Origin of the sequence: Nocardiopsis mangrovi, assembly GCF_042653925.1 — a bacterium.
Taxonomy (GTDB): domain Bacteria; phylum Actinomycetota; class Actinomycetes; order Streptosporangiales; family Streptosporangiaceae; genus Nocardiopsis_B; species Nocardiopsis_B mangrovi.
Map to the genome: position 1 here is coordinate 115,344 of NZ_JBHSFQ010000016.1, position 41,353 is coordinate 156,696.

At 73.6% G+C, this 41,353-nt stretch carries 41 protein-coding genes, 2 tRNA genes, 1 pseudogene and 1 riboswitch (1 of these 45 running past the window's edge); of the genes and pseudogenes, 16 read left to right on the forward strand and 28 right to left on the reverse strand.

Features of this window, described 5'->3' with window-relative positions:
• On the reverse strand, window positions 1-255 hold the start of the coding sequence (locus ACFO4E_RS17120) for an FAD-dependent oxidoreductase (protein ID WP_378576028.1). It extends 903 nt beyond the left edge of the window; the window shows 255 of its 1,158 coding nt (coding positions 1-255); its start codon is at window positions 253-255; the stop codon falls past the left edge of the window.
• A gap of 234 nt (window positions 256-489) precedes the next feature.
• Here ACFO4E_RS17120 and ddaH point away from each other — a divergent pair, with 234 nt between their 5' ends.
• Entirely contained in the window at window positions 490-1,356 is an 867-nt protein-coding gene (ddaH, locus tag ACFO4E_RS17125) for a dimethylargininase (protein ID WP_378576029.1), read from the forward strand.
• A 98-nt stretch (window positions 1,357-1,454) separates the two neighbouring features.
• Window positions 1,455-2,402 carry an oxygenase MpaB family protein gene (locus ACFO4E_RS17130; protein WP_378576031.1) on the forward strand — a complete coding sequence of 316 codons (948 nt, stop codon included), beginning with the start codon at window positions 1,455-1,457 and terminating at the stop codon, window positions 2,400-2,402.
• A gap of 133 nt (window positions 2,403-2,535) precedes the next feature.
• On the opposite strand, the gene ACFO4E_RS17135 is transcribed toward ACFO4E_RS17130, so the two are convergent.
• Window positions 2,536-3,477, reverse strand: a complete 942-nt coding sequence (locus ACFO4E_RS17135) for an anti-sigma factor RsbA family regulatory protein (protein WP_378576032.1) — start codon at window positions 3,475-3,477, stop codon at window positions 2,536-2,538.
• 676 nt (window positions 3,478-4,153) lie between these two features.
• Here ACFO4E_RS17135 and ACFO4E_RS17140 point away from each other — a divergent pair.
• Complete coding sequence (locus tag ACFO4E_RS17140) at window positions 4,154-4,927, forward strand: bestrophin-like domain (protein ID WP_378576034.1); 774 nt, start codon at window positions 4,154-4,156, stop codon at window positions 4,925-4,927.
• Window positions 4,928-5,002: 75 nt separating this feature from the next.
• On the opposite strand, the gene ACFO4E_RS17145 is transcribed toward ACFO4E_RS17140, so the two are convergent.
• From ACFO4E_RS17145 to ACFO4E_RS17180, 8 genes are all read right to left on the reverse strand, one after another.
• On the reverse strand, window positions 5,003-5,377 hold the full coding sequence (locus tag ACFO4E_RS17145; protein ID WP_378576035.1) for a hypothetical protein: 375 nt from the start codon (window positions 5,375-5,377) through the stop codon (window positions 5,003-5,005).
• Window positions 5,378-6,177: 800 nt separating this feature from the next.
• Complete coding sequence (locus tag ACFO4E_RS17150; protein WP_378576037.1) at window positions 6,178-6,486, reverse strand: MoaD/ThiS family protein; 309 nt, start codon at window positions 6,484-6,486, stop codon at window positions 6,178-6,180.
• Window positions 6,487-6,490: 4 nt separating this feature from the next.
• On the reverse strand, window positions 6,491-7,591 hold the full coding sequence (locus ACFO4E_RS17155) for a WD40/YVTN/BNR-like repeat-containing protein (protein WP_378576038.1): 1,101 nt from the start codon (window positions 7,589-7,591) through the stop codon (window positions 6,491-6,493).
• Between the two features lie 223 nt (window positions 7,592-7,814).
• Entirely contained in the window at window positions 7,815-9,791 is a 1,977-nt protein-coding gene (locus ACFO4E_RS17160; protein WP_378576039.1) for an FAD/NAD(P)-binding protein, read from the reverse strand.
• Window positions 9,788-10,591 carry an ABC transporter ATP-binding protein gene (locus tag ACFO4E_RS17165; protein ID WP_378576041.1) on the reverse strand — a complete coding sequence of 268 codons (804 nt, stop codon included), beginning with the start codon at window positions 10,589-10,591 and terminating at the stop codon, window positions 9,788-9,790. Before ACFO4E_RS17165 ends, ACFO4E_RS17160 begins: the two co-directional genes overlap by 4 nt.
• Complete coding sequence (locus ACFO4E_RS17170) at window positions 10,588-11,697, reverse strand: FecCD family ABC transporter permease (RefSeq protein WP_378576042.1); 1,110 nt, start codon at window positions 11,695-11,697, stop codon at window positions 10,588-10,590. The genes ACFO4E_RS17165 and ACFO4E_RS17170 overlap by 4 nt, the downstream gene beginning before the upstream one ends.
• Window positions 11,698-11,702: 5 nt before the next feature.
• Window positions 11,703-12,779: an ABC transporter substrate-binding protein gene (locus ACFO4E_RS17175; protein ID WP_378576044.1), complete on the reverse strand. Its 1,077-nt coding sequence runs from the start codon at window positions 12,777-12,779 to the stop codon at window positions 11,703-11,705.
• 101 nt (window positions 12,780-12,880) lie between these two features.
• Window positions 12,881-14,086, reverse strand: a complete 1,206-nt coding sequence (locus ACFO4E_RS17180; protein ID WP_378576045.1) for a peroxidase-related enzyme — start codon at window positions 14,084-14,086, stop codon at window positions 12,881-12,883.
• A gap of 90 nt (window positions 14,087-14,176) precedes the next feature.
• Window positions 14,177-14,284: riboswitch (SAM riboswitch) on the reverse strand.
• Window positions 14,285-14,436: 152 nt separating this feature from the next.
• On the opposite strand from ACFO4E_RS17180, the gene ACFO4E_RS17185 reads away from it, so the two are divergent.
• Window positions 14,437-14,919, forward strand: coding sequence for a macro domain-containing protein (locus ACFO4E_RS17185; RefSeq protein ID WP_378576047.1), 483 nt, complete (start codon window positions 14,437-14,439; stop codon window positions 14,917-14,919).
• 39 nt (window positions 14,920-14,958) lie between these two features.
• Here ACFO4E_RS17185 and ACFO4E_RS17190 read toward each other — a convergent pair whose 3' ends face one another.
• Window positions 14,959-15,513 carry a MarR family winged helix-turn-helix transcriptional regulator gene (locus tag ACFO4E_RS17190; protein WP_378576048.1) on the reverse strand — a complete coding sequence of 185 codons (555 nt, stop codon included), beginning with the start codon at window positions 15,511-15,513 and terminating at the stop codon, window positions 14,959-14,961.
• 69 nt (window positions 15,514-15,582) lie between these two features.
• Between ACFO4E_RS17190 and ACFO4E_RS17195 the strand changes: the two genes are divergently transcribed.
• Window positions 15,583-16,308, forward strand: coding sequence for an SDR family NAD(P)-dependent oxidoreductase (locus ACFO4E_RS17195; protein WP_378576050.1), 726 nt, complete (start codon window positions 15,583-15,585; stop codon window positions 16,306-16,308).
• A 60-nt stretch (window positions 16,309-16,368) separates the two neighbouring features.
• On the opposite strand, the gene ACFO4E_RS17200 is transcribed toward ACFO4E_RS17195, so the two are convergent.
• Together ACFO4E_RS17200 and ACFO4E_RS17205 are read right to left on the reverse strand one after the other, a co-directional pair.
• The gene (locus ACFO4E_RS17200; RefSeq protein WP_378576051.1) at window positions 16,369-17,178 is read right to left on the reverse strand and encodes an SAM hydrolase/SAM-dependent halogenase family protein; all 810 of its coding nucleotides are present in this window, start codon (window positions 17,176-17,178) and stop codon (window positions 16,369-16,371) included.
• A 49-nt stretch (window positions 17,179-17,227) separates the two neighbouring features.
• A complete protein-coding gene (locus ACFO4E_RS17205; RefSeq protein ID WP_378576053.1) occupies window positions 17,228-17,668 on the reverse strand; it encodes a DUF2000 domain-containing protein in 441 nt (146 codons plus the stop codon).
• 640 nt (window positions 17,669-18,308) lie between these two features.
• On the opposite strand from ACFO4E_RS17205, the gene ACFO4E_RS17210 reads away from it, so the two are divergent.
• Window positions 18,309-20,192: a KedN5 family methylcobalamin-dependent radical SAM C-methyltransferase gene (locus ACFO4E_RS17210; RefSeq protein ID WP_378576054.1), complete on the forward strand. Its 1,884-nt coding sequence runs from the start codon at window positions 18,309-18,311 to the stop codon at window positions 20,190-20,192.
• A gap of 7 nt (window positions 20,193-20,199) precedes the next feature.
• On the opposite strand, the gene ACFO4E_RS17215 is transcribed toward ACFO4E_RS17210, so the two are convergent.
• Complete coding sequence (locus ACFO4E_RS17215) at window positions 20,200-20,844, reverse strand: LysE family translocator (protein WP_378576056.1); 645 nt, start codon at window positions 20,842-20,844, stop codon at window positions 20,200-20,202.
• An 87-nt stretch (window positions 20,845-20,931) separates the two neighbouring features.
• On the opposite strand from ACFO4E_RS17215, the gene ACFO4E_RS17220 reads away from it, so the two are divergent.
• Window positions 20,932-21,414 (forward strand): Lrp/AsnC family transcriptional regulator, encoded by a 483-nt coding sequence (locus tag ACFO4E_RS17220; protein ID WP_378576057.1) that lies wholly within the window; start codon window positions 20,932-20,934, stop codon window positions 21,412-21,414.
• A 136-nt stretch (window positions 21,415-21,550) separates the two neighbouring features.
• Here ACFO4E_RS17220 and ACFO4E_RS17225 read toward each other — a convergent pair.
• Window positions 21,551-21,623 (reverse strand) — tRNA-Arg (locus ACFO4E_RS17225).
• Window positions 21,624-22,012: 389 nt separating this feature from the next.
• On the opposite strand from ACFO4E_RS17225, the gene ACFO4E_RS17230 reads away from it, so the two are divergent.
• Complete coding sequence (locus tag ACFO4E_RS17230) at window positions 22,013-23,146, forward strand: D-alanyl-D-alanine carboxypeptidase family protein (protein WP_378576059.1); 1,134 nt, start codon at window positions 22,013-22,015, stop codon at window positions 23,144-23,146.
• 60 nt (window positions 23,147-23,206) lie between these two features.
• Here ACFO4E_RS17230 and mscL read toward each other — a convergent pair whose 3' ends face one another.
• The 4 genes from mscL to ACFO4E_RS17250 form a co-directional block, all read right to left on the reverse strand.
• The gene (mscL, locus tag ACFO4E_RS17235; RefSeq protein ID WP_378576060.1) at window positions 23,207-23,659 is read right to left on the reverse strand and encodes a large conductance mechanosensitive channel protein MscL; all 453 of its coding nucleotides are present in this window, start codon (window positions 23,657-23,659) and stop codon (window positions 23,207-23,209) included.
• A gap of 93 nt (window positions 23,660-23,752) precedes the next feature.
• On the reverse strand, window positions 23,753-24,424 hold the full coding sequence (cpaB, locus tag ACFO4E_RS17240; protein WP_378576062.1) for a Flp pilus assembly protein CpaB: 672 nt from the start codon (window positions 24,422-24,424) through the stop codon (window positions 23,753-23,755).
• A 146-nt stretch (window positions 24,425-24,570) separates the two neighbouring features.
• Window positions 24,571-24,951, reverse strand: a complete 381-nt coding sequence (locus ACFO4E_RS17245) for an FmdB family zinc ribbon protein (RefSeq protein WP_378576063.1) — start codon at window positions 24,949-24,951, stop codon at window positions 24,571-24,573.
• A 177-nt stretch (window positions 24,952-25,128) separates the two neighbouring features.
• Window positions 25,129-25,704, reverse strand: a complete 576-nt coding sequence (locus ACFO4E_RS17250) for a 5-formyltetrahydrofolate cyclo-ligase (protein ID WP_378576065.1) — start codon at window positions 25,702-25,704, stop codon at window positions 25,129-25,131.
• A gap of 163 nt (window positions 25,705-25,867) precedes the next feature.
• On the opposite strand from ACFO4E_RS17250, the gene galU reads away from it, so the two are divergent.
• The 7 genes from galU (at window position 25,868) to ACFO4E_RS17285 (ending at window position 31,621) form a co-directional block, all read left to right on the forward strand.
• On the forward strand, window positions 25,868-26,788 hold the full coding sequence (gene galU / locus ACFO4E_RS17255) for a UTP--glucose-1-phosphate uridylyltransferase GalU (RefSeq protein WP_378576067.1): 921 nt from the start codon (window positions 25,868-25,870) through the stop codon (window positions 26,786-26,788).
• A gap of 150 nt (window positions 26,789-26,938) precedes the next feature.
• Window positions 26,939-28,171, forward strand: coding sequence for a molybdotransferase-like divisome protein Glp (gene glp, locus ACFO4E_RS17260; RefSeq protein WP_378576068.1), 1,233 nt, complete (start codon window positions 26,939-26,941; stop codon window positions 28,169-28,171).
• Between the two features lie 114 nt (window positions 28,172-28,285).
• Window positions 28,286-28,774: a cyclic pyranopterin monophosphate synthase MoaC gene (gene moaC, locus ACFO4E_RS17265; RefSeq protein ID WP_378576070.1), complete on the forward strand. Its 489-nt coding sequence runs from the start codon at window positions 28,286-28,288 to the stop codon at window positions 28,772-28,774.
• A gap of 92 nt (window positions 28,775-28,866) precedes the next feature.
• A complete protein-coding gene (locus ACFO4E_RS17270) occupies window positions 28,867-29,361 on the forward strand; it encodes a MogA/MoaB family molybdenum cofactor biosynthesis protein (RefSeq protein ID WP_378576095.1) in 495 nt (164 codons plus the stop codon).
• Window positions 29,362-29,491: 130 nt separating this feature from the next.
• Window positions 29,492-30,154, forward strand: coding sequence for a GNAT family N-acetyltransferase (locus ACFO4E_RS17275; RefSeq protein WP_378576071.1), 663 nt, complete (start codon window positions 29,492-29,494; stop codon window positions 30,152-30,154).
• A gap of 487 nt (window positions 30,155-30,641) precedes the next feature.
• On the forward strand, window positions 30,642-31,487 hold the full coding sequence (locus ACFO4E_RS17280) for a hypothetical protein (protein ID WP_378576073.1): 846 nt from the start codon (window positions 30,642-30,644) through the stop codon (window positions 31,485-31,487).
• Between the two features lie 60 nt (window positions 31,488-31,547).
• Window positions 31,548-31,621: transfer RNA gene (locus tag ACFO4E_RS17285), tRNA-Ala, on the forward strand.
• 216 nt (window positions 31,622-31,837) lie between these two features.
• Here the strand turns inward: ACFO4E_RS17285 and ACFO4E_RS17290 are convergent.
• The gene (locus tag ACFO4E_RS17290; protein ID WP_378576074.1) at window positions 31,838-32,284 is read right to left on the reverse strand and encodes an SDR family oxidoreductase; all 447 of its coding nucleotides are present in this window, start codon (window positions 32,282-32,284) and stop codon (window positions 31,838-31,840) included.
• Window positions 32,285-32,307: 23 nt separating this feature from the next.
• On the opposite strand from ACFO4E_RS17290, the gene ACFO4E_RS17295 reads away from it, so the two are divergent.
• Entirely contained in the window at window positions 32,308-32,649 is a 342-nt protein-coding gene (locus ACFO4E_RS17295) for a TetR family transcriptional regulator C-terminal domain-containing protein (RefSeq protein ID WP_378576076.1), read from the forward strand.
• Window positions 32,650-32,756: 107 nt separating this feature from the next.
• On the opposite strand, the gene ACFO4E_RS17300 is transcribed toward ACFO4E_RS17295, so the two are convergent.
• The 8 genes and pseudogenes from ACFO4E_RS17300 to ACFO4E_RS17335 form a co-directional block, all read right to left on the reverse strand.
• A complete protein-coding gene (locus tag ACFO4E_RS17300; protein ID WP_378576078.1) occupies window positions 32,757-33,920 on the reverse strand; it encodes an MFS transporter in 1,164 nt (387 codons plus the stop codon).
• Window positions 33,921-33,957: 37 nt separating this feature from the next.
• The gene (locus ACFO4E_RS17305; RefSeq protein ID WP_378576079.1) at window positions 33,958-34,860 is read right to left on the reverse strand and encodes an ABC transporter substrate-binding protein; all 903 of its coding nucleotides are present in this window, start codon (window positions 34,858-34,860) and stop codon (window positions 33,958-33,960) included.
• 110 nt (window positions 34,861-34,970) lie between these two features.
• Complete coding sequence (locus tag ACFO4E_RS17310) at window positions 34,971-35,765, reverse strand: ABC transporter ATP-binding protein (RefSeq protein ID WP_378576081.1); 795 nt, start codon at window positions 35,763-35,765, stop codon at window positions 34,971-34,973.
• Window positions 35,762-36,607, reverse strand: a complete 846-nt coding sequence (locus ACFO4E_RS17315) for an ABC transporter permease (protein WP_378576082.1) — start codon at window positions 36,605-36,607, stop codon at window positions 35,762-35,764. Before ACFO4E_RS17315 ends, ACFO4E_RS17310 begins: the two co-directional genes overlap by 4 nt.
• Window positions 36,604-37,596: an ABC transporter substrate-binding protein gene (locus ACFO4E_RS17320; protein ID WP_378576084.1), complete on the reverse strand. Its 993-nt coding sequence runs from the start codon at window positions 37,594-37,596 to the stop codon at window positions 36,604-36,606. Before ACFO4E_RS17320 ends, ACFO4E_RS17315 begins: the two co-directional genes overlap by 4 nt.
• Window positions 37,597-37,683: 87 nt before the next feature.
• The gene (locus ACFO4E_RS17325; protein ID WP_378576085.1) at window positions 37,684-38,553 is read right to left on the reverse strand and encodes a substrate-binding domain-containing protein; all 870 of its coding nucleotides are present in this window, start codon (window positions 38,551-38,553) and stop codon (window positions 37,684-37,686) included.
• A 239-nt stretch (window positions 38,554-38,792) separates the two neighbouring features.
• Window positions 38,793-39,593, reverse strand: coding sequence for an IclR family transcriptional regulator (locus ACFO4E_RS17330; RefSeq protein ID WP_378576087.1), 801 nt, complete (start codon window positions 39,591-39,593; stop codon window positions 38,793-38,795).
• Between the two features lie 454 nt (window positions 39,594-40,047).
• Window positions 40,048-41,353, reverse strand: a pseudogene (locus tag ACFO4E_RS17335) (hypothetical protein); the annotation flags it as partial.

The following is a 41,353-nucleotide window of genomic DNA, read 5'->3' on the forward strand; positions in this document are numbered from 1 at the left end:
CGCCGCCGCGCGCAGGGGCGGCCGGCACAGCGGGCCGGTGAGCCCGCGCTCGGTGAGCCAGGTCCAGTGGGGGCCGTCGGCGTAGAAGACGTGCGGGCCCTCGTAGGCGACATAGGGTCCCTCCGTGCCACGGGCCCGTCCGCCCAGTGCGCCGTGCGCTTCGTGGAGGGTCACCGCGGCGCCCGCCTCCGCGGCGGTGATCGCCGCGGCGAGTCCGGCATGGCCGCCGCCGATGACCGTGATCTCCCGTTTCATGGTGTTCCGCCTTTCCGTTGTCTCGTCATTGGTGACCCGGCGCGCGGAGCGGATGTGACAGGGGCGGCGGTGTGACGTGGGCCATCCCGTCGCCCGCGCGTGCGGCGCGGGACGAGGCGGATCGGACACCGCGCGCGGAAACGCCGATCGGGGCGGAAACCACGCAACGATCCTCCGCTGACGGGCAATGAATGCCTCTTGGGCGGGGACGACCGCCGATCGTACTGTCAAAAGGTGACGACACCTTCCGTTTCCCTGATCGGCCCCGCGGCCCAGGAGCGAACCGCCACCCCCCGGCACTACCTGATGTGCCCGCCCACGCACTTCGACGTCCGCTACGCGATCAACCCGTGGATGGACCCCGGCCGCCCGGTCGACAGGGGCCGCGCCCTCGCCCAATGGGAGCACCTGCGCGCCGTCTACACCGGGCTCGGCCACCGGGTCAGCCTGCTCGACCCCAGCCCCGGCCTGCCCGACATGGTGTTCACCGCCAACGGCGCGGTGGTGGTCGGCGGCACCGCCTTCGGCGCCCGCTTCCGCAACCCGGAGCGCACCGCCGAGGAGGCCGCCCACCTCGCCTGGCTGCGCGGCCGCGGGCTGGACGTGCACGCCTCCGGCACGGTCCACGAGGGCGAGGGGGATTTCGCCGTCACGTCGTCGCTGATCCTGGCCGGTACGGGGTTCCGCACCGACCAGGCCGCGCACATGGAGGCCCAGGAGCTCTTCGGGCTCCCGGTCGTCGGGCTGCGGCTCGTCGACCCCCGCTTCTACCACCTCGACACCGCCCTCGCCGTGCTCGACGACGGCCGTGCTTCGGGGCGGGCCGACATCGCCTACTTCCCGGGGGCGTTCTCCGGCGCCGCGCAGCAGGTCCTCGCGCGGCTCTTCCCGGACGCCGTGCGCGTGGCGGAGGCCGATGCGCTCGTCTTCGGGCTGAACGCGGTCGGTGACGGCCGCAACGTCGTCCTCCCCGTGCAGGCCGCGGGGTTCGCCGCGCTGCTGCGGGACCGCGGGTACCACCCGATCGGGGTCGACACCAGCGAACTCGCCCGTGCGGGCGGCGGCCCCAAGTGCTGCACCCAGGAGATCCGCACGGCGTGACCGCTCCACCGGCGGGCGTGCCGCGTGACACCATCGGGCACAGCAACGGCCGGCGGTGCGCCGCCGGCCGGCCGTCCACCCGCCGGAGAGGAACGACCGTGCCCCGTCACCCCGCCCCCGTGCCGCAGGCTCCCCACCGCGCCGACCGGAGGTACTGGCTGCGCCGGATCGCGGCCCTGGACCCGGAGGCCGACCACCAGGAGATCTACCGCATCTCGGCCGGACACGAGTTCCCCTGGGACTACACCAGGTCGCTGGAGCTCGCCCTGTTCAAGACCTACTGCGTGCCCTCGATATCGGCGCTGCTGGACGCCACGGGGGAGTTCGCCGTGCGGGCGCAGAAGCGCTACGACGACACCGTGCTGCTGATGGCCGAGATCGCCGCCCACGGCTACGACTCGCCCCGGGGCCGGGAGTCCCTGCGCTCCATCAACCGGATACACGGCCGGTTCGCGATCTCCGACGACGACATGCGCTACGTACTGTCCACGTTCGTCTACGAGCCGGTGGACTGGATCGACCGGTACGGCTGGCGGCGGCTCACCCGCCACGAGCGGCTGGCGGCGTTCCACTACTACAGCGAGGTCGGGCGGCGCATGGGGATCAGGGACATCCCGCCGACCTTCGACGCGTTCGCGGCGTTCAAGGCCGCCTACGAACGCGAGCACGTCCGGTTCGCGGAGTCCAACGCCCGCGTGGGCGGGGCCACGGTGGACCTGTTCGCCTCCTGGTTCCCCGCGCCGGTGCGCCCCCTGGCCGGCCTCGGCGTGCGGGCGCTCCTCGACGACCGCTCCCGCGAGGCGTTCGGCTTCGCCCCGGCCCCGGCCTGGGCCGTGCGCGCGGTCCAGCGGGCGCTCGTGGCGAGAGGCCGCCTGGAGACCCAGCTCCCCCCGCGCAGGACCTCCCGCCTGGCGGCCGACCCCGGGAACCGCACCTACCCCGGCTACCCGCAGGGCTACGCCGTCGCCGGACTGGGCGCCGAGCCCCCGGCCGCGGACATCGACCCCGTGTGGCTCCGCCGGAAGGCGGCAGCGGGCACCCACTGACCCGGCGTACGCGGACCGGGCACCGGGGTCCGGCCCGGACCCCGGTGCCGCGCCCGTACTCAGGGGCGGCGGCGCCGGGCCGTCCGGTGGAGCCGCACCGGGGGGACCGGCTTCCGGGGCGACCCGGCGGACGTCAGCTCCGCAGGAGCATGTGCATGCGCACCACGGTCCGCCCGTTCGACGACGCCATGTGCACCCGGTCGCACAGCTGCCGGACCAGCCACAGCCCGCGCCCCCGCTGGTCCAGGGGCGGCGGGGACCCCTCGAACGGCGCCAGCGGCGCGTGCAGGGTGTCGTCGGCGACCTCGCAGATCAGCTCGTCCTCCTCGGTCCAGAACCACACGTTGCCGTACCCCGCGCCGTGCAGGATGACGTTGGTGGTGACCTCGTTGACGGCGAACACGAGGTCGCGCGCCCGCGCTCCCGGCACGTACAGCCGCCGCGCATAGGACATCGCCTCGTCGCGCACGCCGGCCAGGTCGATCGCGTCGAACCGGCCGCCCATGGGGTTGGCCGGCACGAGCAGCGACTCCGGTTCCGGGTCCTTGGCGGTGAACACCGTGGGGTGGACGAACTCGCCGCTGGCCATGGTGCGCGCGCCCACCAGGATCTCGGGGTGCGTGCGCTGCGCGTCCTCGATGATGGGCTCCGGCACCACCCGGGAGTCGTAGGGGCAGACCACCTGCATGTCCCGGCCGCCGAAGAGGACGTTGAGGGTGGACTCCAGGCAGGTCCACGCCGTGACCTCACGCCGCGACCGCCCCCGCCAGATGGGCTCGGCGATGATCCGGACCCGGCCCCCGGTGCGCGGCGCGTGCCGGCGCCAGTAGCGGTCGACCGCGGTCAGGCGCTCCGGCGGGCGGCGGCCGAACGCCATGGAGTCGATGTAGTCGATGCGCCCCGCGCGGGCGCCCAGTGCGCCGCGCAGCAGCTCGATGTTGGCCGCGGTCGTCGCCGCGAGGACGGGGTCGTCCGCCGCCAGGCCGTTGCCGATGAACGGCAGCGCCATCGACAGGAATTCGTCGTCCGAACCGTAGACGCAGGTCTGGTGCACGAGCCGGCGGTGGTCAGACATGGTGGTGCCGGCCGCCGGAGGACAGGGCGCGGGCACCGCGCGGCGGCGCCGGCCGCTGTCCCGGCGTGCGGGCGCGCAGCGCAAGGCGCGTCGTCGGCCTCCCACCACCGGAGTAGGCCGTCCCGGGCGTCTGTGCCGCCATGCTGGACGCCTCCTCAATGGCGTCTGGAGTGTTCGCGGACGAGATGTGTCCCGGCCCGGGCACCACGGGCCGGGAAGGCCGCCCGGAGCGGGAACAGAGCCGTCAAGATACCGATTCCACCCCGCTCCCAGGTCGGAAATTCGAAAATTCATCGTCCGCCGCGTTCCGGGCACCTGCCAGCGGGCGCCGGCGCCCGCCGAATACGGGCCGTACCTGGCCCCCAGGTTGCCGGGAACACGGGATGCGCCGCTCCGCGGGAGGTGGGGCGGGGGGTGCGCGTGTGATCGGCGCCGCCGGTGATCCGAAATCGGGAATGACGACCGTTCTTCGACGTCAATGTGAATCGGCTGGTGCGATTACCGGGAAAGAAAAGGGTCCGAATTCGCGGGGGAATGGCGCCCTGCTCGCCGGCACCCGGCCGGATGCCTGAAGTGCCGGAAGAGGGCCGGATCAGCGTGGTAGGGGGAAACGTGCGCTTCCGCAGACCGGCCGCCGGCCGGGCAGCGGCCTGTTCCTCTACCTCATGGGAGAGCGATGACCCTCAGCCTCATCCTCGTCGTCTTCGTCCTGGTACTCCTGCTCATCGCGGGGGTGGTGGTCGCTCGCAAGGTGGGGATCTCGACCGATGACTCCGACGGCGCCATCGGCATCCTGATCGTCCCGTGCGTGCTGTCCATCTTCCTCGTCGCCATGGCCATGGGCCTGGTCATCGGCTGGGAGGGCAACCAGAGCGCCGCCGGCATCGACACCGACGAAGCGGCGGCGGCCACGGCCCTCTACTGGAGTACGTCGGCCCTGCCCGCCGAGAACGGCGACCGGATCCGCGCCGACCTGCGCGACTACGTCGAGACCACGATCGAGAGCGACTGGCCGCGGATGCGCCAGCGCTCCCTCAGCCCCGACGGCGACGCCGCGCTGGACCGGCTCCGGGCGAGCGTGAACGCGGTGCCGACCGACGACCCCGTGGTGGCCCTCGACCGCTTCACCGCGCGCGACGAGGCCGGCCGGCTCGCGGAGATGCGGGTCCAGCGCGGCGACGCCGCCGCCAGTGAGATCCCCCGGGTGATCACCATCGCGGCGACCATCAGCGGCCTCGCGGTGGTGGTCCTGCCGTTCGGCATGGGCGTGCGCGGCTCGCGCGCCCGGGTCTTCTGGGCCGTGCTCAACCTCGTGTTCGTCGCGGCCACCGTGGTCATGCTGCTCTACCTCGACAACCCGTACGCCGGCGTGCTCGCCATCGGGCCCGAGTCCATGGAGGACGCCCTGGCCGGATTCGACCGGATCGACGCGTCGATGCCCGGGGACTGACCCCGGACGGGCGGCACGGGGCCGGCGCGGGAGTGCCCGCGCCGGCCATGGCCACCGGCGGTCCCGGCGAACGGGTCAGCGGCGTGCGCGCGACGCGCCGACGGCGGCGGCCACGGCGATCAGCACGACGAACACCATGATCTGCAACGGGCTGAACCCCTCAAGGGAGCCGCGCTCACTGGGGTCGCGCAGGGGGACGGCCGGCACGACCAGGACGGGTTCGGGGTGGGGCCCGGCCGCCTCGGGCGGCGGTTCGGGGGCGGGGGCGGCGGGCGGAGCGGGGGCGTCGGCGGCCTCCTCCGAAACCCGGGGGGCCTCCCTGGTGTCGGGCCGCGCGGCCGATGCGGGCTCGGCGGGGCGCTCCGGGGCGGGGGGCGGTTCGGGCTCGGCAGGGGCCTCCGGGGCGGAGGGCAGGGGCGGCAGCGGCGGCACGGGAGGTTCCGGCGGCACAGGGGGTTCCGGCGGTTCGGGCGGCTCCGGAGGCTGCGGCGGGACCGGCGGTTCGGGAGGATGCGGCGGCCCCGGGTGCTCAGGGGGCTTCGGCGGGTGCGGGTGGTGGGGCGGGTGCGGCGGCCGCTCGCGTTCGGGCGGCTCTTCCGGTCCGGGGGGCGCGGGCCGGCCGGGCGGAGCCGGCGGGCACGGCGCGCCCCCTTGGCCGGGCGGGTGCGCCGCGGGCTCCACCGCCGCGGTGGCGCTCCCGGAATCCGCGGTGGCACCGGTACCCGGGCCTGCCCGGACCCCCGCGTGCGCGGGTCCGGCGGCGACGGCCGCCGGGAGCAGGCAGCAGACGGCGACGAGGACGGCGCCGGTCATCGGGCGGTGACGGGGGGCGGGGCGATCGTGCGGCATGGAGGGCGCGGCTCCTCAGTGCGGCCGGTTTCACTCGGTCCCCACCTTGTAACACGCCGCGGTCGTGCGGCGGGCCGGGATGCCGGGATCGGTGCCGGGCCGCACCGCCGATTTCCCGCCTTTTCCTCCCGTGACGCGCGATGCACCCGATGTGCGCGGCCCCCGCGGCCGCCGGCCCACCCGGACACCAGGTTCGCGCCTCCCCGGCCACGGGGGCCGGAGAGGCGGGCGCGCACAGACGCCGAAGCGGGGCCGGTGGTGCCCGTGAGACGACCCGGGCCGCGCCCGTCACGCCGGCCCTGCCCGGTGCGGCCGCCGGCGGTCCGGCCCGCGCGCCGTGCGGCCGGTGCCGGCCCCGGAGGAGGTCGCGGCGCACTGACGCCCGGGCGGCTCCGGGGCGGTCAGCCGCCGGCGACCGACGGCAGGACCCGGACCTCGGCTCCGGGGCGGACGGGGGCGTCGAGCCCGCCGACCGCACGGCACTCGTCGTCGTCGACGAACACGTTGACGTAGCGCCGCAGCGCGCCCTTTTCATCGCGCAGCCGCCCCCGGAGGCGCGGGTGCAGCCGGGTGAGCTCGTCGAGCACCTCGCGCAGGGGGACGTCGCGCACGCCGCCGGCGGCGGGCCCTTCGTCGGGGAAGACGGTGATGCGCGCGGCGCCGTCGCACTCCTGGCGCAGTGGCGCGGGGATGAAGACCAGGACGCTCACGGCGCTACACCTCCACGGCCCGCACGCACAGCACATCGGGCAGGTGCTCGGCCACCGTGGTCCACTCGCCGGTGTCGTCGGTGGTGGCGAAGACGTCGCCGCTGCGCGTGCCGAAGTAGAACCCCGGGACCTCGGCGCCGTCGGTGCAGGAGGCGTCGCGCAGCACGATGCCGTAGTAGGGGCCGCTGGGCAGGCCCTGCTCGTGGGCCTTCCAGGTGGCGCCGGAGTCGCGGGTGCGCAGCACGCGCAGCCGGTTGTCGGGGGGCAGGTGCACGGCCTGGCTGACGACCGGGAAGTTCCAGACGTCGCCGGGCACGTGCGGATGGGCGGTCAGGGCGAAGCCGAAGTCGCTGGGCAGCCCTTCGGCGATGGAGGTCCAGCCCTCGGCGGGGTCGGCCGAGCGGTACACGCCGTGGTGGTTCTGGGTGAAGAACACGCCGTCGGCGTCGGTGACGACCTTGTGCACGCACTGGCCGTACTCCGGGAACTCGTCGGGCAGGAAGACGGCGCTGATGCCCGCGTTGGCGGGCTCCCACGAGGCGCCGTCGTCGGTGGTGCGGTAGACGCCCCCGGTGGACATGGCGATGGTCATGGAGTGCGGATCGGTGGAGCCGGCGCGCACCCTGCCCGGCAGGACGGTGTGCACGGCCGCGCCGCCCGCCCCCGGCCACCAGTCGGCGTGGTGGGGGTGGTCCCACAGGGGCCGGTTCAGCTCGAAGGTCAGGCCGCCGTCGGTCGAGCGGAACAGCGCCGTGGGCTCGACCCCGGCGTAGACGGTGCCGGGCTCGGCGCCGTAGGCGAACTGCCAGACGCGGGTGAAGGCGGCGTCGACGTCGTCGGGGAAGGCGATCGGAGCGGTGTCGGGCTCGTGCCATGTCGTGCCGAGGTCGTTGCTGTGCCACACGCTGGGGCCGAAGTGGGAGCTCTCGGCCCCCACGAGGATCCGCCGGGTGTGCGGGTCGACGCCGATGGCGTACACACCCGACATGTTCGCGTAGTCCTCGGTGTCGAGCCGGTGCGGCTCGCTCACGCGCCAGGCGCGCCGGTCGTCGCTGGTCGCGGTGAACAGGCCCTTCCGGGTCCCGATGAGCAGGAGAAACGGCATGACGGCCTCCGGGAGTCGAGATGTCGGTCCCACTCTCGCACGCCTGTCCGACATTTACCGGATGGTCTGCGCCGACGCGCGCGGCGCCCCTGGGCCGCGGGCACCGCCGCACCGCACGGCATGTCGCATCGCGCGGCTCTCCGCCGCCGTTCGGGGCCGCGTCCGGGGTCGTCCGCCCGCGATCCGATCCCCTCGGGGGCCGGCCGGACGGCCCCCGAGGGGATCAGCGCGGGCCGGACACAGCGGGATGCGGCCCGCGCAGGGCGAGCACGTGGGCCGCCGCGGCGTCGGCGCCCGCCAGCAGCGGCGAGGGCACGCCGGGGGTGGCGCCGATGGCCGAGCCCGGCTGGACGCCCTCCGCGGGGATGCCCAGCACCACGATCCGCTCGTCGGCGCCGCCTTCGGCGTCGATCGGGTGGAAGCCCTCGCGGGTCACGTCGATGCTGGCGTCGGGGGTGCGGGTGCCGTCGGCGTTGGGCCGCGCGTGCAGCCGCGCCCGCCCGCTGTCCAGGAGCGCGCGCAGCAGCGGATCGCTGGTCACCGACACCTTGCCCTTGGACATGCGCGTCTCGATGAACGCCCGGGCCCGGATGGGGGGCCGGCGTACCGCCGAGCGCCCGATGAAGGCCGGCCCGGCGCCCCCGGCCGGCCCGCCGGGCACCCCGGGGTCGAGGTCGATGGCGGAGTCCTCGCCGAGGAACGCCAGCAGGCCGGCGTCGACCAGGGCGAGGACCTCGGCGGTGCGGCCGGGCGGCGGCCCCGATGCCAGTGCCAGGCCGAGGGGGCCGAACCGGCCTTCGACGTCGCGCACCGCGCTGCGGCCCTCGATGGCCCCGGCGAGGACGAGGCGCCCCACGTGGCCGCGCAGCACCGCCATGGCCCGGTTCACGGTGTTGCGCGGGTGCTCCAGAGGGCGGTGGATGGTGTCGAGTTCGCGGTCGACGTAGTCGGCGACCCACCGGTCCCATGCTTCGGCGGAGACGGGGCCGACCGGATCGGGCCGGTCCAGCCGCTCCACGGAGAACTGCCATCGGGGGTCGGTGACCGTGTCGGCGACGATCCGGTCGACCTCGCCGGCCGGCGCCGCCGCCAGCCGCTCGCGCAGCGGCCCGGCCGCGGTGCCCGGCCGCACCGCCCGCGGGTGGTGGGTGAGCAGGGTGGACAGGTGCGCCCACGCGAACTCCTGGGCCAGCCGCGGCCACACGGCGGTGCGGAAGTCCTGCAACGGGGTGCGGGCCACCTCGGCGAACCACTCCGGGGTGGCGATCTCGGGCCGGTAGCGCGGCGGGAAGCCGCCGGGGTAGACCGCCTTGCTCCGGTAGGGCAGGCCGCGCCGCGACCCGGCCACCAGCAGCGGCTCCCGTCCGCTGGGCAGGTAGCGCAGCCGCGCCGGGCGCCGGGGGTCGCCGGCGGGCTCGAACCGGCCGCCGCGGCCCTCGGTCAGCAGCGCCACCACGTCGAAGAAGTTCGCGCCCAGCCCGGCGACCAGCACGGTCTCGCCGGCGGGCACGGCCGCCCAATCGCGTTCGGCGGGCATCCCCGGCTCGATGTAGACCAGGCCGCCGGTGCGCGCCGCCTCGACGAGCTCGGCGGTCCGCGCCGAGCGGGCCCCCTGCACCATGCCCTGCGCCAGGACGACGGCGGTGCCGGTGACCTCCCGGCCGTCGGCCAGCCGCACGCCGCGCCGGTCCCCGCCTGAGAACGCGGTGACGTCGACCGCGGTGCCGATGACGCCGGTCACCCGGACCCGGCCGCCGGACGCGGCGCGGGCGAGCTGCTCGCGGTAGTAGACGCCCTGGAGCCGCCGCGAGGGATAGGACCACGGCTCGACGGCGGCGGCCTCCGCGGCCACCCACGCCGGGCGGCCGGGCGGGGCGGCCGGGTCGCGCGCCCACTCCACCAGATCGGGGCCGGGCACCACGGGCCCCGACATCGGGGTGGAGTCGTCGGTGAAGATCGTGGTGTGCGCGCTGTAGGTGTTGTTCAGCAGCAGCGGGGACTGGTCGGTGCGCCAGGTGGCGCCCGCGCCGATCTCCACGGCGTCGATCAGCGCCACCCGGACGGGCGGATCTCCGTCGGGGACGCGGGCGGCGAGCCGTTCGACCAGCGCCACGCCGCGCGGCCCCGCCCCGACGGCCACGACGTCGAAGTCCGCCGCGGCGGCGCCCTCGGGGCCGCCCGCACCCGTCGTCCCGGTCACGCCCCTCCTCCCCGCGGCGCGGCCGCCGCGTCGCCCAGCACCGCCGGGCGGACCTCCACGTCGGCGCCCCTGCGCTCGACGCGGACCTCCAGCCCGTATACCTCCCCCAGGACCTTGGCGTCGAACGCCTCCGCCGGCGGTCCGTCGGCGACGATCCGCCCCCCGCTGAGCAGCACCGCCTGGTCGCAGAAGTGCGCCGCGTGGTTCAGGTCGTGGATGGCGATGAGGGCGGTGACGCCCTGCTCGCGGGTCACCGACCGCACGATCTGCAACGTCTCGATCTGGTACCGCAGGTCGAGCGCCGACGTCGGCTCGTCGAGCAGCAGCACGCGCGGCTCCTGCGCCAGCGCCCGGGCGATCAGCACCCGCTGCGCCTGGCCGCCGGACAGCTCCGACAGCCGCCGGTCCCCGAGCTCGCCCAGCCCCAGGCGGTCGATGGCGCCGTCGACCACCGCCTGGTCGTGCGCCGTCGGCCGCAGCCCCATGTGGGGAGTGCGGCCGAGCAGCACCGCCTCCTGCACGGTCAGCTCGAACGGCGCCTCGCTCGACTGCGGCACGTAGGACACGACCTTGGCGTGCTCGCGCCGCGGCGTCCGCAGCAGGTCGCGGCCCGCGAAGGACACCGTCCCCGCCTGCGGGGCCAGGATCCGCGCGATGATCTTGGCGAGGGTCGACTTCCCGGAGCCGTTGGGGCCCAGCAGCGCGCAGAACGTGCCCTCGGCGACGGTGAGGCCCACCCCGTCGAGCACGCGGTGGCGGCGGTAGCCGAACTCCACCGCCGAGACTTCCAGGCCGGTCACGAGGCCGCCCTCCGGGTCAGGATGAGGTTGATGAAGATCGGGGCGCCGATGAACGCGACCACGATGCCGACCGGCATGACCGACGGCGCGAGGACCGTGCGGCCGATCGTGTCCGCCACGAGGAGCAGCAGCCCGCCGGTGAGGAAGGAGAACGGCAGCAGGTAGCGGTGGTCGGCGCCGATGGCCAGGCGCGCGATGTGCGGCCCCACGAGCCCGACGAAGCCGATCACCCCGCAGAACGACACCACCACGGCGGCGAGCACGACCGACAGCGCGATCAGGCCGACGCGCAGCGCGGTCACGTTCACGCCCAGGCTCTTGGCGGCGTCGTCGCCGGCGAACGCCACCGCGTTGAGGTCCTTGGCGAACCACAGCAGCACCGGCAGCGCGACCAGCGCGACGGCGCCGACGATGCGGACCTCCGACCAGGTGGCGTCGTTGACCGAGCCGAACGTCCAGCGCACGATCGCCTGGAGGGTGTTCTCGTCGGCGACGAACTGGAGCGCCGCGGTCATGGCCTCGAACAGCTGGGTCAGGGCGATGCCGAGCAGCAGCAGGGTGGCGGTGCCCAGCGACTTCGCCGACGCCAGGCCCAGCACCAGGGCCGACACCAGCAGCGCCGTCCCCAGGGCGCTGAGGATCACCAGCCACGACGCCGATCCGGACGCGCCGCCGGTGAGCAGGATGGCCAGCGACGCGCCGAACGCCGCCGCCGGGGACACCCCCAGGGTGAACGGGCTGACCAGCGGGTTGCGCAGCAGGCCCTGCATGACCGCGCCGGCGGCCGAGAGCGCGGCGCCGGCGGCGAAGGCCAGCAGCGCCCGCGGCAGGCGCAGCTCGGTGATGATGGAGTACGGCTGCTCGAAGTCGGCGGCGAGCGTGCCGCCGAAGACCGACAGCCGCACCGCGCGCGCCACATCGGCGACGGTGATCCCGGCGGTGCCGATCGTCACGCACCAGGCGACGGCGAGGACCGAGACCGCCGCGCCCGCGACCAGGACCGCCCCGCGCAGCGCGCCCCTGCGCCGGGGGCCGCCCGTTCCGGCGGCCGCGGCGTCCCCCGGCTCCGCCGCGTCCTCGTCCCTGGGCGGGGTCGTGGTGGCCACTGCGGTCACCCGACCTTCCGGATGTAGTCGTCGGCCCCGGTGAACTCGGTGCCCTGGTAGTCCTCCACCCAGCGGCGCAGGTACTCCTCGGGGTCGACGTCGTCGAACTCGCCGGGGTGCAGCCAGGTCGCCAGGTAGAGGGCGCCGATGGCCTTGGACAGCCCGCTGGTGGCCCACCCGTTGCTCACGTAGACCTCGCCGTCCGCCACGGCGGGGACGTCCTGCCAGCCGGGGCGGCCCAGGAGGTCGTCGCCGAGGTCGTCGAAGCGGCCGGAGCCGGTCGGGGTGGCGGCCGGGTCGAACTCGTGGATGATCAGCGCGGGGTCGCGCTCGACCACGGCGGCCGGGTCCACCGTCGTCTCCGACTGCACGTCGCCGCCGGTCTCGACGTCGCCGAAGACGTTCTCGCCGCCGGCCGCGGTGATGATCTGGTCGAAGCCGGATCCGGGCAGCACGGTCAGGTAGGGCTGGACGGTCTCCCAGTACACGGGGACGGCCTCGGTCCCCTCGACCCGCTCGGAGACCACCCCGAAGATCTCGTCGTAGAACCCGGCGACATCGGCGGCCTCGTCCTGGCGGCCGAACACCTCGCCGAGGAGGTCCATCGTCTCGTGGAAGACGTCGAAGTCCCAGGCGGTGGCCACCACCACCGGGATCCCGAAGGACTCCAGTCGGCCGGCGGCCTCCTCCCAGGCGCCGTTGCGCGGGAGGATGAACACGTCGGGGTCGAGCTCGGCGACCGCCTCGTAGTTGATCTCCGACAGGTCCTCGCTGACGACGTCGTCCCCGCCGAGCCCCAGGTAGGGCAGGCGCTCGGCGGACACCTTGTCGATGCCCACGACCGTGTCGCCCGCGCCGATCGCGCGCACGAACTCGTTGCCGTAGCTGTTGAGGACGACCGCGCGCTCCACGGGGCCCTCGATGGTGACCTCGCGGTCGGCGTCGTCGACCACGGTGATGGTCTCGGCGGAGCCGCCGCCGGATTCGGGGACGACCTCGCCGCAGCCCGCGACGAGCGTCGCGAGCGCGCCCGCGGCGGCGAGGGCGGCGAATGGTCGGATGCGGTGCCGTATCGGTGGCATGGGGTGCCTCTTCCGGAGGTGTGGGTGCGGGTGGCGGGAGCGGGGTGCGGGGCCGCGCCCGCCTGACGGCGGGCGCGGACGATGCGCGGCGGGGGCCGGGCTCAGGCCGGGGCGGGTGCGGCGGCGGGCTCGGTGCCCGGCCAGAACGGCTCGCCGAGGGTGAGCATCAGCCGGTTCGCCCAGGCGAAGAACGCGACCGACCCCACCAGGTCCACCAGCTCGGCGTCGGTGATCCCGTGCGACCGCAGGTCGGCCAGGTGCCGCTCGGTGGCCGACACGGGCGTGGTCGACAGGGCCGCGGCGAAGTCGACGACGGCGGCCCACCGGGCGTCCTGGCCCGCCGATAGCGGGGCCAGGTCCAGGGCACGCCAGTCCTGGTCGCGGGGGAGCGACGCGTCCAGCACGCGCTGGACATCGGCGGTCCGCTTGGACATCTGCGACGCCTTGCGCGAGTGGACCGACGCGCAGTACACGCAGTCGTTGACCTTGCTGGCCGCGGCGGCGGCGAGTTCGCGCTCGGCGCGCGGGAGGCCGTCGCGGGTGTAGAAGACGGCGTGGTCGACCGCCGTGCGCGCCCGCAGCAGCCCGGGGGCGCGCGACAGCAGCCGGAAGTAGGCGTCGTTGGTCTTGCCCGCGAACGCCTCCCTCTGCTCGTCGGTGAGGTCATCGGATGCAACGGGCGGGACCCACGGGGTCCACGACAGCAGCTCCTGGGTGTAGGCGACCGGGCGCGCGCCGCCGTTGGCGGACGTGGTCGCGGTGCTCTTGGTCCGGCCGCGCGCCGGCGTCGCGCGCTCCAGCGGGGCGGTGGCGGGTTCGGCGGTGCCGTCGATCAGGCGCAGGCCGTGCACCAGCCGGACCAGGAACGCGGTGAACGCCGCGGTCTGCGCGATCACGACGGTCTCGTCGGGGGTCCAGCCGGCCGCCGCGAGCCGGTCGGTGTCCGCACGCCGCACGAGGGCGGGGGAGGTGGTCAGCAGGTCGACGTGCTCGACCGCGGCGCGCAGCGCGGGGTCGTCCGGTGCTTCGTCGGCGAAGAGAGCGGGGTCGGCGCCCGCGCCGGCGTGGTGGGCGGCCACGTCGGCGGCGCCGTGCCGGCGGGCGGCGAGGGCGGCGAGGCCCCTGCGCACCGGCGCCGCGACCGGGCCCGGGACGGTGAACAGCGCGTCGTAGGCGGCCTGTGCCTCGCGGGGGAAGCCGGGCTTGGCGTGGCGGGCCGCCTCGACGGCGGCGCCGAGGCGGGCCAGGCCGCCCACGGTGTCGGGGGCGGCGTCCGCCGCGGCATCGGTGCTGTGCGCGCTGCTCACTGTCTCCGCTTTCTCGTCGTGCCGGTGGCGGCGGGACGGCGGGCAGGAGCCGGGCGGGGCGGCGGACCGGACGGTCCGGGGTGCCCCGATCGTGCACGCATGCCGCGTTCCCGCAGCCGGGTCGTAACTCCGGAGGCACCCCGCCGTGCAGGAGGTTGCCGGCCAGCAAGCCGGATCTTCGCGCTGGCACTCTTGACCTGCGAAGAAGGTAAACGATCTCGTCAAACGCGGACAAGGGGGTAGAAGGTGATAAATACGACAAGTTTGGTAGGAATTGCGGTCATCGGCCGGTTCCGGGCCCGTTCCCGGTGATTCCGGTCCCGGCCCACCCCCGGCGATAGGCTGCCGGCATGGCAGCCGCCCTCTTCCGCGTCGTCCGAGGCGACGCGACCGCGCCCCAGGCCAAGGGCCCCAAGGTCATCGCCCACATCTGCAACGACCTCGGCGGCTGGGGCAAGGGCTTCGTCCTCGCCGTCTCCCGCAGGTGGCCCGAACCCGAGCGCGAGTACCGGCGCTGGCACCGGGAGCGCGCCGCCAACGACTTCGGCCTCGGCGCCGTCCAGCTGGTGCGGGTGCGCCCCGACGCCTGGGTGGCCAACATGGTGGGGCAGCACGGCATCAAGGCCGGCGGCAAAGGCCCGCCCATCCGCTACGAAGCGGTCGAGACCTGCCTCGCCGCGCTCACCGGCCACGCCGTGGAGCTGGGCGCCTCGGTCCACATGCCGCGCATCGGCTGCGGGCTCGCCGGGGGGACGTGGGACCGGATCCAGCCGCTCATCGACCGCACCCTCATCGCCGGAGGCGTCGCCACCACCGTCTACGACGTCCGCTGACACCCGCGCGGAGCCGGCCGGAGCGGGCTCCGGCGGCGCTCAGCCGCCGGTCGCCACCCGGCTGGGGCTCTCCGTGTCCAGCTGTGCGTTCAGGTCGCGCAGGAGTGTGCGCAGGAGGCCGTCGAGTGCGGCGCGGTCGCCGGGGGGGAGCCCGGCGACGAGTTCGGATTCGCGGCCGAGGACCCGGTCCACCAGGCGCTCGACCGTGTCGTGCCCGGCGGGGGTGAGGGCGACGTCGACCGCGCGGGAGCCGTCGCCCCGGGGGCTGCGCTCGACCAGGCCGTCGCGCTCGGCGCGCGCGATGCGCTGGGAGATCGCCCCGGGGGTCACCAGGGTGCGCTCGGCGAGGTCGCGGGTGGTCAGCCGGTACGGGGGGCCGCTGCGCCGCAGGGCGCCGAGCAGGTCGAGGGTGGCGGGGTCGGCCCCCGCTGCGGCGAGGACGCGTCTTCGCTCCTCGCCCAGCAGCTTGGCGGCGTGCCGGATCCGCGTGGCGATCCCGATGCTCGTCACGGGTGTCCCCGGGCGTTCGCGCAGCCACGCCAGTGAGACGGCGTCGATGGGGTCGTCGGGGTCCAGGTGGTGGTCGTTCGGCATGGAGGGCCTACGTTCAGATCTAAATGTTATATTGCGTTTAGGTCTGAACACTACCCTGGGGAGGGTCAAATGGCACGAACCGTCATCGTCACCGGGGGCGGCACGGGGATCGGGCGGGCCATAACCGCCGCGTTCGCGGAGTCCGGCGACTCCGTCATCATCACCGGCCGCCGTCGCGAGCCGATCGAGGCCGCCGCGGCGGAAGAGGGCGCGGGGGTCCGCGCCGCCGTCTGCGACGGAACCGACCCCGAGCAGGTCGGCGCCTTCGCCGACGGCCTGCCCGAGCGCGTCGACGTCCTGGTCAACTGCGCGGGCGGCAATACCGACTACGACCGCGAACAGGCCCGCGACCTCGCCACCCTCGCGGCCAACTGGCGCGCCAACATGGACGCCAACCTGGTCACCGCCGTGCTCATGACCGAGGCGGTGCGCGACCGGCTCACCGGCGGCGGATCCGTGATCAGCATCGGCTCCATCGCCGCCGACAAGGGCTCCGGCCCCTACGGCGTGGCCAAGGCCGCCCTCGCGTCGTGGAACGTCTACGAGTCCGGCCGGCTCGGGCCCCGCGGCGTCACCGCGAACGTGGTCGCGCCCGGCTACATCGACGACACCGAGTTCTTCCGCGACGGCCTCTCCGAGGAGCGCCGCGAGCAGCTCATCGGCATGACCCGCACCGGCCGGGCCGGCACCCCGGACGAAGTGGCGGCGACCGTCCACTTCCTGGCCTCCGGATCCGCCCGCCAGATCACCGCCCAGGTGCTCGCGGTCAACGGCGGCGCCCACCCCACGCGTTGACCGGCTCCGGGCCGGCGCGGGGCACGGCCCCGCGCCGGACGCCGGGCGGTCCGCGGGGTGTCAGACCGTCCGCAGGGTGAAGGTGTCGTGCTCGTGCAGGCCCAGGAGGTCGGCGGCGCTGCCGAGGTTGACCGCGAGCGCGAGGCGGTCGGCGGAGTCGATGTGCACGAGCGCCTCGCCCTCGCCCACGCTCCCGAACGTCTCGACGAAGGGCAGATCGCGGCTCCCCCGGGCGGTCGAGACCGTGACCGTGCCGCCGATCTCCACCCCCTCCGCCCGCAGGAACGCGGAGTCGAGCGAGGTCTGCAGGTTGCCGAACCTGTCCTCGATCAGGACCTCGCCCCGCAGGACGCCGGCGTCCGCGGACCGGACGGGTTCGGGGAGGCGGACGAGGGATCCGGGGTCGACGCGCGGTCCCATGGCCGAAGGGGCGACCCCGGCGGCCAGGTGCGCGGCCGCGGGGGAGAAGACGTCGCGCCCGTGGAAGGTCGTGGAGATGTCGCGCAGGCGGTAGCGGGGATCGGACAGCTCGTAAGCGGAGTCGACGCCGCCCAGTTCATCGGCGGCGCTCAGCAGCATGCCGTTGTCGGGGCCGACGATGAGGTGCTCGCCGGCGACGAGGACCACCGGCTTGCGCCCGGTGCCCACCCCCGGGTCGACGACGGCGAGGTGGATCCCCGCGGGAAGGTAGGGGACGGCCTGGCGCAGGACCTCGGCGCCGTGCCGGACGTCGCCCCGGGGGACCAGGTGCGTGATGTCGAGGACCCGGGCCGCCGGTGCGATCCGGGCGATGACGCCGTGGCACACCCCGATGAACTTGTTCTCCAGGCCGTAATCGGTGAGAAACGTGATCCACGTGCTATCGGGCAATTCCCGATCTCCTCCCGGTTGATCACGGAGCGGTGTTCGGGGAAGGCGGTCAGCGCAGGCTCTTCAGGTTACCCGAGATCGATCGGACGGCCTTTCGGCTGCCGTGCAGGGCCAGTCCGAGGTACCCGGCGGATCCGGCGGCCAGCCGCTCCTTGTATTCGCCGTAATTGCGGCTCAGGCGGGCGGCGTCGTTGAAATCGACGACGAACAGCCCGGACTCGCGTGCCTTCGCCCGCAGGGCGGGCAGCCCTTCGCGGGGGGACGCGAGGACCGGCAGCGGGGTGTCGCCGATCCCGGGGTGGAGGACGCCGTCGGCGTCGGGGAGTTCCGGCCCGAGCCCGATCAGCCCGTGCGCCCCGAGGGCGACCCCCAGGACGGCGGCCGTGTTCGCGGCGAGCCAGCGCGGCAGGGCGTCGTCGACGATCAGCACGCAGGCGGCGGGGGCTCCGGTCGTATCGCCGGGCGCCGGTGCGGGCAGGGCTTCGTCCACTGGTGGCTCCGTACATCGTCGGATGACCGCGGGAGCCGGCGTGTGTCGGGACGCCCGCCCCCGCGGTGGCGGCGCGGACGGGGATTACCGGCCGCACCCCCAAGGCTGGCAGTCCCCGGGGCCGCGCCGTGGGCGGATCGAAGGATATTCGTCCGCGTTCCCGGAGAGCGGATCATCATCGGATCGCCCCGGACGGTGGCGGATGTTCCGCGAATGATATTCGCTCCTTCCCGGAATCGCCGATGCCCGGCGGATGCGGTTGCGAAGGGCGTTATTCGGCTCCGTGCGCCGTCATATCCCGGGAAAACGCACACGTGTCATTAAGGTACGCCGGTTCCAGGGGAGGGCGGATATGTCGCCAGGTGCAAATGTGGACGGAGTTCTCTTTCGTGCGGACCGCGGATCGAACGGGCGTGTTGACACGCGGAGGGGGAACGCGGAGGATTTGAACCCCAGCACCTCGGCGGGCGTGCGACCGCATTTCCACCGCCGAGGATCAACGCGATCCGCCCTCGGTTCCGTTTCCCCTTCCGGTGTCCACCGCCGATCCCGCACGGAACGCGCACACCGGGCCCTTCACACGCCACACGCGCACCACCGGCGCGCATTTCGACCTCGATTCCGCGAATGTGTGATCTCCATGCTCCATGTCACATTGGTCCAGCAGGGTGTCTGGCACATGTCGAAAGAGTCCATGCCGCTCGCGAGCGGCTACCTGGCCGCCGCGATCCGGGCGAATGAACGCCTGGATCGGAATTTCCGCGTCTCGATCGAGAACTTTCCGGGCGACGTCTCCCCCTGGGAGATGTCGGTGCGCCTGCTGTCGGGCGGCACGCCGGACGTGGTGGGGTTCTCCGTCCTCGGCTGGAACGTCCGGCAGTTCTCCGCGGTCGCCGAGGCGGTCAAGCGGGCGAACCCCCGCACGGTGGTCGTCTTCGGCGGGAACCACGTCGCCAACCAGGCCGAACGGGTGTTCCGTACGTGCCCGCAGGTCGACATCGTCGTCAACGGCGAGGGCGAGGCCGCGATCCAGGAGATCCTCTGCGCGGTGCTGGACGGCACCGGCTACGACGCCATCGCCGGGATCTCCTTCCCCCGCCCCGACGGCGCGGTCGCCACCACGCCCGAGCGCGCCCGGATCGAGGACCTCGATTCGCTCCCGTCGCCGATCCTCACCGGCGCGGTCCCGCTGCTCGACGCCGAAGGGCGGTTCCGCTACGACGTCGCCCTGATGGAGACCAACCGGGGCTGCCCCTACCACTGCTCCTTCTGCTACTGGGGCGGCGCCGTGGGCCAGAGGGTGCGGTGCTTCTCCCGGGAGCGGCTGCGCGCCGAGCTCGTGGAGCTGGCCAAGGCGCGGGCCGAGACCGTCGTCCTGTGCGACGCCAACTTCGGCATGCTCCCCCAGGACATGGAGTTCGTCGAGACCCTGATCGAGGTCAGGGAGCGCTACGGGTATCCGCTGGCCCTGGAGACGTCCTGGGCCAAGAACAAGAACGCGCTGTTCTACCGGATCGTCCGGCTCATGCGCGACGCCGGCCTGCAGAGCTCCTTCACCCTCGCCCTGCAGACCCTGGACGGCGAGGCACTGGGCGGCATGAACCGCCGCAACATGAAGATCAACCAGTGGCGGGAACTGGCGGAATGGCTGGCGAGCGAGGGGGTGGACGCCTACGCCGAGCTCATCTGGGGCGCGCCCGGCGAGACCCCGGAGTCCTTCCTGAAAGGCTACGACGAGCTCTCGCGGTACGTCTCCCGCATCGCCGCCTACCCGCTGCTGCTCCTGCCCAACACCGACTACACCGAGCGCCGCGACCTCTACGGGTTCGTGACCGTGCGCGGAGAGCGCGACGACTTCGAGTACGTGCTCGCCCACAGGGGGATGAGCCTGGCCGACAACCTGCGCATGCAGAGGTTCCTGTTCTGGGCGCGGCTCCTGGGGGAGAACATGGTGCTGCGCAACCTGTTCCCGGTCGTCCGCGAGGTCGGCGGCCTGCCGCAGTCGGAGGTCATCCTCTCGCTGGCGCGCTTCACCGAGACTCAGGACCTGCCGGGGGCGCGGCTGCTCAAGCACGCGGCGGAGAACTGCACGGCCGACCCCGATTCGCTGTCGCCGGCGCTGGAGTACTGCTTCACCTCCGCGGAGTTCGACCGCACGGTCGTGCGCTGGTGCGAGGAGGAGCTGGCCGGCCGGATCCCCGGCCCGTGGCGCGACGCGGTCGCCGAGGTCGTCCGCTTCGATCTGGAGACGCGCCCCCTGCCGGAGCCCGCCGGCAGGGGGTTCACCGACGCCCGGCTGCGCGAGTTCGGCGGGGTCGACCACTGGGCCGTGTACCGCGACTACCGCTACGACGTCCCGAGCCTGGTGCGCGGCGCGTCGGCGGGCACGCTCGCCGGCACGGTCCCGGAGCGGGCGGACACCCGGTTCCTGTTCGCCTTCCGCCACGGGTTCGCCGAGCTGGCGGCATCGACCAACCACGAGGAGACCGCGCACTACGTCGCGAAGGTCCGGGCCCTGGGCTGAGCCGCCCTCATCCGAAGTCCGCGGTGAGCGCCATCCAGATGCCCAGGGGCGCGAGCGCCGACCCCGCGCCGATGTCGATGGCGACGCGCGCCCGCGGCCGGGCGAACAGCGCGCTCATCCTGGTGACGGCGGTGACATAGACGCTCCACCAGAGCGCGGCGCAGGCGACCACCGTGGCCCCGAGGAGCAGGGTCTGGCCGAGCGCGGAGCCGCCGGGGCTGACGAACTGCGGCATGAACGTGACGTAGAAGACCAGCGCCTTGGGGTTGAGGATGTTGTTCAGGAAGCCCTGGACGATGGGCGCCCGCGCGGTGGCGGTGCCGTCGACCGCGGGCGGCGCGCCACGGCGGGCGCGGGTCAGCGCGCCGATGGCGAGGAAGCCGCCCAGCAGCGCCAGGTACGCGCCGCCGATGATCCGGAGGGCGGCGAGCAGCGACGCGTTCGCCGCGATCGCGGCCGCCGCGCCCGTCCCGGCGAGGACGGTGAGGAAGGCCAGGCCGCAGCATATTCCGATAAGGGTCAGATATCCCTGCGATCTTCCGCCGGAAAGTGAATTCCGTGTGACGATCACGAAATCCGGACCGGGTATGACGAGCATGAGAAGCGTGACCGAAATGAAAAGCGCGACATTGCTGGGCAATGGTCCCTCCATGGGCGGACCGATACGTTCTCGGAGAGTGCGCCCCAGTATGCAGCGCTCCGTTGCCGGATCGGCGCGTTACCGCATATTCTTCGGGACATGTCCCAGCCGGTGGAACTCGATTCGGTGGATATGAAGATCCTACGCGCCCTCCAGATGAATGCCCGCGTAACGAACAAGGATCTCGCGGAGATCTCCGGGGTCGCGGCGTCGACGTGTCTGTCGCGGGTGAAGCGGCTGCGCGAGACCGGCGTCATCCAGGGGTTCGCCGCCGTGGTGGACGAGGAGAAGCTGGGCCGCCCGGTCGAGGCGTTCCTCGCCGTCCGGATGAATCCGCACCGCCAGGCGCTGGTCGAGCCGTTCATCCGGCATACGCTGCTGCGCCCGGAGGTCCGGGAGATCTGTCATCTCACCGGGCCCGATGACTTCCTGGTGCGCGTGTCGGCCGAGAGCGTGGGCGCGCTCCAGACCCTCGTCCTGGAGCATTTCGCCGCACGCAACGAGGTGGCGTTCGTGCACACCAATCTCATCTTCCAGAAATGGCGCGGCGGCCCGGTCGTCCCGGCGGTGCCCGGCGACTGAGCGTCGGGGGCCGGGGGACCGGCGGGCGGTGCCGTTCCGGCGGCGCCCCGGCGGCCGGATCGCGAAAGCGGCCACGGCGGTGGCCGGACCGGGTACGCTACGCTACGCCCGACCTGTTTTGCCTGGTCAAGTACTGTGGCCCCAGCAGGATTCGAACCTGCGGCACCCGCTTTAGGAGAGCGGTGCTCTGTCCCCTGAGCTATGAGGCCCTGTCCGGGCTACCAGGGTAGCGGAGGATCGCCGGGGGTGCGGGGTCGGAGCGCCTGGGGCCTTTGGGGACAGGGGAACCGGTGTGAAGCGAGCGAGGTGGCGCGGAGTTGAGTACCCTTCATGGTGCCGGGGTTGCCACGGTGTATGGGTGACTCTGACCACATGCGGGTGGAACGGGTGTTTTGTCGCCCGCCAGTGGGAATCCGCGGTGGCCGCCTGGTGAGCAGGGACTCCAAGGGCGGCGCATGATCGGCCGCCACCTGGGACGCCCTCGGCGTCCGAGACGCATGACGCGAGCGCGACCAGTCCAACACGTCGGGTTGTGGACATGTAGTACCTTGCGATGCGGCCACGCGAACGACCGAAACAGGCAGCCGGAGGACATCTCGTGCCGTTCATTCTCGATTCGACGCGGCGAGGATCCCGCGTGCCGAGAAGCGGGATCGCATGCTTCCTCGCGCTGCCGCCGGCCGTGCGGCGGCCGACCGCGCAGGCGCTGATCGTGACGGTTCTCGGGGCGCTGCTGCTGGTGCCCGGAGCCGATATCGCGATGTCGCCCGCGACCTCCCCGGCAGCGGCCGACAACGACCTCGACAGCCTCAGCGAGCAGGCCGAGGCCGCCAAGGAGGAGCTCGAAGCGGCGACCGACGACTACACCGAGCGCGAGGAAGCGCTGCAGGACGCCCAGGACGAGCTGATCGGTACGCTGCACGACCTCCAGCAGACCGAGCTCGAACTGGCCGACATGCGCGAACCGCTCGCCCAGCTCGCCAGCACCCTCTACCAGCAGCCCGACAGCGGCACCCTCGCCCTGGTCACATCGGGCTCGCTCAACGAGGACCTCCAGGTGGAATCGCACGTCGTCAAGCTCTCCGACGACAAGGAAGCCCTCCTGGAGGAGGCCAACGCCCTCCGCGAGGAACAGGGCGAACTCACCGCGGACGCGCAGAACCTCCAGGCGCAGACCCAGCTGGAGCGTGTGGAGCTGAAGGGCGAGCTCGACGCCCTGCGGGACAAGTCGGAGGAGAGCACCAACGCGCTGATGCAGGAGCTGGAGGACCGCGGCCTCGACCCCGACGCCTACATGGCCGGGGTGGAGTGCGACGCCAGTGCCGGCACCGCCGCGTCGGGCTACCCCAACGGCCTCCTGCCCACGGAAGCGCTGTGCGAGCTGCACGAGCCCGGCCACTTCCTGCGCGCCGACGCGGCCGTGGACTTCCTGGCGATGAACCAGGCGTTCACCGAGGAGTTCGGCAAGCCGCTGTGCCTGACCAGCTCCTACCGCGACCTCCCCAACCAGCAGCGGGTCTATGTCGAGCAGCCGCCGGGCAACGCGGCCGTTCCCGGCACCAGCAACCACGGTCTCGGCCAGGCGGTCGACCTGTGCGGCGGTGTGCAGACCCAGGGCAGCCCGGAGTTCAACTGGCTGGAGAGCAACTCCACCCAATGGGGATGGTTCCATCCGCAATGGGCGTACTCCAGTCCGTTCGAACCGTGGCACTGGGAGTACGGGAGCGAGTGACCCCGTGAGCCCCCGGCGGTGCCGGCGTCCCCCGAGGGACGCCGGCACCGCCGTCGCGGTTCAGGAGCCGGTCGCGGCCGTCGCGGTCTCGCCGGCGGCGGGGGCCGCCGCGGGGGTCTCGGCGGCGACCTCCGAGGTGCAGAACGCGCACCGGGTGGCGGCCTTGCTGATCTCGCTCTGGCAGTGCGGGCACGGCCGGGTGGTGGCCTCCTCCTCGCTGGCGAAGCGCTCCATGAGCTTGGTCATGGGCAGGACCACGAAGAAGTAGACGATCGCGGCGGTCAGCAGGAAGCCCACCAGGGCGTCGACGAACTGGCCGTAGAGGAAGCGGCTGCCGTTGACCTCGAAGTAGAGGTCGCCGAAGGTCGGCACGCCGCCGAACACGCCGATCAGCGGGGTGATGAACCCCGCGGTGAACGCGGTGACGAGATCGGAGAACAGCGCGCCGATGACCACCGCCACCGCCAGCTGGACCATGTTGCCCTGCATCAGGAACTTCTTGAATCCGCTCATGGGTGCCCTCCTCGGGTCGTGCGTGCCGCGTCCGCCGGTGCGGGGGCGGCGGCGCGGTCCGCGGCCCGGCGTCGGCCCACAAAGGGTCGCCGGTCAACCGCGAATGGTTATGGACAATGATCCCGCAGCCGCGTACCCCGCTAGGTCGCGGGCTTCGCCGGGCGTGACGGCCACGACCAGGAGGCCGCCGGGGTCGGTCCCGGAGCCGGCGGGATCGGGGACGGCGATCACCGGGCGGTCGGCGACCACGGTGTCGGCCGGCCGGGCCGCCCCGGGGCCGCCGAGGTCCGCGGCCGGATCGGACGCGGCGGCGAGGATGTCGACCCTGCTGCCGGGGCGCAGGAGCGCCACCGCGCCGGGATCGGTGACGCGGACCGGGGCCGCCACCATATGCGGTCCGTGGGCCGCGGCGGGCGGATCGGCCAGCCGGGTGCGTGTGAGGACTTCGCCGCGGGACATGGGCCCGGCGAGGGAGCGCCCGGCGGGGTCGGAGTCGGCGGGCACGGCGTGTTCGGGGACCGCGGCCGCGGGCAGGGACCGTGGGACGAGGTCGCCCGGCGCGATCGGCGAGACCGCGGTGAGGCCGCGCGCCGCGACGAGGACGTCGGTGGTGGCGGCCGGGGGCGGGCGGATCAGCAGCACCGCGCCGACGGCGGCCAGCACGGCGCAGACGGCGCCCGCGGTGCGGCGGTGGCGGGCCAGCAGCAGCGCGGCCGCGTGCGGGGCCGTGGCGCGGTGGCCGGAGGGGAGGCTGCGGGAGCGCATGGCCCCACGCTAGGAGATCCGCGCGGCGGGTGACCGGGCCGTCCACAGGCCGGCGTCTCCGGGGCGGCGCGCGCGGCGGGCCGCCGCGCCGGACGAGGCCCGCCCGCGCATCGGAGCGGTACCGGCGCAGGCGGGGGCCGGGCGGGTCAGGCCGAAGCGGCCTTGGCGGTGCCGCTGGTGGATCCGGTGGTGCCCGACGAGGTGGTGGAGCCGGAGTCGGAGGAGCCGGACGAGCTCGTGGAGGCGGAGTCGCCGGAGGACGAGGAGGAGTCGGAGCCCGAACCCGACGCGGAGTCGCTCTTCGCGCCGTCGCCCTTGCCCGAGCCCGTCGCCGCCGCCGGTCGGCCGGAGGATCCGCTGTCGGTGCGGTAGAAGCCCGAGCCCTTGAAGACGATGCCCACGGCCGAGTACACCTTGCGCAGCCGGCCCTCGCACTCGGGGCAGACGGTCAGGGCGTCATCGGTGAAGCTCTGCACGACCTCCATCTGGGTGCCGCACTCGGTGCATGCGTACTGGTACGTGGGCACGGGGGTCCTCCTCATTGGCACTCTCACCCGCCGACTGCCAAATAGTACGCGCTCCGGCGGCACGGCCGCGACATCGGGGGCGGAGCGCCGTCGCTGGTGGCGCCGCCGGATGCGTGTAACGCGCCCCGCGGCGCCGGTGTTCCCCGTGCGGGCCCGGCCGGGCCGGTCGCGGGCTGATCAGAACAGGTGGACACCGCGGCCGGGGGTGACGACCCCGTTGACGGGTCGGTCGTGCGGCTCGGCGGGGACCGTGTCCAGCAATTCTGTGTCGTAAATCACGGCGAGGACGAGGGTGTTCGGGCCGACCCGCGCGAGGGCGCGGTCGTAGCAGCCGGCCCCGCGGCCCAGCCGCGTCCCGGCCCGGTCCACCGCCAGCGCCGGGCACACGACGGCGGCGGCCCGCCGCACCGCGTCGGGGCCGTAGCGCCGCCCCGTCGGCTCCAGCAGGCCGCGGCCCGCCGGCGCGAGCGAGTCCGGGCCGTCGTAGGCCGCCCAGTCCAGGTCGCCGCCGGGCAGCAGCACCGGCAGCAGGACATAGGTCCCCTGCTTCCACAGCGTGGCGATGAGCTTGCGGGTGTCGGGTTCGGTGCCCACCGACACATAGGCGGCCACCGTGCCCCCCGTGGTGAGCAGCGGCTCGGCGGCGAGGGCGTCGCGGATCGCGGGCCCGGCCGCCGCCCGCTCGGCCTGGGGCATTGCCCGCCGGGCGGCGAGGATCCGGGCGCGCGCGTCGCGCTTCGTCGGCGTGTCCATGCCAGAGAGTGTCGCAGCAGCCGCCGCCGCGGATGATCACCCGCCGAAAGCCGGATGAACCTCTCGTGCCCCGCACGTCCCTGACCGGCCGATTCGCACGGCACAGCAGGCCGGCGGCGCGTGCCGGGGCGGGATCGGCGGAGCGCTGCCCTAAAGTGCCGACATGACAGATTCGCAACGCGCGCTCGTCACCAAGGCCGTCGTGCCGGCGGCGGGTCTGGGCACCCGCTTCCTGCCCGCCACCAAGGCGACGCCCAAGGAGATGCTGCCGATCGTCGACAAACCGGCGATCCAGTACGTCGTGGAGGAGGCGGTCGCCGCCGGGCTCGACGACGTCCTCATGGTCACCGGGCGCAGCAAGCGCTCCATCGAGGACCACTTCGACCGCGCCTACGAGCTGGAGGAGGCGCTGCGGGCGAAGAACGACACCCAGCGCCTGCGCTCCGTCCGCGAGTCGAGCGAGCTCGCCCAGATCCACTACGTCCGCCAGGGGGAGCCGCGCGGCCTCGGCCACGCCGTGCTCTGCGCGGCCGGGCACGTGGGCGACGACCCGTTCGCGGTCCTCCTCGGCGACGACATCATCGGCGACAGCGGAGCCCTGCTCAAGCGGATGACCGAGGTGCGGGCCGCCTACGGCGGCAGCGTCGTGGCGCTCATGGAGGTGGAGCCCGAGCAGGTCTCGCTGTACGGATGCGCGGCGATCGAGGAGACCGGGGACGACGACGTCGTCGTCGTCACGGACCTGGTGGAGAAGCCGCCCGCGGACCAGGCGCCCAGCCGCTGGGCCATCATCGGCCGCTACATCTGCGACCCGGCCGTCTTCGGCGTGCTGCGGGAGACCCCGCCCGGCCGGGGCGGCGAGATCCAGCTGACCGACGCGCTGCGTGAGCTGGCCCGCAGCAAGCCCGATGACGGCGGGCCCGTGCACGGCGTCCTGTTCCGGGGCCAGCGCTACGACACCGGGAACAAGGTGGACTACCTCCGCACTGTGGTGGAATTCGCGTGTGCCCGTCCCGATCTCGCCGCGGAGTTCCTGCCGTGGCTGCGCGAGTTCGTGGCGGAGCAGGGGACACCGGGGACCTGATCCCCGGCGGCGGGGCGCACGACCGCGGGGGACCCCCGGCCCCCCGGCCGTGGCCGTGCCGCCGCACACGGCCGCGGCCGGTCCGCGGTCAGCGTACGCACAGCGGTGCCTCACGGCCGCACCGCGCCGACAACGGGTGAGGGAACACGGATGAAGACCGTCGAACAGCACATCTCCGACGTTCTGCGGCTGGTCGACCCCCTGGAACCGATCGAGCTCGACCTGCTCCGCGCCCACGGCGCCGTGCTCGCCGAGCAGGTCGACTCCCCGGTGTCGCTCCCGGGCTTCGACAACTCCTCCATGGACGGCTACGCGGTGGTGGCCGGCGACCTCGCCGGCGCGTCGGAGGAGCACCCCGTTCGGCTGCCGGTGGTCGCCGACATCCCCGCCGGGGACGCCTCGGCCCTGGCCATCCGGTCCGGCTACTGCGCCCGCATCATGACCGGCGCACCCATGCCCAGCGGGGCCGACGCCGTCGTCCCGGTCGAATGGACCGACGGCGGGCAGGCATCGGTGGCCATCGGGCGCCCCGCGCGCGTGGGCAACGCCGTGCGCCGGTCCGGCGAGGACGTGGAGAAGGGGACCACGGTCCTGCGCTCCGGCGTCCGGCTGGGAGCGGCCGAACTGGGGGTCCTCGCGGCCGTCGGCCGCAAAGCGGTCCGCGTGCACCCGCGCCCCCGGGTCGTCGTGCTCTCGACCGGCGAGGAACTGGTGGAGCCCGGCTCCGCGATCGGCCTCGGCCAGATCTGGGAGTCCAACAGCTTCATGCTCACCGCGGCGGCAACCGACGCCGGCTGCGCCGCCTACCGCCGGGGCTTCATCGGCGACGACCCGGCGACCGTGCTGGAGACCCTCGACGACGTCCTCTCCCAGGCCGACATCGTGGTCACGACCGGCGGGGTCAGCATGGGCGCCTACGACGTCGTCAAAGAGGTGCTGTCGCGGCTGGGCACGGTGCACTTCGACAAGGTCGCCGTCCAGCCCGGCATGCCCCAGGGCGCCGGCACGCTGGGCGAGTCGCGGACCCCGATCATCACCCTGCCGGGCAACCCGGTCAGCTCCTTCGTCTCCTTCCACCTGTTCGTCCGCCCGGCGCTGCGCCGCCTGCGGGGGCTGCCGGCCGGACCGCCGCCCACGGTGCGCGCCCGGCTGACCGCACCCGTGGCCTCCCCTGAGGGGCGGCGCTCCTACCTGCGGGCCGTCCTCACCTACGACGGCGGTGCCGAGGGTGTGGCCTACTCCGCGGAGCCCGCGCTGCGGCAGGGCTCCCACCAGCTCTCCGCGCTGGCCGAGACCGACGCGCTGATCGTCGTGCCGGAGGGCACCACCGCCCTGGACGCCGGGAGCGTGGCCGAGGTGGTCCCGCTGCCCGCGCTCGACTGACGGCCGGAGCGCTCCTCCGGCGGCCCGCGTGTTCCGGCCCGCCCCGCGGGGGCGTAGCGTCGGAACCGACAGCGGCCGCGCGCCGGCAGCCCGGGAGAAAGCGCTCCACCACCCATGACCGAATCCCACAGCTCCGGGTTCACCCACCTGGATTCCGCGGGCGCGGCCCGCATGGTCGACGTGTCGGCCAAAGAGGTCACCGCCCGCACCGCGACCGCGACCGGCCGCGTGCTGCTCTCGGCCGCGGCCGTCGCCGCCCTGCGCGGCGGCGGGGTCCCCAAGGGTGACGCGCTGGCGGTCGCGCGGCTGGCCGGGATCCAGGGCGCGAAGCGCACGCCCGACCTCGTCCCCCTCTGCCATCCGATCGCCGTGCACGGTGTCGACGTCGCCCTGGAGGTGGACGACGACGGCGTCGCCATCAGCGCGACCGTGCGTACCGCCGACCGCACCGGCGTCGAGATGGAGGCGCTGACCAGCGTCATGACCGCCGCGCTCGGACTGGTCGACATGGTGAAGGCCCTCGACCCCGAGGCGGTCGTCACCGACGTCCGGGTGGAGGAGAAGACCGGGGGCAAGACCGGCCACTGGCGGAGGACCGCGTGAGCGCGCCGGACGCCGCGCCGCCGCACGGGGACGCGCGCGGACCGCGACAGGGGGGCGGGGACGGCGGGTACGGTGGCCCGGCCCGCTACCGGATCGCCGTCATCACCGTCTCCAACCGGGCCGCCGCGGGCGTGTACGAGGACCGGTCGGGCCCCATCATCACCGGCGACATCAGCGGGCGCCCGGGGTTCGCGGTGGAGGGCCCGTGGGTGGTCCCCGACGGCGACCCCGTCACCGGCGCCCTCACCCGGGCGCTCGACGCGGGTTTCGACGCGGCCCTCACCACCGGCGGGACCGGCCTCAATCCGCAGGACGCGACGCCCGAAGCCACGCGGCCCCTCCTCGCCTACGACATTCCGGGCATAGCCGAAGCGCTGCGCACGGCCGGCCGGGAGAAGGGGGTACCCACCGCGGTGCTGTCCCGCGGGCTGGCGGGCGTGGCCGAGCGGGGGGACCACCGCATGCTCGTGGTCAACCTCCCCGGGTCGAGCGGCGGCGTACGCGACGGCCTGTCGGTACTGGGCCCGATCCTGGCCCACGCCATCGATCAGATGCGCGGCGGGGACCACCCGCGTCCGGTTCCCTGACGCACGCGCCCCCGGGGTGGAATACTGGGTCATACACCCCGGGAAACGACTCATGCACCGATTGTTTCCCAAGGTACGAACACTCGGTTCCCGGGCACCCGCCGTGCCCGCGGCGTCGGAGGGACGCAACGTGAATCGCATACGCGGCTGGCCGGTCACCCTTGCCGAAGGTCCGGTCGCGCTGCGTCCCCTGCGCCTGCGCGATGCCATGGCACTGCGCGAGACCCGGGTGCGCAACGCCGACTGGCTGCGCCCGTGGGAGCCCACGCACCCCGAGATGCCGTTGCAGACCGCCAGCCTCACCCCGTACGTCGCCATGCTCCAGGCCATCCGTGCCGAGGCCAGGCACGGGATCTCCATGCCGTGGGCCGTCACCTACAACGGGGCGTTCGCCGGGCAGCTGACCGTGAGCGCGATCGTGTGGGGCTCAGCACGTTCCGCTCAGGTCGGTTACTGGATCGACAGGGCCTACGCTGGACGCGGGGTCATCCCCACGGCCGTGGCGCTCGCCGTCGACCATTCCTTCTTCACCGTGGGACTGCACCGGATCGAGGCGAGCATCCGGCCGGAGAACCGGGCAAGTAGGCGCGTGGCCGAAAAGCTCGGGTTCCGCGAGGAAGGGCTGCGCAAACGGCAGCTCCATATCGACGGCGCCTGGCGCGACCACCTCTGCTACGCCCTCACCACCGAGGATGTCCCCGGTGGGCTGCTCGCCCGATGGCGGCGCCGGCGCGACGACGTCTCCGGTTCCGGCCCTTTCCCCGATGGCGCGCCGCGGCAGGAGCGGCCGTGATCCGGCCGTCGTCCTCCGGGTTCCGGTCGGGGCAACGATGCAAAACCGCTGCCGCGATGCCGTCGGTCACGGGATAATCGCCGATACCCGGGGTCGAGCCGGGCTCGAAGATGAACACGGAAGGTAACTCCATGTTGCCTTTTGTTGCGTGCTGTGATGGTGATGTGACCAGCGATTCCAGGACATAAGGGGTCGACCCGAGAAGAGGAAAGACTGTAATCTCGCGACACTCCGGCCCGAATACTGCGCATTTACGGACACCCGGTCGTACGGTGCGGAATGTAGACGTACCAACGATGCCGGTCACACGTACATATGGCGCATGGGGGACTGCGAATGACGAGCGGCACGACGCCCGGTTCCGACACCGGGCCGTGACCTCGGGGCGAACCGCCGACGGTTCGCCACCCGGCATGGGCCATCTGCGGGCCGCCGCATCGCCGGAGCGTCGGAAGGTGTTCGGTGATCGGCGGTGCGAGGAGGGGTCATGAGCAGCGCTCCCCTGTACCTCGCCATCGTCGTGGTGTGGCTGATCGTCCTGGTGCCCATGCTCCTGCGGCGCGACCCGGCCGACTCCGCCCAGATCCGCCGCACCGACCGCGAGGCCGACGACGGCGCCTTCGACGACCTCGACGCCGACGACGCCGGCGACGACATCTCCGACGACCGCGGCACGGCCGGGGTGCCCCGGGCCCGGGGCGGCCACGACGACGACCCGGACCGGACCCTCGTCCTGCGCCGCGACGAACTGCCCGGCGTACCCTTCCCCGCCGAGCCGGGCGACGATGGACCCCACACCGACACCCACGCCGACATCGACCCCGGCACATACATCGGCTCCGGTATCGGCACCGGCACCGATGCCGCCATCGGTACCGACGCCGACGCCGACGCCGCCATCGACACCGATGCCGACTCCGACGCCGACCACGAGCACGACCCGGCCGCCATGCGCGAGGAGGGTCTGCCGCCCCGGCGGCGGGGCGGGCGCGCGCGGGTCATCGCCCGGCGCCGCCGGCGCACCACCGGCCTCGGCGCCCTGTTCGCCGCCACGGCCACCGCCGTCGTCGCGGGCCTGGGCCCGTGGTGGGTCCTGATCCCGCCCGCGGTCCTGCTCCTGGGGCACCTCGCGCTGCTGCGCGAGGCGGCCAAGGCCGACGCCGAACGGCGCGCGGCCGACCTCGCGCGCGCCCGACGCCGCAGATCCCTGATCCGCGCCCGCCGAGCGGAGGAAGAGGCGGCCCGCGAGGCCCAGGTCCTCGAATTCATGGCCCGCACCGGCCAGGTCTACGACCAGTACACCGACGCCCAACAACGCGCCGCAGGCGACTGAGCCCGCCCCCGAAACCGTTCGGACCACGCGGCGGATGCTGCTAGTCTGAATACGCCTTGAGGGGCTGTAGCGCAGTCCGGTAGCGCACCTCGTTCGCATCGAGGGGGTCAGGGGTTCAAATCCCCTCAGCTCCACCCCAGGTCGAGCTTTATTTCCGACCTGGCCCTCAGGGGCCGAACGGCCGTTTCGGGAGCGAGCCCGGAGCCGACTTACGTCGGGTCCGGGCTCGCTTCTTTCGTCTCGGACCGGTGGGTGCCCGGTAGGTCCTCCAAGATCGCGACCTGTGAGTACGGCGAGACCTGTATCCGCTGTCGAAGCGCCCCCAGCGGCGGGCGGGGGGTCCAGGCGCATCAGATCTGGTTCGCGCCGCCGTCGGCGTAGAGGTTGGCGCCCATCATGTAGCTGCTGTCCGCGGAGGCGAGGAAGGCCACCGCGGCGGCGCCCTCCTCCGGGCGCCCGATCCGGCCGATCGGGAGTTCGGCTCCGACTTTCGCCTTGTAGGCGGCTGAGTTCTCCTCGCCGACGAGTTCGGTGACGCCGGAGGTGTCGATCGGCCCGGGCGACACCGCGTTGACGCGAATGCCCCGGCCGGTGAGTTCGTTGGCCCAGGTCCGCGCGAACGACCGGACCGCGGCCTTGGACGCCGAGTACGCGCCGAACGCCGGCAAGCCGCGGTCGGCGTTGGTGGAGGCGTTCAGGATGACCGAGGCGCCGTCGTTGAGGAGCGGCAGCGCCTTCTGCACGGTCAGGAGCGTGCCCTTGACGTTGACCTCGAAGATGCGGTCGAAGTCCTCCACGGTGGTCTGCCACCGCCCGGGAGGTGGCCACCGCCTACCTCACCCGCTCCGTCCATGGCGCGACCCGGGCCGGCTCTCCGGCCGGATGCCTCAGCATCCAGGCCGTCCTGGCCGCGGGCCACCTCGGACCGAACACATGCGACATGCTCGCCGCCTGGCGCGACGACAGCCGGGCGCATCTTCGCGACCGCTTCCAACGCGCCATCGACGAAGACGACCTCCCCGCCGGTACCGACCCGGACACCCTCGCCCGCTACCTCATGACCATGTCGAACGGCATCGCCGTCCAGGCGGCCGCAGGCGCCACCCGCGACGAACTCCAACGGGTCGCCGACGCAGCCCTCCACAACTGGCCACCCGCCTGAGCCTGCTCCTCGACCTACCAGGGTCTTCCACGGCCGGCGGAGGTCCGCGGCGAGCGGCCGGGCGAGCCGGAGCCGGATGTGGGCGACGATCGGAATCCACGCGCCGGTCACGGCTCCGGTCGGTCACGGCTCCGGCCGGTCGGGGGCGGTGTCCTCACCGGCCGGGTGGCATGGAGGGCGACGGCTCCCAGGACGGCCAGAGCGGTGAGCGGGGCGAGGGCGGTCGCGGCGAAGCCGGGGGCGGGGGCCGTGCTGTAGAGGGGGATCCACAGGAGCGGGGCCAGGGCGCCGCCGAAGAACTGGGCCGACAGGGCCAGGGACGAGGCGCCCGCGCGGTTGGCGGGGGCGCTGGTCGCCGCCAGCGCGTTGACCGTGGAGCGCAGCGCTGTGACGGCGACCCCGACCATGGTGACGCCCGCCAGCAGCAGCGCGGCCGACGGGCCCAGGGCCGCCGTGAGGAGGCCGGCGGCCAGGAGCGCGTTGGCGATGGCGCCGAGCCGGTGGGGCCCGAACCGGTCGAGCGCGCGCCCGCAGGCGTCGGCCAGCAGCAGCCCGGCGATCCCGAAGGAGGCGCCGACCACGCCCCGCCCGAGCGGGCCGAGGCCGAAGGCGTCCTCGCTGCGCAGCGCCGCGAGTACGGTGAGGCCGACCGCCGCCAGGTAGCACAGGAAGGACAGGGCGCAGGCGAGCGCGAGCCGCCGGTTCGCCAGCGCGCTCCAGGTCGGCCGCCCTGTCGCGCGCCGGGCGGTGACGGAGGGGTCGGCGGGCAGGACCACGAGGACGATCGCGCACAGCGCGGGGACGGCGAACGCGGCCCGCCAGTCCACCAGGGCCGCGGCCCCGCTGATCAGCGGACTGAACGCCTGGCCCGCCGCCTGGGCTGCGGCGAACCGGCCCATGGTGCGGCCCAGGCGGTGGCGGGGGGTGGAGTCGGTGATGGCGGCGACCAGCAGCGGTGTGGTGAAGGCGTTGGTCGCGCCGTGGAGGGCGCGCGCCGCGAGGAAGGAGTTCAGGTCGGGGGCCAGGGCGCACAGCAGGCACGCCAGGACCGAGGCGGCGAGGGAGAGCCGGATCATCCGGCCCCGCCCCCACCGTTCGGCGAGGGTGCCCGAGACCAGCATCAGCGCGGCGAAGGGCAGCATGTAGGCGGTGACCGCGCCGGAGGCGAACTCCGGTCGGGTCCCCAGCCCGAGTGCGGCCTCCTGGACGATGGGGGTGACCATGGTGCTGCCGTAGGGGCCGAGGGCGCCCGCGGCGTAGAGGGGCCACACACGGGGTGAGCGCACGTTCAGGGCCGGCCCGAGCCGGTCAGATGCTGATGGCGAGGTTCTTCACCAGGCCCCCGTAGCTGGAGTCGTCCTTGATCAGGCCCCAGCCCACCATCCAGTCGTAGGTGCGCTGGAACTGCTCCTCGGGGTAGGGCTCGGGGTCGACGAACCGCAGCCGGCCGATGGGGAAGTCCTCCGGTGCGGGCTTGCCGATCTCGTCGGGCACCTCGCCGATGAGGTGGTGCAGGTAGGGCCGAGGGTCGTCGTTGAGCTTGCGCACCGCCTTGACCACGGCGCGGTTCAGCGCCTCGAAGGTCTCCGGGTCGACGTGTGGGCTCGCGATCTCCGATCCGACGTAGAAGGCCTCGGCGAGCAGCCGGTAGCCCTGCTTCTCGGCCACCGTGATCCACGGCTCCATCAGGGCGGCGGCGTCCACGCGGCCGTCGCGCAGGGCCTCGAACCGCTGCTGGGGGCCTCCCGCGTGCACGACCTTGATCTCCTCCCGCGGCAGGAAGCCCTCCAGCGCCTGGAGCGCGAGGTAGTGCGACCCGTGGTGGAAGTTGACCGCGACCTCCCTGTTCGCGAGGTCCTGCGGGTGCACCAGGGGCGACCCCGGCCTGGTCAGGATGGCCTGGCTGCCCACGGCGGCGCGCTTGCTGACGACCCGGCCCCCCACGGCGGTGTCGTGGGAACGGCGGATCTGGCCCCATTCGCAGGCGCGGTAGAGGTCGGCCGCGCCGTTCTCGAAATTGGACCTGGCGGCGCCGAAGGCGCTCACCAGCTCATGGTCATCGAGATAGGAGACTCCGGTGTCGGCGTAGCCCTTGGGCACGAAGTCGACGTCGATGCCCTCTTCGGCGTAGAACCCCTCGTCCGCCGCTACGAGCTGCGGCAGCGAGAAGATCAGCGACATCAGTTCCATCGTGACGCGCTTCCTCGGCATGGTTCACGGTTCCCTTCGCATCGGTGGAAATGGCGGGTCGTCGGGGGAGAGGCGGAACGCGGTGACGGTGGCGGTGGCGCCGTACCGCGGTGCGCCCGGCCGGGCCCGGTTCACAGCAGGTCGGCGACGACGCGCCGGTGCAGGTCGAACAGGGCGGGGTCTTCGGGCGAGCGGGGACGCGGCAGGTCCACCCGGTGCTCGGCGGCGATGCGGGCGGGGCGGCCGGCCAGCACGATCACGCGGTCGGCCAGGAACACGGCCTCGGTCGGGCTGTGCGTGACCAGCAGGCCGGCCCTGGACGCACGCGACCAGAGGTCTTGGAGGAGCAGCCGCAGCCGCCGCCCGGTCAGCTCGTCGAGCGCGCTGAACGGCTCGTCGAGCAGGACGATGTCGGGGTCGACGGCGAACGCGCGCGCCACGGCGGCGCGCTGCCGCTGCCCGCCGGAGAGCATCGAGGGGTACTGGTCGGCATAGTCGGCGAGCCCGACCGCGTCGAGCGCGGGCAGCGCGTGCGCGGGTGGGGATCCGGCCGCCTTCAGCGCCAGCTCGACGTTGGTGCGCACCGGCAGCCAGTCGAGGAGGCGCGGCTGCTGGAACACGACGCCGAGCCGGGCACCCGGGCCGGCGCCGCTGTCGGCGCCGTCGCCCGCGGGCGGACCGGCCCGCACGCTCCCGCGGTCCGGGCTCTCCAGGCCGGCGACGAGGTGCAGCAGCGTCGTCTTGCCCGTGCCCGAGGCGCCGACCACCGCGACCAGCTCGCCGTGGGCGACGGTGAGCGAGAAGTCCTCCAGGACCCGCTGCTCCGGCGCGGATCGCGTACCGGGGAAGGTCTTGGCGACCGTGTCGAGGACCACCGCTCCGCCCGCGCGTGCTCCGCCGGGGTCGTTCACGCCTTCGCCGCTCATACCGCCACCGCCTTCCGCCAGCGTGCCGCCCGGTTCTCCAGCCCTTGGAGCACGCCGTACTCCAGGACCGCCATGACCAGGGCGAACATGACCGTCCAGGCGAGCACGCCGGCGACGTCCTGCGCCGCGAACTCGTTGTTGATCTGATAGCCGACCCCGCTCGACATCCCGAAGATCTCCACCAGCACGACGACCTTCCACGCCAGTGAGAGCCCGAGCCGGGCGCCCGCGAACAGGGCCGGGGCCAGGGAGGGCAGCCACACGTACCGGAGCCGGTAGCGGAACGGGAACCGGTAGACGTAGGCCATCTCCTGGAGTTGGGGGTCCATCGCGCGCGTGCCCTGGTAGACGCTCAGGCTGAGTGCGGGCGCCGCGGAGAGGGCGATGGCGCTGACCGGGTTGATCAGGTCGACGCCGAACCAGATGACGCACAGCAGCGCCCACACCAGCCCGGGGACGGTGAGGCCGATCAGGACCGCCGGCTCGAAGAAGCGCCGGGCGAGCCGGCTGCGGCCCATGGCGATGCCCACCGCCGCGCCGATGGCGAAGGCCAGCGCGAAGCCGAGGGCGACCCGCTGGAGCGTGGCCCCGAGGTCGGTGTAGAAGCCCGGCGTGACGGCGAGCTCGCCCACGTGCGCCGCGATCTCCGGCACGCCGGGGACCAGCAGGCTGTCCAGGGAGACCGCCATGGCCTGCCAGCCGCCCACCAGGACGGCCGCGAACGCGGCGGCGGCGGTGGCGCCGCGCCACCGGGTTCCGGCGGCCGGGCGAGCGTCCGCCCGCCGCCGCGGCGGGGCCGGCGGGGAGGACGGTGTCCGCAGGGCGGTCGGGTCGGCCGTCATCGTGCCTCCAGGTCGATGAAGACGTCCCGGTCGGGCGCCGCGTCGACGATCCCGTGGTCGACGGCCGTGTCGATCTGCGACCGCAGGTTGTCGAACACGGTGGCGTCCCACTCGAGCGGGTACACCTCCACCAGCCGCTCGGGGAGCAGGGAGATCGCCTTGCGCTGGCCGGCGGTGATCCCGTAGGCGTCGTGGAACTCGGCGAGGAGCCCGGGTTCGTCATGGATGCGCTGGTGGACGCCGCGGCGCAGCCCGTCGAGCGCGGAGGCGAGAGCGGGTTCCCCGGTCACCCACGACCGCAGGGCACCCTGCCCGTTGAGGACCAGGGGGGTGTCGTCCCCGGTGCCCTCGCGCCAGAGGTCGCGGACCGCGGCGAGCTCGCGGGCCCCTTCGCCGATCAGCCGGGTGGCGTTGGGTTCGATCGTCACGATCGCCTCGACGTCGCCGCGCTCGAACAGGGCCACGCCGTTGAGGACCGCTCCCTGGTGGACCTCGTACTCGGTGTCGAATTCGATCCCGTCGACGGCCGCCGCGAGCTGGGCGGAACGGTAGGCGTCGGAGTTCTTCGGCGGGGTGGCGATGCTCTTCCCCCGCAGATCGGAGGGGTGGGCGTAGGGGCTGTTCTCCGCCACGAGCCAGTACACGTGGTTGTTCAGGCCGGGGCTGAACAGCACCACGTCGGCGCCCGCGCCCGCGGAGACCGCGGCTCCGAGCGGGCCGAAGCTGGACACGTTCAGTGCGCCCGACAGCAGCTTGTTCTGCACGTCGCCCGGCCCGCTGCCCGCGATGTACTCCAATCGCAGGTCCTTGACCAGGTCGAACCTCTCGCCGATGGGGCGGAGGACGGCGCTGGCGGTCCCCTTCTCGGAGTCCTGCACCTTGGCCTGTCCGGCGTCGCCGCCGCAGGCCGCGAGCAGTGGCGCGGCCCCGATGCCGACCGCGGCGAACAGTCCGGTGCGCACCAGGGCACGGCGGTCCAACGTGTGCACGTCTACCTCCTGCGAAGAGCGACGCGGCCGGTGGTGGGAGGGGCCGCGGTCGGTGAACGGGGTGCGGGTGAACGGGGGCGGGAGGTCTCAGCGGGCGGCCAGCAGGGAGCCGTAGCCGCTGGTCCCCTTGGTCAGGCCCCAGGACTTCATCCAGGCGTAGCTCTCGGCGAAGCGCTTCTCGGTGAAGCGCTCGACCCGCGTGTAGCGGATGTGTGCGGGCCCCAGCCGGTCGGGCGGCAGTTCCGCGCCGGTCTCGGCCGCGATGAGTTCGGCGGACTCGCGCCAGGGAGCCGCCCGGATGACGTCGACCGCCCGGTCGACGGCGGAGATGTAGGCGGCGCGGTGGCGCTCGTCGAGACCCGGGGCGATGACCTGGGAGCCGCGGTAGAAGTAGGAGCCGAGCAGATGCGCACCCTGCTCCAGGGCCAGCGTGAGGAACGGCTCCATCAGCATGGCGGCGGGCACCTCGCCCGTGCGCACCGCGGCCAGGCGCAGGCGCGGCGCCCCGATGTGGCGGAGCCGGATCTCCTGCCTGGGCAGTGTGCCTTCGAGCAGGTGCAGGGCCGTGTAGTGGGATCCGGTGAACTCGTTGACCCCGACCTCGACTCCGCCCAGGTCGTGCGGTTCGTTGAGATCGGCCGAGAAACTGACCAGGCCTTGCGCGACCACGGCCGGCCGCAGGTAGGCGATGCGGCCGTGCCCGCGGTTGCGCTCCAGGCGGTCGATCCCGCCCCATTCGCACAGGTTGAAGACGTCGGCCTGCTCGGCTTCGAACAGCGCCTCCTTCCGGCGCGCGATGGGGTCGCGCTCCGCGGGGTCGAACGCGGCGTCGTCCGCGTCGGCGAAGCGGACGTGCAGCCCCGCCTGTTCGAAGAGCCCGTCGCGGATCGCGACGATCTCGGGAAGGTCGAACACACCGTGGTTCGCCGAGATCGCGATCTCCGGCACCGGCGCCATGTCGTCCCCCTTGCTGCCCGAGAGCTATTTCCTAATAAGTCGGTAGGAAAAGACGGTAACTCGTGCGCGCAAGGGTGTCAACAGTGCGTTTGCGCAATGCGCAAGTGACTTTCACGGATGACGCCGGATGCTCCGGGGCAGGCGGCCGCCCGGGGCGGGTGCGCGGGGTACCCCTGGGGGACGGCCGGCCACCTGGGCACACACGTGGCGAACCGGCCGCGGGCGGGTGGGGCGGCGGGTCAGATCTCGCTGATGAGAAGGGAGACGGGGAGGTCCTGGAGCCGGTGCGCGGCCTCCCGCACCGTGTCGGCGATGTCGTCGAGCCGGTCGTCGGTGATCCGGGCGGCCGGTCCCTGGACCTCGACCGCCATGGTGGTCGGCGCCCCGTCCGCGATGAGGGGGACCGCCACCGCCCGCAGCCCCGGGGTATCGGGCGCGTCCAGGACCGCGTAGCCGCGGAACTGTACGGACAGCAGCTCGGTGTGGTCGGCGGCGGAGTCCGCGACGTCCTCCAGCGGGGTCCGGTCGAAGGCCAGGATCGCCAGGCCCAGTGCCGAACGCAGCAGGCGGGTACGCGCCCCCTGCGTCGCGTTGTAGCGGAAGGGGTCGGGGGAGGAGACCGCAAGCCCGACGACCACGTCGCCGCCCCGCCGGACCCCGATGGTGGCCGTCTCGCCCGTGCGCTCGACCAGCGCGCGCAGCGCGTCGGTCACTTCGGGCAGACCGGCGGACACCAGCGACCGGCGGGCCAGCCGGAGGAGGACCGGGCCGGGGAGGAACCGCTCGCTCACGGGATCACGGCAGAGCAGCCCCTGTGAGCACAGTGTGCGCAGTAGCCGGTGCACCGTGCTGATGTTGAGCGCCGTGGTCTCCGCCAGTTCGGTGAGCGTAAGGCCCGCAGGCGCGTCGACGACCCTGTTGAGCAGCTGCCCGGCCCGGGCGACGGACTGGACCTCCCCCGACCGCTCCTGCTTCGCCCGCACCGGTCGGCGCCCCCGCGCCTCGGCGGTCCCGGAGATACCGGCATCGCTGCCCATCATGGCCCCCTGATTCCGCCGTGTCCGCTCCGCCTCCCAGGATGCCCGAAGGTGAGCGGAAGCGGTTCCAGCGGAAGCGCGAGTGGCGCCGTCCGGGGATGGTGCTCCGGCGACGAATGCCCGTCCGGTCGGTCCGCTCGCAACGGCCGCCGCACCCGGCGGCGGTGGCCGCGTCTCCGGCTCGGCCGACCGCCGGATTCGCGTGGTCGGCGGCGACAGTCGGCGGAACAGTGCGATCGACGGCGGGGGAGCCGGTCCGTGGACCGGCGGTGGAACACCCGCCGTGCGGAGTCGCCGCACACCAGCGACCACGCACGCGGACCGATGCCGGTGCGCGGAGACGTTCACCCGCCTCCGCGCACCGGTGCTCCGAGGAGCGGGGGTTCACCGAGGTGAGGTGGCTCTCTGTGGGGACCGGCGGGCCGGGGCGCGGGACCCCGGCCCGACCGGTTCCCCGTCAGCGCTGATCTTCGCGCTGATCGCCCGATCCTTGGAGCCGGCCCCTGCGGTTGCCGACGCCGGGCTTGCGCTTGCCCGTGTGGCCGTCTCCCGGTCCTCCCGTAGACGTGCGAGCGCCTGCTCCACTTGCTCCGGGTACGAACTCGCCCGGGGCTCCCTTCTTGGTGTCCCCGAGGCCCGGCCGCCCCAGCACCGAGACCCTGTCGCCCGCGCTGGTCCCCCAGACGCGCTCGTCCTCCGACAGCCAGGTGGACCGGGTGCGCGCGTCGCCGCCCTGCCCCCCGCCGCCGCCGGCACCGCCCATACCGCCCATCGGCGGCATCATGGGCGGCATCCCGCCACCCATGCCGCCCATCCCGCCGCCGCCGAGGCCGCCGAAGTTCCCGCCGCCCTGGCCGTTGCCGTTGCCGACCGCGCCGGTGAACGCCTCGGACCCATCGGGGGACGACGGGTCGCTGCGCAGATCGCCCCCGCCGCCCTGGATGCCGTTGGCATCGGGTTGGCCGCCCGAGGCGTTCGGGGCGAGCAGCTCGGACGACGACTCGGGCGATCCGGGGTTCTCCCACCCGTTGCCGATGGAGAACGAGGGCGGCGGCGCGCCCACCCGGTCCTCGTCACCGTTGCGCCCCAGGGAGTCGCCGAGCGAGCCGCCGCCGCCCTCGGGGCCGGCGCCCATCTGCTCTTCGAGGTCGGCGCGCTGCTGGTCGTAGTACTCGTTCAGCCGGTCCTGGTACTCCTGCGCCGAGGAGCCGTCCCCGTTCCCGTTGCCGGAACCGCCGTCATCGCCCAGACCACCGCCGCCGCCCTCGGGGCCGGCGTTCATCTGCTCTTCGAGGTCGGCGCGCTGCTGGTCGTAGTACTCGTTCAGCCGGTCCTGGTACTCCTGGGCCGAGGAGCCCTCCCCGTTCCCGCTACCGTCCCCGTTGAGGTTGCCGCCGCCGCCCTCGGGGCCCGCGGCGAGGTCGTCCAGCTCCTGGGAGCGCTGGTCGTAGTAGTCGCTGAGCTGCTCCCGGTACTCCTCAAGCTCCGGCGCCGGATCGCCGTTGGCGTCGGTGATGCCGTTGACGTTCTCCCGCAGCCGGTCGAGGTTGCCCTTCTCCTCGTCGACGTACTCCTGGACGCGCTGCTCGTACTCCTCGGCCGACGTCTCGCCGTCCCCGTTGAGGTCGCCGCCGCCGCCCTCGGGCCCGGAGACGAGCTGCTGGAGGTCCTCGCTCTGGTTCTCGTAGTAGTCATCCAGCGCCTGCTGGTACTGCTGCTCGGCGGGCGTCAGCGCCCGGCCCTCGCTGTTGCGGCCGTCGCCG

Coding starts and splice junctions, on each gene's coding strand:
- ACFO4E_RS17135 (WP_378576032.1), bottom strand. CDS start 3,477: ATGTCTGACCACCGCCGGCTCGTGCACCAGACCTGCGTCTACGGTTCG.
- ACFO4E_RS17140 (WP_378576034.1), top strand. CDS start 4,154: ATGACCCTCAGCCTCATCCTCGTCGTCTTCGTCCTGGTACTCCTGCTC.
- ACFO4E_RS17155 (WP_378576038.1), bottom strand. CDS start 7,591: ATGCCGTTTCTCCTGCTCATCGGGACCCGGAAGGGCCTGTTCACCGCG.
- ACFO4E_RS17175 (WP_378576044.1), bottom strand. CDS start 12,779: ATGCCACCGATACGGCACCGCATCCGACCATTCGCCGCCCTCGCCGCC.
- ACFO4E_RS17185 (WP_378576047.1), top strand. CDS start 14,437: ATGGCAGCCGCCCTCTTCCGCGTCGTCCGAGGCGACGCGACCGCGCCC.
- ACFO4E_RS17190 (WP_378576048.1), bottom strand. CDS start 15,513: ATGCCGAACGACCACCACCTGGACCCCGACGACCCCATCGACGCCGTC.
- ACFO4E_RS17195 (WP_378576050.1), top strand. CDS start 15,583: ATGGCACGAACCGTCATCGTCACCGGGGGCGGCACGGGGATCGGGCGG.
- ACFO4E_RS17210 (WP_378576054.1), top strand. CDS start 18,309: ATGCTCCATGTCACATTGGTCCAGCAGGGTGTCTGGCACATGTCGAAA.
- ACFO4E_RS17215 (WP_378576056.1), bottom strand. CDS start 20,844: ATGGAGGGACCATTGCCCAGCAATGTCGCGCTTTTCATTTCGGTCACG.
- ACFO4E_RS17220 (WP_378576057.1), top strand. CDS start 20,932: ATGTCCCAGCCGGTGGAACTCGATTCGGTGGATATGAAGATCCTACGC.
- mscL (WP_378576060.1), bottom strand. CDS start 23,659: ATGAGCGGATTCAAGAAGTTCCTGATGCAGGGCAACATGGTCCAGCTG.
- cpaB (WP_378576062.1), bottom strand. CDS start 24,424: ATGCGCTCCCGCAGCCTCCCCTCCGGCCACCGCGCCACGGCCCCGCAC.
- ACFO4E_RS17250 (WP_378576065.1), bottom strand. CDS start 25,704: ATGGACACGCCGACGAAGCGCGACGCGCGCGCCCGGATCCTCGCCGCC.
- galU (WP_378576067.1), top strand. CDS start 25,868: ATGACAGATTCGCAACGCGCGCTCGTCACCAAGGCCGTCGTGCCGGCG.
- glp (WP_378576068.1), top strand. CDS start 26,939: ATGAAGACCGTCGAACAGCACATCTCCGACGTTCTGCGGCTGGTCGAC.
- moaC (WP_378576070.1), top strand. CDS start 28,286: ATGACCGAATCCCACAGCTCCGGGTTCACCCACCTGGATTCCGCGGGC.
- ACFO4E_RS17280 (WP_378576073.1), top strand. CDS start 30,642: ATGAGCAGCGCTCCCCTGTACCTCGCCATCGTCGTGGTGTGGCTGATC.
- ACFO4E_RS17305 (WP_378576079.1), bottom strand. CDS start 34,860: ATGCCGAGGAAGCGCGTCACGATGGAACTGATGTCGCTGATCTTCTCG.
- ACFO4E_RS17310 (WP_378576081.1), bottom strand. CDS start 35,765: ATGAGCGGCGAAGGCGTGAACGACCCCGGCGGAGCACGCGCGGGCGGA.
- ACFO4E_RS17315 (WP_378576082.1), bottom strand. CDS start 36,607: ATGACGGCCGACCCGACCGCCCTGCGGACACCGTCCTCCCCGCCGGCC.
- ACFO4E_RS17325 (WP_378576085.1), bottom strand. CDS start 38,553: ATGGCGCCGGTGCCGGAGATCGCGATCTCGGCGAACCACGGTGTGTTC.
- ACFO4E_RS17330 (WP_378576087.1), bottom strand. CDS start 39,593: ATGATGGGCAGCGATGCCGGTATCTCCGGGACCGCCGAGGCGCGGGGG.